This is a genomic window from Acinetobacter celticus (assembly GCF_001707755.1).
Classification (GTDB): Bacteria; Pseudomonadota; Gammaproteobacteria; order Pseudomonadales; family Moraxellaceae; genus Acinetobacter; species Acinetobacter celticus.
Map to the genome: position 1 here is coordinate 115344 of NZ_MBDL01000012.1, position 57671 is coordinate 173014.

Sequence of the window (57671 nt, forward strand, 5' to 3'; positions counted from 1 at the left end):
CAGCTCGATCAAAACATGGCACAAAGTATTTTGCCACGCTTACACCAAGCCTTCCCTCGCCTGCAAATTATTGCCACTGGTAACCGTCTTGAACTATTAGAACAGGCATCGGGCTTTCAATGTCTTAAACTGGAAAATAAACAATTATTACCAATACCAACCGAGCAACGACAACAACGTTTTGAAGAAATTTATGCACAACTAAATTTGACCGAAAACACACCCTCTATCGAAAAAGAAGATGAACTCCCTTTATTACAAGAGTCAACTTTAGAAAATGCCACCGCAGAATCGGTACTGCAACAAATCCAAGAACAGTTAAATACAGAACAACAACAGGAATTGATTCGTTTACTGGTCAATATCGACCCCAATATCAGTAAAAATACCTTGCTGTAATCGATTGATCAAAATTGTGCGCTAATATTAATTTTCAAGATCGCGTCATGAATCTCCGATTGATCTTCGAGCGCTGTCACACTGCTCTAAGAAAACTTTCAGTCGGCGTATAATGTCCCGTGAATGTGCAAAAAAGATTGATGTTGCGTCTAGGCTGTAATATGATCGGTTTTATTTGCAAATTTCACAATAATATCGGAATTTGCAATCGCTTATCTGCTGCGCAATACAGCACGTTACTACTTTTTTAATGACCTTGGCTTTCAAGATTAAACATTTTGGATGGCTCATTGCGATCCTGTAATCCTTGAAAGATAAAGATTCACTTTAGGTACATCACCTAATCACGACAATGGATACGAGTGTGCTACCGATTATTATATTGTTACCGCTAGTCCTAGGCACCACCCTTGTCTTGTGGCTAAAGCAATTCTCACGCGGAGTCATCGCCTTAGGGGCAATTGGCGTCAGCTTAAGTAGTCTCATTCTGCTTCTGACACAGGCCAAAGCGGTCTTTAATGGACACGTTATTTTGCAAAGCTGGTCATGGTTGCCACAATTAGGGCTCAACCTAAGCTTTCGTCTTGACGCTCTTGGCCTGCTGTTTTCTTTGCTAATTACTGGTATCGGCACACTCATTTATATTTATGCTTATTATTATCTCAGCCCAAAAAATTCGCTGAGCAAGCTGTATGTATTGTTGATGCTGTTTATGGCCGCCATGCTGGGCATTTCATTGTCCAACAACCTCATGTTATTGCTGGTTTTTTGGGAACTCACCAGTATTTCATCCTTCCTTTTGGTCGGATACTGGAACAATTACGAGGCCGCGCAACGTGGCTCGCGTATGGCCTTAACCATTACTGGTATGGGTGGACTATGTATGCTTGGTGGTTTCATTTTACTTGGGCAAATTACCGGTACCTATGAAATCAATCAAATTTTAGGAATGCGCGAACAGATTCAAAATCACGCGCTATTTGTTCCTGTTTTACTGCTTATTTTAATGGGTGCTTTTACCAAAAGTGCGCAATTTCCCTTCCATTTTTGGCTTCCTAATGCCATGGCAGCGCCAACGCCTGTCTCGGCATATTTACATTCGGCCACTATGGTCAAAGCAGGGATTTTCCTGCTGGCACGTCTCTTACCTATTTTTGCTGGCGCAGCTTTATATCATAACATTGTGACTTTTGTCGGCTTATTTACCTTATGTATGGCCGCCTTCTTTGCCATCTTTAAAGAAGATTTAAAAGGTTTATTGGCTTATTCCACCATTAGCCATTTGGGTTTAATTGTCTGCTTATTGGGAATTGGCTCACCTCTTGCCGTCGCAGCAGCCATCTTCCACATTATTAACCATGCCACGTTCAAAGCTGCATTATTCATGATTGCAGGAATTATTGATCATGAATCAGGGACTCGCGATTTACGTAAATTGAGTGGTTTATGGCAATTATTACCTTTTACTGCCACTTTAACCATGATTACGGCGGCCTCTATGGCAGGTGTACCGCTGACCAATGGCTTTTTGTCTAAAGAAATGTTTTTTACAGAATTAGTCCGTGAAATGTCTGGCCCAGTATTAATCGGCTCTGCAATTACAGCGACATTGGCAGGTATTTTTGCTGTCACGTATTCTATTCGCTTAGTACATGGCGTGTTTTTTGATGGGCCAATTGGCAAGGATGTACCCAATAAAGAGGCTCATGAACCGACCTTTGGTATGCGTGCACCTGCAACTTTTTTGGCGATTCTCTGTATTTTAGTCGGTCTATTACCTGCATTATTGGTACAAACCATTGTTAACAGCACCACGCAAGCCAGTACACAAAACTTTGCTTTTGAAGGTGTACATTTGGCCATTTGGCATGGTTTTAACTTACCTTTAGTCATGAGTATGATTGCCTTACTGGGCGGGATCATTTTCTATTTCTCACTGGCCAAAGGTGGGAAAATTCGTCATATCGACCTAGATCCAGTGCTTGGTAAATTTCAGGGTAAAATTCTGTTTGAGCTGTTTCTCAAATATTTACTGCTTTACTCTTATAAGCTCAAACGCACCACCGAAAACGGCTCATTACAAAGCTATTTAATGTGGATTGTACTCTTCAGTATTGCCGTTGTTGCGATGCCTTTAATGTCACAAGGTATCACCACAGGAACACGTGAACTGACCCATGCACCAGCCATTGCCATTGTCTTATGGATGCTTCTATTCTCTGCCTGCTGGATGATGTTGTGGTTCCATCATGAACGAATTAAAGCCGTGCTGATTAGTGGTGCTGTCGGCTTAGTCGTCACCATCGTTTTCATTTGTTTTTCTGCACCCGATTTAGCTCTGACTCAAATTACCGTCGATGTGGTCACCACCGTACTACTGCTCATGAGTCTTTCATTACTGCCTCAGTTGACGCCTTATGAATCGAGTGTTTCACGGCGCTGGCGTGATGCTCTTATTGCAATTGCAGGCGGTGCTGGCATGGCTTGGATTGCATGGCTCATTATGACCCGCGATCACAATTCCATCTCATGGTTCTTTATGCAGCAATCCATTCCATTGGGCGGTGGAACCAATGTGGTCAATGTCATTTTGGTTGACTTCCGTGGTTTCGATACCTTTGGAGAAATTACTGTCTTGGGCATTGCCGCTATTGGCACCCTATGCTTAATGGATGGCATGCGTACACATGGCACCCGTATCACACAAGGCCTAACCTTCCGCTTTAACCCATCACCACTGATGTTCCGAATTACGGCCTCTTGGATTCTGCCTTTAGCCTTAGTGGTGAGTCTGTATATTTTCCTACGCGGTCACAATCTACCCGGTGGTGGATTTATTGCAGGTCTCATCACCGCTTTAGCACTGATTATCCAATACATTGCTTTAGGTCAGGACGATGCCGAGCGCTTACTGCGTGCAAAATCGGGGCGTTTATATGAAATCTGGATTGGTCTTGGCTTAGTCATTGCAGGAATTACAGGCTTTGGTGCATGGTTCTGGGGACGTCCATTCCTCACCAGCGCGCATTTTTATGTCTCGCCACCCATTATTGGTGAAATGCATTTAGCCACCGCAGCAATGTTTGATGTCGGCGTTTATGCCACCGTTGTAGGTGCAACCATGTTGATGATTTCCGTTTTGGGCGACTCACGTCACTCAAGTATGTCTGGCCCAGTACCAAAAGGATAAGCTTATGATCAGTTTAGAACTATTATTGGCCTCTGCTATTGGGCTATTGACTGCGACAGGTATTTATTTAATTTTACGTGCGCGTACTTTTCCTGTGGTATTGGGTTTAGCCATGATTGGCTATGCCGTCAATTTGTTTCTCTTTGCCATGGGGCGCCTGCAAGTTAATGCGCCTGCCGTGCTGACAGAAACAGCAAAAACCACCGACCCATTACCACAAGCCCTCGTCTTAACAGCTATTGTTATTGGCTTTGCCACCACCGCATTCATTGTACAACTGGCATTACGCAGTCGCTTTGAGTCAGGAACTGACCACGTTGATTCAAAAGAAGAAATATCGCAATTTAACCCACGTGAGGATGAGCCATAATGTCTGACTTCATCCAATTTTGGGCACAACACACCCCTATTTTCAGTATTTTAATTCCAGCCTTTACCGCATTTATTTTGCTCTTACTGGGTAATCCTGGTTCAGATGCTTTGGCGCATGACTGGCGACAACCTTGGCGTCGGGGAATCAGTTATTTCTCGTCTGTCTTAGGTCTAATTACAGCCATTAGTTATTTAATTTTTGCCAGTACAGGTCAAATCAGTGTTTATGCCTTAGGTGAATGGGTTGCACCCTTTGGCATTGTACTGGTCTTAGACCAGTTATCTGCGTTCATGTTGGTGCTGACTTATGGTTTAGCAGTTCCCATCATGTGGTATGCCAGTAAAGAATGGGATGAACGAGGCCGTTATTTTCATGTCATGTTCCATTTTTTGCTTATGGGCTTATGCGGTGCGTTTCTGACTGGCGACTTATTCAACTTATTCGTCTTCTTTGAAATTTTATTGATGGCCTCTTATGTCCTTCTGCTACATGGACAAGGTAAAGCACGTTTTCAACTTGGCATTCATTATGTCACGATCAACTTATTGGCCTCTGCCCTCTTCCTCATTGGTTTGGGTTTAATTTACGGTAGCGTCGGCAGCCTGAATATGGCAGATGTAGCGCGTTTAATGCCATTATTAGAGCCTGATCAGCACCGTCTTGCTGTTGCTGGCGGCTTACTCTTATTTGTGGTTTTTGGGGTGAAAGCGGCCATGCTCCCCGTTGGTTTTTGGCTACCAAAAACCTATGCTGTGGCCACAACCCCTGTTGCTGCAATATTCACCATTATGACCAAAGTCGGAATTTATGCCATTTTACGGGTCAATGGGACAGTCTTTGACGACGCCATTAGCCGTGAAATTCTGCAAAACTTGCTCTTGCCTATTGGTCTCATCACCTCAGTTTATGGTGTTATTGGCGCCATGGGTGCTGAACGCCTACGTCGCTTCGTTGGCTTCATGGTGTTATCGTCCATTGGAACCATCTTAATTGCGATTTCATTATTTAATACCGACGCTTGGGCTGCAGGTCTGTATTATTTAATCCACAGTACCCTCATTGGGGCGGCATTTTATATTTTATGTGGTTGGATTACGTCACAGCGCGGTGCATTTAAAGATCATTTTAAAATTGCACCACAAATGAAACAGCACAAAACTGTGGCAATGACCTATTTTATTATTGCTTTAATGATGGCAGGCCTACCCCCGTTTAGTGGTTTCTTAGGCAAAATTTTCATTCTACAAGCCACAGCCTCTTCACCTTATCAATTGGTGATTATATTAACCATACTAGCAGTCAGCTTACTGAGTATTATTGCCATGACGCGCGTGGGCTTCATCCTGTTTTGGCGTGCCAGTCGACCTGAAGACAACCCTGAAAGTGCTGATTTTACAGCCTATCAAGCATTACCCGCTGTCGCACCAAAACGTAATGATAGCGTGCTTTATATTCTATTGGCAGGCTTAATGGCCTATATGGTTTTTGCAGCACCGATCTATCAATATGTTTACAACACAGCAACGCAAATTCAAAATAATGCTTTGTATGAACATGCCTTACTGAAAAAAGATGAACATGGTGACACCATTAGCGTGCAAGCATTTGATCCTGAAAACCTGCCAGAAACCAAATATGGTGGCGAAACAGCTGATCCGAATGCACACCTGATTCCTTATGTCATTTCAGAAAAAACTTTACAAGGTGAACATCTTACTGAGTTTAAGAAACGTCAAATTGAACAACAGAATCTTCAAGAAAAAACACCTGAAGATGCACAACTGAAACCAATGGGAGCGCCATAAACATGAAAGTTTCTTCCGTTTTTCAACGGTGGTTTCCACATCCACTGGTTTCTGTCATTGTTGGTCTCAGTTGGCTCATGCTTAATCACAGCTTAGAAGCAGGGTCTATGGTCATGGCCCTCATTTTAGCTGTAGGAATTCCTCGCCTTGTGCAACCTTTTATTGCGCATACGCCCAATATTAAATGGCTACCTGCCATCAAACTTTTTTTCGTAGTGCTTTGGGATATTATTATTTGTAATATTCAAGTCGCCAAATTAGTTTTGGGGCCAATGCATAAAATGCAGCCCAAATGGTTTCGTGTGCCACTAGAAACCCAGCACGATGAAGTCAACACCCTACTGGCGATGATTATTACCACCACACCCGGCACAGTGACTGCGGGCATTGATCAAGATCGTGGTGATATTTTGGTTCATGCTTTAAGTACAGATGATGCCGATGCTGAAATTCAGAACATTAAACAACGTTATGAACAGCCATTAATGCAAATCTTTGGCATACATTCAGGAGATCAATCATGATGATTTTGCCGTATGCCTTGGGCATTTGCATTACAGCCGTTACCGTTTCAATGTTGCTGTGCCTCATTCGTCTGATTATAGGGCCATCTATTGTTGACCGCCTATTGGCCTTAGATACTCTCTTTCTTAATGCAATTTGTCTGATTGTCATTTTAGGCATTTATTGGGCCAGTACATCACTCTTTGAAGGTGCTTTACTGGTCGCCATGCTTGGCTTTGTTTCTACAGCTGCCCTTGCCCGTTACTTCACTACTGGCCATGTGATTGATTAAGAGGAAATACGATGCAACTTGTTATGGAAATATCTGTTTCTTTTTTTCTAATTATTGGTGCTTTTTTCATGTTGGTGGGTGGCATTGGAATGGTGCGCTTACCTGACTTATTTATGCGTCTACATGCACCCACTAAATCAAGTACTTTGGGTTTAGGAAGCTTTCTAATTGCCGCCATTATTTATGCAGCATTTCATGGACGCTTTGGTTTTGCAGAACTTTTACTGACCCTACTGGCCTTTATTACAGCGCCTGTGTCTGCGAATTTCATTGCACAAGCCGCATTACATTTGCGTCTACGCTCAATGGGCGGTGATGTACCCGAAACACTAGATCGTCCATTACCATGGCAACGTACACGACGACGCGCATTTCATAAAAAGCATGAAGATACAGAAAATCAGCTTTAACCTTTAACTATTCTAAATAAAATTCAAACATAAAAAAGCCACCCGAAGGTGGCTTTTTTATGTGTTCTATATGAACTTATTCTTCATCTTTTTTTACATCTTCAGGAGGTAAATCCTTCACTGCTTCTGCAATAAGGCCAAACATATAATTGCCATATGCATTGGTTTTATCATAATGAAAACGTAAACGAGGCGTAATACGTGTCTTAATACGACGACCTAATTCGTGACGCAAGAAACCCGAAGCACCATTTAACACGGCTAAAGTTTCTTTATTTGCCACTTCACTTTGTTCATCGCCAAGTTCACGGCCCATTACTGTGACATAAACTTCCGCATAGCCTAAATCTGCACTAACTTTCACCGCAGAGATGGTCACAAGACCACCTAAGCGCGGATCTTTAAGCTCCTGACGAATCAGTTCAGACAATTCACGCTGAACTGTATCGGCCATACGTTTAAGACGCTGACTACCCGCCATTAAAGACTCCGTTTAATCAATTGAACATCGTACACTTCAATTTTATCAAGTGCTTTAATGTCTTTATAGCCTTTCACCGCAAGACCACACTCCATGCCGGCACGAACTTCTTCAACCACTTCTTTGAAGCGACGAAGTGATTCAAGCTCACCTTGGAATACCACCACGTCATCACGAAGTACGCGAATTGGTTTATTACGGTGTAATACACCCTCAAGAACCATACAGCCTGCAGCTGCACCAAATTTACTTGAGTGGAATACTTCACGTACCTGAGCAATACCAAGAATTGTCTCACGATGTTCAGGCGCAAGCTTACCGCTCATTGCTGCTTTTACATCATCAATCAATTGGTAAATCACAGAGTAGTAACGAATATCGATACTATCTGCATCTGCTTTTTGACGCGCAGCTGTATCAGCACGGACGTTAAAGCCAAGAAGAACAGCTTCTGAAGACTCAGCAAGTGTTACATCTGATTCAGTGATTGCACCAACGCCAGAACCAATAATACGTACTTTTACTTCATCTGTTGCAAGATCAGCAAGTGCCACGTGTAATGCTTCTAATGTACCGCGTACATCAGTTTTCAATACTACGTTTACAATCGGCACATCTTTTTTGCCCATTGACGCCATAATATTTTCAAGACGCATTGCAGATTGACGCTCAAGACGTTTTTGACGTTCACGATCCATACGCGCATCAGCAACTTCACGTGCTTTCTTCTCATCGCTCACAACAAGAACTTCATCACCCGCCATTGGCGCTTCTGGAAGACCTAAAATTTCAACTGGAATTGAAGGACCTGCAGATTGAATACGCTGACCGTTTTCATCTGTCATGGCACGGACACGACCGTAAGATGCACCAGCAAGAACTAGGTCACCCACTTTCAATGTACCGTTTTGTACAAGGATAGACGTTACTGCACCACGGCTGTTGTCAACACGTGCTTCAATAACTACACCTTGTGCTGCGCCTTCTTCAGATGCTTTCAACTCAAGCAATTCAGCTTGGATTGAAATAAGGTCTAGAAGCTCATCGATACCTTGACCAGAATGTGCTGAAACCATTGCCACAGGTACATCACCGCCCCATTGTTCAGGCACGATTTCTTTCACTGTCAATTCATTCAATACGCGATCTGGATCAGCAGATTCTTTATCCATTTTGTTGATAGCAACAATAATTGGCGTACCCGCTGCACGTGCATGATCAATGGCTTCCGCAGTTTGTGGCATAACACCATCATCTGCTGCTACAACCAGAACCACGATATCAGTCGCTTTCGCACCACGTGAACGCATTGCAGTAAATGCAGCATGTCCAGGCGTATCAAGGAAAGTGATCATACCTTTGTCAGTTGTAACGTGGTAAGCACCAATATGCTGTGTAATACCGCCCGCCTCGCCTTGAGCAACTTTTGCACGACGAATACGGTCAAGAAGCGATGTCTTACCATGGTCAACGTGACCCATGATTGTCACCACTGGCGCACGTGTAGATTGAGCACCACGCGCTTCTTCAGCTGCTTCAAGTAAGTTATCTTCAGCTTGTGTATCAGAAACACGAACTGGGTTATGACCCATTTCTTCAACCACAAGTGCTGCAACATCTTGCTCAATCGCTTGGTTCTGAGTAACCAATTCGCCCATTTTCATGAGTGATTTAATTACTTCGCGAACTTTAACAGCCATTTTTTGTGCAAGATCGGCAACAACAATAGTTTCACCAATTTCAACATCATAAACTTGTTTTTTAACTGGTTTTTCAAAGCCATGCTTACCAGCCTGACTTGTTTTCAAACCACGTTTAGGCTGTTTGCTGAAGCTTTGCTCTTCTTGACCACGACGTCCACCTTTTTTCGGTGCACGTGCTGTTGGCGTATTGGTACCACGTTTGATTTCGCGGTCTTCTTTCGCAAAAGAATCTTCATACGCTTGACCAACAAGACCTGCCGCCAATGGAGAATCATCAACAACACGAATGGTTGCAGTGGTATCTTCAGACGTATATTTCGACGCCATTTGACGCATTTGCTCAAGTGTACGCTGTTGCGCATCTTCAGCCGCCTTACGACGTACAGCTTCTTCCGTTGCTTTTAACTGTGCGGTTTGTGCTTCACGTACTTTCTTCTGCTCTGCAGTTTCAGTCACTTTAACCGTTTGTTTTACAATTGGTTTATTGTTTGACTTACGTTTTACCACAACAGCAGCTTTCGATACTTCTTGCTTCGCAGTTTCTTGCTTTGCAGCAGCACGCATTGCATTTAGATTTGCCGTTGCTTTATTCACAACAAGTTGAGGCTTTTGTTCAGTTGCATCGGTCTTCTGTTCAACTTGAACTTTAGACTCTGCCGCTTTCGCAAGCGCTTCAGCTTTAATTTGTTCTGGATCAGGCTTAGTAAACGTATGTTTCTTACGAACTTCTACGTTAATGGTTTTTGCCTTACCTGATGTACTTGCTACTTTAGCTGTACTGGTCGTTTTACGTTTCAACGTGATTTTTCCTGCCTGTCCATCGTCTTGACCATGAACTTTTTTCAAATGGTTGACGAGAACATTTTGTTGTTCGGGGGTAATAATGTCATCAGCTTTACTTTGCGGTAAACCTGCCTCACGAACCTGCTCTAAGAGCTTCTCAACAGGACGATTAACGCTTTGTGCTAAATCTTGTATCGACTTGTCCGTCATATATTACCTCCTAGTTAAACCATGATTCGCGCGCTTTCATAATAAGTTGACCTGCTTTTTCTATACCTAGACCTTCAATATCTTCAATATCGTCAGTTGCTTGGTCAGCCAAGTCATCTACTGTCACTACACCGCGAGCAGCAAGTGCATACGCGATCTCTTGAGTCATCCCTTCCATTGCAACAAGTTCTGGACTCGGTTCTTGAATATTTTCCTGTTGTTTCAATGCATCAGCCAATGTTACTTCTTTAGCACGGCTTTGCAATAATTCAACAGTTTCAGCATCTAGCTCAATTTCATCGAATGTTTCCGCAGGAACATAAGCAATTTCGTCAAGTGAAGTGAAGCCCATTTCAACCAATGCCATCGCAAGGTCTTCTTCAATATCTAAACGTGATACAAACATGTCTAAATATTGTTGTGCTTCATTTTGCTGACGTGCATGATATTCTTCTTCCAGCATCATATTCAGCTTATAGCCAGTCAATTCTGATGCTAAACGTACGTTTTGGCCTTGAGAACCAATTGCACGCGCCAACTGATCACTAGCAGCGAAGATGATGTCAGCAGTACGCTCTTCTTCATCAATCACAATCCCTGATACATCAGCAGGCTCTAAAGCACTGGCAATATACTGAGCAGGATCATCAGACCACACCACAACATCAATACGCTCACCATTCAATTCTTGTTGAACTGCTTGGATACGCGTACCGCGCATACCAATACACGCACCAACAGGATCGATACGGTGGTCGTTGGTTTTCACAGCAATTTTAGCACGAACACCCGGTTGACGCGCAGCTGCTTTAATCTCAATGATTTCTTCAGAAATTTCAGGAATTTCTTTTTTCATTAAGGCCATCAGCATTTCAGGTTTAGAACGCGACAATAATAATTGAGCGCCACGACCTTCGCGATTCACACTATACAAAATGGCATTCATACGCTGTTTAGGACGAAGAATTTCTTTCGGAATCATTTCTTCACGTGCAAGATATGCTTCAGCATTGTCACCTAAGTCAATGATAAAACCATCTTTAGTTTGCTTTTTCACTTCGCCGTAAATCAATTCACCGACTTTCGATTCATAAGCATCAGCAATTAACGCACGTTCTGCTTCACGAATCTTCTGTACAATCACTTGCTTAGCAATTTGTGCAGCAATACGACCGAAATCAATAGATTCCACTTCAAGCTCACGAATATCGCCAATTGACCATTGTTCAGGGTCAACATCTGAAATGGCATCCTGACAAGCAGGCATTTCATGATCTTCATCAGCAACCACTTCCCATTGACGGAAAGTGCTGTAGTCACCTGTTTTACGGTCGATTTCTACACGAAGCTGAGCTTCTTCAGAGCGAGTGCCTTCGTAGAATTTCTTTTTAGTCGCTGCAACAAGAGCCTGTTCAAGCGCCTCAAAAATTGCATCACGACTTACACCCTTTTCGTTACTAACCGTCTCTACTACGGTAAGGATTTCACGCGCCATAAGTCACCTATTCGTTCAGATTCTTATTTATTGAATTAATCTTGATAGACTAAATTTGCTTTATCAATATTGTGACTGTCGATTTCCAAAACTTGTTGGTTTTCAACTTCAACCTGAATCATTTCATTTTCAAGGTCGACTGCAACTAATTTTGCTTGGAATTTACGACGGTTCTCTACAGCACTGATCAGACGCAATGCAACTTGCTGACCGAGATAGCCAGACATTTGCTCAAGTTGGAAAAAAGGACGATCCCAACCTGGAGATGACACCTCTAAAGCATATTCACCTGAAATTGGATCATGGACATCAAGCATTGCGCCCACTTGTTGCGTGACACGAACACAATCTTGAACGCCAATACCACGACCTAGATCTTCTTCGCCTTCTTCAACAACTGCTGTATTTTCACCTTCAACAATAGGTTTATCGATAAAAATACGCAATAAAGAACGTTTGCCTTGAGGTTGAAATTCAATTCCCCAAAGATTCACATTACAGGCTTGCACAGCGGGTTCAATTAAGTCCTGAAGTGCCTGAGTTTTATTTGATAGCTTCATTTACTCTCGTTTAAATTGTGCGATTCGATGGCCGAAATGACCACTACAGATCAATGAAAACTATTGTAGTAGTGAAACATGACGATTTGACCAAACTAATGGACACTACACGATAGCCAATAAAAAAGGGCGTAAATCGCCCCAATTATTGCACAGAAAACAAATGTCCACTGTGCAAAAAGGCCCACCTAGTTGTGAGCCTCTTTTTAGAAACTTGGTAGCGGGAGCTGGATTTGAACCAACGACCTTCGGGTTATGAGCCCGACGAGCTACCAGACTGCTCCATCCCGCATCAACGTGCAAAAATTATATACAATAACTGAGGGCTTTTCAATCAAACTCTTCAGTGTTTGTCTGACTAAGTTGCACCTTAATCAAAAGTGGTAGCGGGAGCTGGATTTGAACCAACGACCTTCGGGTTATGAGCCCGACGAGCTACCAGACTGCTCCATCCCGCAACAACATACAACATTTAATTTCATCTTAAATTTGACTTTAAAATGCTTATTTTAGTTTGCTTCTAAAATAAGATTGGTAGCGGGAGCTGGATTTGAACCAACGACCTTCGGGTTATGAGCCCGACGAGCTACCAGACTGCTCCATCCCGCAACAACAAATTTACTGCATACACCAACTTATGTTCTGGATTACAAGTTGGTGCGGAAGGGGGGACTTGAACCCCCACGCCCGAAAGCACTACCACCTCAAGGTAGCGTGTCTACCAATTCCACCACCACCGCAGCTGTGTCGCATTCTAGACGCGTCACCTCAAAAAAGAAAGAACTAAATAAATTATTCAGCCGATTTTGGTGCAGTTGGTGAAGTTTCAGCCGATTTCACAGGTGCAATCGGTGTAGAGGAAATTGATTGGAGGCTATATGCATCGGTGGTCTGCTTTTTGGCATAAACCGCCAAAGTTAAACTGGTCACAAAAAATAAAGCGGTCAAAATTGCAGTCAATCTCGTCAAAAAGTTGGCTGAGCCAGACGCGCCAAATACGGTCGCCGCGCCACCACCACCAAAAGAAGCACCTGCATCAGCCCCTTTGCCGTGTTGAACTAAAATCAAAACAATCATTAATACGGCTAAGATAATGTGTACTACCAGCACAAAAGTTTGCATGCTGAACTCCTAATTATTTTGTATTCGCAAATGCGTGAGCAATTTTATAAAATGACTCAGCATTTAATGATGCACCGCCAACCAGTGCACCATTGATGTCTGGGCAGGCTGCTAACTCTACTGCATTTTCAGGTTTTACACTACCGCCATATAAAATAGCCATGCTTTGACCCATAGGCGTAATTTGGCTTAATCCTTCACGAATTTTAGCATGCATCGCTTGTGCATCCGCAGGAGATGCAGTTTTTCCTGTGCCAATGGCCCAAATTGGCTCATAAGCAACGACAACTCTTTCCCATTGATCCGCTTGAACCACTGACGCAATATCACAAATTTGCTGTAAAACAGTCTGCTCTGCTTGACCATTTTCACGTTGTTCTAGGCTTTCACCGACACAATAAATGACCGTTAATCCGGCATCAATCGCATTTTTTACTTTTTCATTTACGATTGCAGGACTATCACCAAAAATTTCACGGCGTTCAGAATGTCCTACCAGTACAAAATCAATGCCACTGTCTTTTAATAATTCAGCACTAATTTCGCCCGTGTACGCACCCGTACCAGCAATACGCGATAAATCCTGTGCAACGGTATAAACCGTACGATTTCCAGCACTCAATTGTGCTTGAACATTTGACAACGCAAGAGAAATAGGTGCGACACCAATATGGCATTGAGATTCGTCAATAACATGATCTTGAAGCAATTGTTTTAATTCTTGAACCAGTTGCTTGGCGTCTGCTCGCATTGGGTTCATTTTCCAATTGCCAACAACCCAAGGTGTAATTGCCGAACCCGACATAAATAACCTGCAAAAACTTTGATAAAAACGGGCATATTCTACACGGAAATGAAAAAATTAATGCGAATTTTCCTTGCGCAATTTCTACCAAGAGATTTTGTAATATCGTATTCACACAATATTTTCAAAAAAAAAGAAGTTATTTAAGGACTAGTTCAAATTTTTGTTCAATACTTAGGTAGTGACAACACTTTAAGATATGGTATTTTTGTACAACAAAAGTATAATTTTAATATACCAATTATAAACAAACTGAAACATAGGCATATTTAAGCATGACAGCATTACAGGGATCTCCAAGATTTACAGGATTTATTCGACGCCTGGTCGAAGAAGGACAGGTATCTGCGGAAAATATGCAGAATGCACTTTTAAATGCGAAAAAAGCCAATCAGGATATTGTTCCTTATTTAATTAATGAGTTAAAACTTTCTCCACTGCTGATTGCTGAAACCATTTCAGTTGAATTTGCTGAACCTGTTTTTGATATTTCCACCTATGACGCCAGTCTCATTATCCGTGAAGATATTGATGAAAAATTAATTACCCGCTATCGGGTGCTCCCTATCTTTAAACATGCCAATGTTCTTTTTGTTGCGACCAGCAATCCAACCAACATTGAAGCCGTTGATGCCATTCGTTTCAGTAGTAAAATGAATACTGAAACGATTATTGTTGAACATCATAAACTTGAAAAACTCATTGAACAAAATTTTGCTGAAGAAAGCACTTTTGATTTTGATGATGATTTTGATTTAGATATTGGTATAGATACGCCCGATCAGAACACTGAGAGTAGCGAAGAAGAAAAAGGCGAAGAAGCACCTATTGTTAAATATATTAATAAGTTACTTGTTGATGCGATTCGTATGGGTGCATCAGACTTACATTTTGAACCGTATGAAAAAGTATACCGCGTACGTTACCGCGTCGATGGTGTACTCCGTCAAATTGCCACCCCTCCTCTGCAATTGGCAAACCGTCTAGCATCTCGCTTAAAAGTTATGTCACAAATGGATATTTCAGAAAAACGAGTACCACAAGATGGTCGTATTAAATTAAAATTATCAAAAAATAAAGCCATCGACTTTCGTGTTAACTCATTACCGACCCTATTTGGTGAAAAACTGGTACTCCGTATCCTCGATCCTTCAAGTGCGATGCTGGGTATTGATGCATTGGGTTATGAACCTGCACAAAAAAAATTATTCATGGATGCGTTAGATAAACCACAAGGCATGCTACTGATTACAGGCCCAACGGGTTCGGGTAAAACGGTATCTTTATATACGGGCTTAAATATTCTCAACCGCGAAGATACCAATATTTCAACAGCCGAAGATCCGGTGGAAATTAACTTGGAAGGTGTTAATCAAGTTAACGTCAACAATAAAGTCGGTTTGACCTTCGCTGCAGCATTAAAATCCTTCCTACGCCAAGATCCAGATATTGTCATGGTTGGTGAGATTCGAGATTTAGAAACAGCTGAAATTGCCATTAAAGCGGCGCAAACTGGCCACATGGTTTTATCTACACTCCATACCAACAGTGCCCCTGAAACCCTGACACGACTGCGTAATATGGGAGTTCCTTCTTTTAACATTGCAACCTCTGTTAACTTGGTGATTGCACAGCGTTTGGCTCGTCGCCTTTGTTCGCAATGTAAAGAAGCTGTTGAAGTTCCAGAACAAAGCCTACTTGAAATGGGATTTACCGAAGAAGATATCGTCAATCCAGAATTTCAGATTTATCAACCCGTGGGTTGTTCTGAATGCAGAGATGGCTATAAAGGTCGTGTCGGTATTTATGAAGTTATGAAAGTTACACCAGAAATTTCTCGCCTGATTATGGAAGATGGTAATGCAATTCAAATTGCAGATGCTGCAGACCAAGCTGGGTTTAACAATTTACGCCGTTCAGGATTAATGAAGGTTATGCAGGGGGTGACTTCACTTCAAGAAGTCAATCGCGTAACCAGTGAGTAATTTGCTGTATTTAATATTTAAAAAATAAGGATAAATTAATGGCGGTTAAAAAAGCGCAGATGATGCCAACCTTCAGTTATGAAGGGATTGATCGTAAAGGGGTAAAACTTAAAGGGGAGTTACCTGCACGCAATATGGCCTTGGCCAAGGTTACGTTGCGTAAACAGGGTATTACCATTAAAACCATTCGAGAAAAACGCAAGAACATTCTCGAAGGCTTAATGAAAAAGAAGGTGACGACTTTAGACATTACGATTTTTACCCGCCAACTTGCCACCATGATGAAAGCTGGGGTGCCATTGGTACAAGGTTTTGAAATTGTTGCTGAAGGTCTAGAAAATCCATCAATGCGAGAGGTGGTATTGGGGATTAAAGGTGAAGTCGAAGGAGGTAATACCTTTGCTGGCGCACTGCGTAAATATCCGCAATATTTCGATAACCTCTTCTGTTCTCTGGTCGAATCTGGTGAGCAATCAGGTGCTTTAGAAACCATGTTGGACCGTGTTGCCATTTATAAAGAAAAGAGTGAGCTCTTAAAACAAAAAATTAAAAAAGCCTTAAAATACCCTATTGCTGTAATCGTAGTTGCCCTTATTGTGACCATTATTCTTATGGTTAAAGTTGTTCCAGTCTTCCAAGAACTCTTTTCTTCATTTGGTGCAGATTTACCCGCATTTACGCAATTAGTCGTGAATATGTCGAACTGGTTCCAAAGCTATTGGTTTATCTTGATCATCGGTATTGCAGCCACTATCGCAGGTTTCCTTGAAGCAAAAAAACGTAGTAAAAAACTCCGAGATTTCTTAGATAAAGCAGCATTGAAAGCGCCTATTTTTGGTGATTTAGTCTATAAAGCAATTATTGCACGCTACAGCCGTACACTTGCCACTACTTTTGCTGCTGGTGTTCCGCTCATTGATGCACTTGAGTCGACTGCTGGTGCGACCAATAATGTGGTCTATGAAGAAGCGGTAATGAAAATCCGTGAAGATGTGGCAACAGGTCAGCAATTACAATTTGCGATGCGCGTAACCAATAAATTTCCATCTATGGCAGTACAAATGGTTGCCATCGGAGAAGAATCGGGCGCACTCGACTCCATGCTCGATAAAGTGGCCACACATTACGAAAATGAGGTCGATAATGCTGTCGATGGCCTAACAGCAATGATGGAGCCATTAATTATGGCTGTATTGGGTGTTTTGGTTGGTGGTTTAGTCATTGCAATGTATTTACCAATTTTCCAAATGGGTTCTGTTGTTTAATGCAAGATTTAATTCAGTATTTTATTCAAGTTCCAGCAGCACTTTATATCGCTGTTGGAATTCTCAGTCTATGTATCGGTAGTTTTCTAAACGTCGTCATTTATAGAACCCCTAAAATGATGGAACAAGAATGGCGAACTGACTGCCAATTCTTACTTCATCCAGAACAGCCCATTATTGATGAAAGTAAAATCACCCTCAGTAAACCTAATTCAAGCTGTCCAAAGTGTCAAAGCCCCATTCGCTGGTATCAAAATATCCCTGTAATCAGTTGGTTAATACTTCGTGGTAAATGTGGCTCATGCCAAAATCCCATTAGTATCCGCTACCCACTGATTGAATTACTCACAGCCGTGTGTTCGTTAACTGTTGTCGCTGTATTTGGCCCAACCCTGCAAATGCTATTTGGTTTAATTTTTACATGGGTGTTAATCACCCTCACCTTTATTGATTTTGATACTCAATTATTACCCGATCGCTATACCCTACCTTTAGCCGCCTTAGGCTTAGGGCTCAATAGTTATGCCTTGTACACGTCTGCGACCGCATCTATTTGGGGTTACCTTCTAGGCTTCCTTTGCCTCTGGATTGTTTACTATCTATTTAAAGTGATCACGGGTAAAGAAGGCATGGGTTATGGTGATTTTAAATTATTGGCCGCTTTAGGTGCATGGATGGGCCCCTTTATGTTGCCTCTTATTGTGCTGTTATCATCGGTTGTCGGTGCAATTATTGGTATTATCTTATTAAAAATTCGTAAAGAAAATCAGCCTTTTGCTTTTGGCCCATTCATTGCCATTGCAGGTTGGATTGCTTTCCTTTGGGGCGATCAAATTATGAAAATTTATTTGGGTCAATAAAAGGGATAACAATGAGTTTTGTCGTAGGATTAACTGGTGGTATAGGTAGTGGGAAATCAGCAGCCAGTGCGTGGTTCGAGTCTCAAAACATTAGCGTGGTCGATGCCGATGTCATCGCACGTGAAGTTGTACAACAAGGTCAGCCTGCATTAGTTCAAATCCATCAGGCATTTGGCGATTGGGTCTTACTGGAAAATGGTGAGCTGAATCGGACTGCTTTACGTGAATATATTTTCCAATTTCCTGAAGCACGAAAAACTCTAGAAAGCATTACTCACCCCGCTATTCGCCACTCCATCATCTTACAGTTAGAACAAACTCAAAGCGCATATGCCCTTTTGGTTTCTCCCCTACTGTTTGAAACCAATCAACATCAACTGACCCAACGTACATTATTGATTGATGCCACAGAAGCGTTGCAAATTGAACGAGCATCACAGCGGGATGGTCAAAATATCGAACAAATTAAAAAGATCATTCGAGCCCAACTGCCTCGCGTGAAAAAACAACAACTGGCAGACGATATTGTGTTAAATGATGGACATCTCGATCACCTTTATCAGCACTTACAACAACTCCATGCATCTTATTTGGTCTTGGCTAAAAAAAATCAGTCTAATGAAGACTGATTTTTTTTCTGCTCAAGCGATTGCTGTAGCGAATCTTGATGCATCAACCAACGCCAAGGTTGTAATGCGCCAATCCCCATCCCAATAAGACCACAGACGATTGCGCCACTTAGTGGCTCATTCAGCACAGGTACAGCAATCATCGCAGCAATAAAAGGCGCCAAAGTCACAATACTGCCGGTTTTGAATGCACCGAGTCGCTTAATGGCTTCAACATACGTCAGCGTCGCAATGATCACCACAAAAATACCATGAAACAATACTTGTGAGATTAAATGTACTGGATCGGGTTCATTTAAGTGTTTCGGTAAAAATAGTAGATAAATTGGCACATAGACCAGTGCTGACCAAATGGCGACACCTGACATTGCATGCCAAGCAGAGAGCTTCCATTGGCGCAATAAAACAGTAAAAATACCCCACCAAATTGCACTGATAAAAAACAGTAAATCGCCAAACCCGAAAGCCTGCCCTGTTTGCAAATACATCATCCAGCTCATTGCACCAATAGACAGCAGCATAATGCTTAAGCTGATCCAAGTATGGCGATCAAATGCTTGCTGAAACAATACATAGGCAGCCACTGCAGTGCAAAGTGGTATACAGCCATTCAAGAAAATCGCGGCATGGGCCGCGGGGGCATAATGAAAAGCACTGTATGCGCTCAAACAATAAATGACCCCACCCAACATAGCCAAAATGAAGGGTTCTTTCTTCCACAGAAAAGCTGTATCTTTTTTATAAATTAAAATTGGCATTAAAATAATAAATGCCAATAAAAACCGCAAAGCCGTTAAATCCCACGCACTAATACCCCAGTTTGCACTCAAACGTGCTGTTAAGGTAAATCCACCCCAAATACACATGGTAATGAGAACATAGAGATAACCTTGCTTCTGCGGGGACATATTGAGCTTCTTTTACCAATAGTAGGTTCGCTTAGTTGCTACGTTGACGACATACTTCGTATAGCGCCATTCCAGTTGCTACACTCACATTTAAACTCTGTAAGTTACCGCCCATTGGAATATAAACTTTTTGATCACACTGTGCCTGCGTAATTGGACGCAACCCAGTATCTTCAGCACCCATCACCATACATATCCCAGTGCCCGTAAAATCAAATTGATGAATAGGCAATGCTTGTTCATCTAACATTGTCCCAACAACACGTACATTAAATTGATCTTTCATTTGACTTAATGTTCGCGCCAAATTGGTGACTTGAATAAATTTTACTTTTTCTGCACCGCCCGCAGCCACTTTACGTGCGGTTGGTGTCAAACTTGCAGCGCGGTCACGTGGCACAATAACCGCTTCAACACCCATAGCCGCTGCAGTACGAATACATGCACCTAAATTGTGCGGATCGGTCACATGGTCTAAGGCCAACAATAAAGGCTGATTGGAGGTCTTTAATAGATCGTCTAAATCTTTTTCATTCATGATGTGTTGTGGGCGTACTGCTGCTACAACACCTTGGTGAAAAGGCAATCCAGCCAACTTTTCTAAAGTATCTCGGCTGGCTTTTTGAATACTGACACCAAAAGGTTCAGCCAATTCAAAAATACGCTGTAAGCGCTGATCTTCACGACCTTTTAACGCAAATAAAGTTAAAACACGCTCTGGTTCAAGCTCCAGCAATGACTCTACAGAATGTACGCCATAATAATATTCAGGTTTTGCCATGAACGGCCTCTAACTTTTAATAAAAATACAAAAGAAAAATCCTGTAAAGCCAGCCTTACAGGATTCATGTTTAATGCGTAGTTTAACTGATTTAGACTAAAAATTCTTTGCCTAAGTCCGTTCACTTTCAGGAATAAATTAGCCTTCTAAATGGCAAACATAATCCAGTACTTCATCTGTTTCAATTTTAAAACGACTGTTTCCAGGTACATAGAATGACTGACCTGCACGGAAGAGCTCACTTTCTTCGCTATCCGCAATTTGTACACGACATTCACCAGAAACAATTTCCATACGCTCAGGAACATGTGTTTCAAACGTGAGGGCCTGTTCAGTCGGTAAAATCACACCCAATGTTTTTTTTGTGCCATCTTCAAACTGCACCGTATGGCTAATACAAAGACCGCCAAAATAGACATTTGATTTTTTAATAACTGATACATGATCAAACTGAGCTGACATGCGTATTTCTCCAGATAAAGCGTATTTATAATATTAAAGCTTCAAGCAGTTTAATGATGAAATGACAACTTATCAATCCATGTTTGTAGCCGATTCATCCATTATTCAAATACTGTCCGCCCATGATCTTTTGTACAAAGAACGAACCGTTACGACCTAATGTAGCATGAGTCTAAAATAACTATTTCAGCTGTACAATTATCTTTTTAGCTCTCATCGACTAAAGTTAAAATTAACCCATTTAAAAGCAAAACACACAATGAAGCTCAACCGATAAGTTTTTCCCACTTAATTGATTTATTTGTTTTTAAATAAAGAATAGGCTTACTTTTCAACTTATTTATTTCTAAAATCATTCATCAACAAGAATAAAAATCTATGGATTGAACAACCTATTTCTGGCTTTAAAATTATGGCAGCTTCAAAAAAAGTATCGCCATGTTTCTTTTATAATCGATACGCAAATTACATCACTGATTTTTTTTACCATCAAGAACAGCATGAAATGACATGTTAATGCCAAAATTGATATAGAATTGCGTTGTTTACGGTCATCAAAAAATTAAAACCGTCTTGTGACAAGGACTAAACTTGTCTATCTTAAACTCAAACTTTTCGCAGCTTGGATGCGTTTATGCTGACACATTTAACTCTGATTAATTTCGCCTTAGCTGACCATTTAGCCATTGATATTGAAAAAGGTTTTAACGTTTTAACGGGTGAAACAGGTGCGGGGAAATCATTATTACTCGATGCCCTGTCTGCATGTTTAGGCGAACGTACCGATACCAATTATGTGCGCTTTGGATCAGAAAAAGCCGATGTGACGGCAACCTTTAGCTATCAAGATGGCTCTCCTGAAGCACTTTGGCTCAAAGAACAAGAACTAGATGATGAATCTGGCGAAATTTTACTACGTCGGGTTATTTTTGCCACAGGCCGAAGCAAAGCTTGGATTAACGGACGACCAAGTAGCCTAACCGAGCTTAAAGAAATTGGTCGTTTGTTGGTACAACTCTATAGCCAACATAGCCAACAACAGTTATTAGAACCACCATATCCGAAACATTGGATAGACCGTTACAGCAATTTTTATGCACCCGCACAAACAGTGCGCGACGCCTATAGCCAATGGCAAAAAAACATTCGTCAGCATCAAGCGGCACTCGATGCACAGGCCACCCGAAAACAACGTATCGAAACCTTAGAGCTACAATTAGAAGAGCTCGAAGATTTGTTACAAATGGATTACAAAGACATTGAACAAGAGTTTGATCGTCTAAGTCATCATGAACACATCATGCAAGATTGTAGCTATAGCTTAGGTGCTTTAGATGATGCTGAACAAAATATTAACCAAGAACTGTCATCCATTTTACGCCGTCTAGAGTCGCACTCAGGGCGTAGCGAGCAACTGGCTAACGTGTATGCGTCTATACTCAATGCGCAAAGTGAATTAGATGATGCCACAGCCAATTTACGTCAATTTATGGATCGGCAAAGTTTTGACCCCGACCGCATGGAAGAACTGAACACCCAACTTGAAGTGTTCCATCGTTTAGCACGTAAATACCGTACGCAACCTGAATTATTAAAATCGGAATATGAGGCTGGACAAGCTGAATTACAACAATTACAGACCTTGGAAGACCCAGAAGTTTTAGCAGAACAAGTTGAAATTTCGCATCAAGACTTTTTAAGCAAGGCACAACACTTAGATAACATTCGTCGTGAAGCAGCCACACCACTGGCTAAACAATTGACCGAACAAGTGAAGCAATTGGCCTTGCCCGAAGCCTATTTTGAATTTAAGTTTGAACCGCTTGATGACGCTTCTAGTGAAGGCCTAAGCTTTATTCAATTATTGTTTACTGCCAATAAAGGCATTCCAGCACAACCGTTGGCTCGTGTTGCCTCTGGCGGTGAATTGTCTAGGATTGCACTGGTGATGCAAGTAATGAACGCAGAAAAAACCGATGCTGAAGTTTTGGTCTTTGATGAAATTGATGTCGGGATCAGTGGCGGCACAGCAGAAATGGTGGGACGCTTACTGGCAGGACTCGCACAGCACGTGCAAATTCTGTGTATTACCCATCAAGCTCAAGTGGCAGCACAATCCGATCAGCACTTATTGGTGAAGAAACAGCAAACCGACCCTGCCAGTAGTACTATTTTTGAATTAGATGAAGACGGTCGCATTCAAGAACTTGCACGAATGACAGGTGGTGTAGAAATTAGTGAAACGACGCTACAACATGCACGCCAGTTACGTCAGCTCAAATTTCAGCCGATTTAACACCCTATCATCATGACCTAATTGACGCCAAATGCAAAAATCATTTGGCGAATTTGCATTCCTCTTGTAACGTGTCAAATAGAAGCATAATAAGCACATATGATCTATCCAAAATGATTCCTCTATTTTAAGGAGAATGGCCTAGGTGTCTAAACAATATTTGACGCATCGTTGCCTGATTGCTCCGCCTGATATGCAAGATGATTTTTTTGCAAATACGGTGATTTATTTGGCTCGTCACGATCATGAGGGTGCACAAGGCATTATTATTAACCGTCCATCTGGATTGCAAATTAAAGAATTACTGCATGATTTGGATATCAATGCCGACAATGTGAACCCGCATGCGGTGTTACAAGGTGGCCCTTTACGTCCAGAAGCAGGTTTTGTCTTGCATACCGGTCAACCGACGTGGCATTCATCTATTGCTGTCGGGGAAAATGTCTGCATTACCACCTCTAAAGATATTTTAGATGCAATTGCGCACAATGAAGGTGTCGGTCGTTATCAAATTGCGCTGGGATACGCCAGTTGGGACAAAAAACAATTAGAAGGTGAAATTGCACGCGGTGATTGGCTCATTTGCGATTCAGACATGGATTTGATTTTTAATTTACCTTACGATGACCGTTGGGATGCCGCCTACAAAAAAATGGGGGTAGACCGTATTTGGTTATCTTCTGAGATTGGACATGCCTAATTTAAATGCGCCACATATGATTATGGCGTTTGACTTTGGTACACAAAAAATGGGGATGGCCGTTGGTCAATCTCTGATTGAAAGTGCCAACCCATTGACCCTCTTTCCCATGAAAGATGGTATTCCCAATTGGGACGAACTACTGAAAATTGTAAAGCAATATCAGCCTAATTTATTTTTAGTGGGCCTGCCCCTCAATATGGATGATAGTGAGTCAGAACTTTCTGCTCGCTCACGTAAATTTGCCCGTAGACTGCGCCATCAAACTAATATTGAAACCTTTATGGTGGATGAGCGCCTGACCACTCGTGAAGCACGTGGTGAACTAGAGAATTATCAGTCTCAAGGCCGTGGCAAAAAACTGTCCGCAGATAGTATTGCCGCCGCATTATTGATTGAAAGTTGGTATCGTAATCCTGAAGGGATCACCCCTTAAGCCAAATCCTTAAAATAAAAAAGCATCCATTCGCGATGCTTTTTTATTGTGCAAATTACGACATAAAGCATATAAAAGCCCTGCAGGACACCCAACATTTTGTTATAAAGTAACTCTCTATAAAATTTTGATTTTAACCAAGCAGGTTCATATGGCACTCTCCAGTTTTGGTAAAATTTTGACTGTTCTAGATTTATTTTCATTATCACGTTCTGTGATTAATGTTGATATTATCAGTGATGAATTAAATCTATCTAAGCCAACCAGCTATCGCTATCTTAAAGAATTAGTATCTGCAGAATTATTGCAACGCCTCAGTGGTACTTCTGGTGATTACGTGCTTGGTTCAAAAATTGCAGTTTTAGATTATATCTCTCGAACCACTGATCCCTTGGTGCAAATCAGCACCCCTTTTATGCAAGATATTGTGGAACGCACTGAATTTTCCTGCCTGCTCACACATTTAAATTATGATTCCTGCATCGATTTGCATGATGAAGTTTTTAAAAACTCCTTATTGTTGTCGTATGGTCGGGGTTGTCCTCGCCCCGTCTATGCGGGTTCATCGGCAAAAATTATGTTGGCCCATTTACCCAAGCAACAAATGTTGGACTATTATCGACGTTATGCACCACAACTTGCCCAAATTGATTTTGCCAACAATGAAACCGATTTTTTAATTCGAATGAAAAAAATCAAAAAACAAGGCTACTATTTTTCAAATGGTGAACTTGACCCCAATATTGCAGGTCTTTCTGTGCCCGTTAAATTTTCGAGTAAAGAGCCGTCATTAGCTTTAACACTTTTGGCATCTAAAAATCGCTTTGAATTTGTCAATTTACAAAAATTGATTGAAATTTTGCAGGAAAATGCGCACTTGATTGAGAAAAAATTAATGACGCTATCAGACAATTTAGAGACACAGTCATTTTCAAGAATATAAGTGACGCGACATGCCATAAAAAAAGCCTGCTCTTTTATGAGCAGGCTTTTTTTCGCAACCCAAATCTTAACGTTGTACTTTCTGCTCAATTTCTTCAACACTGGTATGGCGTACATCAAAACCTTTCACCATATAAATCACTTGCTCAGAAATATTACGCGCATGATCGCCAATTCGCTCCAAAGAACGTAACACCCACATCACATTAATGACACGGCTAATATGACGCGGATCTTCCATCATATAGGTCATGAGTGTGCGAGTTGCCGACTGATATTCACGGTCAATATCAGCGTCGGCCAGCAGGACTTTCAGCGCCTGATCGACATCCAAACGGGCAAATGCATCTAAGGCATCATGAATCATCACTCGGACTTGGTTACCAATATGGCGTGTTTCCATATAACCACGTGGCGAACCGCCCTCTTCACATAATCCCTGTGCAATACGGGCAATTTTGGCAGCTTCATCCCCAATACGTTCTAAATCGGTATTGGCTTTAGACATTGCAATCACCATGCGCAAATCAATTGCTGCAGGATGACGACGTGCCAAAATTAAAGTGATGGCCTCATCAATTTCTGTTTCATAACGATTCACGGTATTGTCTTGAAACTGTACATCTATCGCCATGGTGGCATCTGTATCCAGCAAAGCTCGAATGGCATTTGCCACCTGTTGCTCTACCAAGCCCCCCATAGTCATAAACTTGGTGTTGAGGGCCTGCAAATCTTCATTAAATTGCGAAGAAATATGGTGATTCAACACAGGATTATTTGGATTCAAAGAACGTACTCCACGACAGCAGATTGAGACAGATTTTTAAGCAGATATTAAAGCATATCCATTATGAACGTTTGATGACGGTTTATTTTTTCTTTGCAACAATTTCCAATGCCTACTGAACCAACCATGTATTCATTTCTGCAACATCTTGATCGGTCAATCTGCCGACGGATGCTTTAAGCTGCAAGACATGCAGTAGATAATCATATTTTGAATTTAAATAATCCTGCTTGGCTGAAAAGGCATTTCGCTGTGCCAAAAGTACATCAACCATGGTTTTCAGACCTTCTTGATACTGAGCTTGCGAAGCTTTAGATACAATTGTCGCTGAATCCATCGCAGCTTTACGCGCCTGCAACTTAGCCTCATCGCTTTCTAGTTGTAGAAATGATTTTTTAACATCACTTGTCGCCTTGCGGGTTGCCGCCTCTACTTGTGCTTCGGTTTTTTTGACATTAATCGTGGCTTGTTTGATAGATTTTTGAGTACGACCGCCGTTATAAGCATTCCAGTTCATCTCTATACCCACTTGGTCAAACTGCCCATCTTGCGACATAATTGATTCTGGAGACTGCTTGCTATAGCCATAAGTGCCAACAGCTTCAATTTGTGGATACAAGGCTGCTTGTTCTACCCGCTTTCCATCTTCTGCATAACGACGTTGAATTTTAGCTTGCAGAATCCCCAAATTTTGGCTCATGGCCAAATTTTCCCAATCCTGCATATTATTTGGTACTGGTTTTTGAAATTGAAAATCTTCACGTAATACTGCTAAATTTTCACGATATGAACCAATCAATTGCTGTAGCTGCTCCTGTGCTAAAACCAATTGCACATGTGTGGACATACGGTTGGCTCGTGCATTTTGATATTGTGCATTGGCTTCACTGACATCACTTTTTGCAATCAGTCCTTCATTCAGTTTGGCATTCATCACTTTGAGCTGTTCAGATAAGGCTTGCTCTTCTTGCAAATTTGCAACCGTGAGTGCCTGCTGACGTAAAACATTAAAATAAGTATCAGCTACTTGTAAAATATGGTTTTGTTGTTGAATACGTAAATTAATTTCACTTAAATCAATTGACGTTTTGACCTGTTTTAAACCTTCCCAAGCATCCCAACGAAAAAGAGGTTGACGCGCAGTCAGTGTAATTTGCTTATTGGTCGTACTTGCAGGTAAAGATAAGCCAATATTACTCGCGCTTTGATTGACGTTTTGATTTTTACGAGCAACATTGCCTGCAAGTGTGATGGTCGGCAAAAGATTGCCATTGGCAATGCCTAAATTCAGCTGATCTGCTTCATATTGTAACTGACTGGCTTGCCAATTCGGATCGGACTGTTTAGCCCGCTCATACGCATTGACTAAATCTAGGGCAAATAAAGCAGGACTAGCAAATAACAAATAAGCGCTAAGTATTAAGTTTATCTTCATTTTTTTATCATAAATCCATCACAGCCTAAAACGATAGGTTTGGCACTGAACATCAATTTCAAGCAAATATTAAAACGATTAATGCGAATTTCCATATGATTATTATTAATTTTTTGCACAAGCGAGCTGACTTTAACGTATTTCCTTTTAGGACGCGACCATACTCACAGCGCAGTAACAAAGCACTGCACAATACTACACAGTATGAAGTCATTTCGGCTATAGAATATTGGCATTCCATCAGTCAACTGTATTTCTCTCTTTTATCATCGAGTGCCTGTGTCAAAGTTTTTTTCTTTTGCAAAGTTCAGCTTTGCCTGCTCATCTCTCATCATGCTGACTGCTTGTCAGCAACAGCCCGAGCCACAACCTGCTAAAGCACAGTTAGACAGTGCGCAAACACAGCATGATGCGGTAGATCTGACTTTGCTGTGCCAAAAGCTTGAAAAAAACATGATGGAAATTAATGCACAGCGCACGACTTTTGCACTGGAACAAATCAATCAAGATTTAAAAGTGTGTCTGCCTTTGCAAAATCTGGCCAAACAAAAACAATTATTACAACATGCCAATACCATGTATAAAAATTTTCTGCATGTAAAACGCACTTCTGCACAGCAACTGGCTTTTGAACAATATGCCTTTGATATGGCGCAACATCCGACCATTCACCAAAGTCATTTTGAGCAACTCACCTTACGTGATCAATATTTACTCAAACATCAAGGGCAGGCCTACATTGAATTGGTCGACCCTACGACCACAGCGATACATTACCAACGTAGTTCTGAATATTTAGGTAAAATTTTTGCGCCCTATATGCCTGAAGCAGAACGGGTCTTTATTGAAAATTTAGCTCTACAAAATGCAGAAAAGGCCTATGCGGGTCAGAATCTGTTGATTGAGCCTTTTGAGATTTCACGGCGTGCCTTATTTTGGGAAGACTATGTTCATCAATATCCTCAAAGTAGTTATCGCCAAGATGCGCAATATTTGTTGTATCAATACAAAGTCTTTTTATTTAAAGGACTTAAAAACACCCCCGTGTCTGGCCATTATTCAGACCCCATCGACGTTCAAGTGAGTACGATTGAAGAACTGAAAAAAATCGCTCAATTGCAAAATTCTACATTGGCAACTCAGGCAAAAAAGTTTCTAGAGTTTCTAGACTTCAGTCCAGAACAACGCATACAGCTCACAGGAGGACTAGATACACTTAGCCCTTGGCAACAGCTCGAAATCTATTTAAATTTACGCAATCCATTGCCCAACTATAAAAAAGACTGCTTCAGTGATGGCATTTGTCTTCCATCCAAATAAGCTAATGCCTTCATCTTTAAGAGATCTTTGACCGTCTTCAGACAAAATTGCCAAATTGGCTATTTTTTAGGGTCAGATTAAGCTAGTATTTCGCCATCGCTTGACGGAGCGCGAGTAATCACTCGCTGAGATTGGGTCAGTTGTTCGTTTGAATGAACTTAAACCCAAGTACCGTTGAACCTGATCAGGTTAAGACCTGCGTAGGAATCAAGCCATCTAAAAACTGAACGCCCTCAATTTATCTATTTCTGTAGAAATACACGGTGCTTCTCTATCTAAATAGAGAAATTATCCCCTGTGAAATAGTCTAAATTTGCCATCGTTTTTGGTCGTGCTTGATTCGTTGATATCATTCATAAGGATCATTGCAATGAACCAATTAACGAATCTCTCTTCAAATGATCAACTTGCTCAACATGAGCAAGATGCCAAAGATCTGACCCGTATTTTACCCGCTTCCTCTAAAGTTTATATTCAAGGTTCACGCCCAGATATTCAAGTTCCAGTGCGTGCAATTTCACTGACCGACACTCCTACAGGTTTAGGCGGTGAACAGAATCCTGATATTTTGGTCTATGACACTTCAGGTGTATATACCGACCCAAATGTGACTATTGACTTAAACAAAGGCCTACCCAATGTTCGTGAAAACTGGATTGAAGAACGTGGCGATACAGAACAATTAGACACTCTAAGCTCTGCATTTGGGCAAGAACGCCTCAAAGATATTCGCACCGCCAACATCCGTTTTGCGCATATTCAAAAGCCACGTCGCGCCAAAACTGGACAGAACGTCACGCAAATGCATTATGCACGTCAGGGTATGATTACGCCTGAAATGGAATACATTGCCATTCGCGAAAACCAACGCCAGCATGCAGGTGTTGATATGCGCCAACATGCAGGTCAAAACTTTGGTGCACGCAATTTAATGGAAATCACCCCTGAATTTGTGCGTAAAGAAGTGGCTGAAGGTCGTGCCATTATTCCTGCCAATATTAACCATCCTGAAATTGAACCGATGATTATTGGGCGCAATTTCTTAGTCAAAATTAATGCCAATATTGGTAACTCTGCGCTGGGTTCTTCCATTGATGAAGAAGTCGCAAAAATGACCTGGGCGACGCGTTGGGGTGCAGACACCATCATGGATTTATCGACAGGTAAAAATATTCATGAAACCCGCGAATGGATTATTCGTAATTCACCTGTGCCGATTGGGACTGTTCCAATTTACCAAGCTTTAGAAAAAGTCGATGGCGTGGCAGAAGACTTAACGTGGGAAATTTTTAAAGACACGCTGATTGAACAAGCCGAACAAGGCGTGGACTATTTCACCATTCATGCAGGAGTGCTTTTAAGATATGTGCCAATGACCGCCAATCGTCTGACGGGTATTGTGTCGCGTGGCGGTTCTATCATGGCGCAGTGGTGTTTGGCACATCATACTGAAAACTTCCTATATACGCATTTCGATGAAATTTGCGAAATTATGAAAGCCTATGATGTGTCATTTAGTTTGGGGGATGGCTTGCGCCCGGGTTGCATTCAAGATGCCAATGACGAAGCACAGTTTTCTGAACTGCGTACATTAGGCGAGCTGACCCATCGTGCATGGAAACATAATGTGCAAGTGATGATTGAAGGCCCCGGTCATGTACCCATACATATGATCAAAGAAAATATGGATTTGCAATTGGAAGTCTGCCAAGAAGCGCCCTTCTATACCCTTGGCCCGCTGACCACTGACATAGCCCCTGGTTATGACCATATTACTTCAGCCATTGGTGCAGCCATGATTGGTTGGTACGGTACAGCCATGCTGTGCTATGTCACGCCAAAAGAGCATTTGGGCCTACCCAATAAAAAAGACGTTAAAGATGGCATTATCACCTATAAAATTGCAGCCCATGCAGCAGACTTAGCCAAAGGTCATCCGGGTGCGCAAGTTCGTGACAATGCCTTATCTAAAGCACGTTTTGAGTTCCGTTGGGAAGATCAGTTTAATCTTAGCTTAGACCCTGACACTGCCCGTTCTATGCACGATGAAACCATGCCCAAAGAAGCGCATAAATCTGCGCATTTCTGTTCCATGTGTGGACCTAAATTCTGTTCGATGAAAATTACGCAAAATGTTCGTGATTATGCGCAAAATCAACAGAATGCAAAGGCAAATAGCGAAAGTGCTGTGGCCATTGATGCAGGAATGGAAACCATGAAAACGGCTTACCACGAACACGGTCAAAAGTTGTACCACAAAGTGTAAATTGATTAAAAAAAATTGGCGTTCTTTTAAATCTCAGTTAGGATGAAAACTGCCGTTTTCATCCTTTTTTAATTGACATTAAAGTTATGAATATTATTCAACAAGCATCTTATAATAACAACGATTACGCCATTGATGGGCGCGAATATCTGTTTAAGGGTTTTATTCAAGTCGAAAAACTCAGCTTACGTCATCGCTTGTTTAAGCAAAGCGACTATACATCGGTCATCCAACGTGAATTGGTGCATCGACCTGAAGCGGCAGGTGTGCTCATTTATAGCCTACAACAGCAAAAATTTGCCTTAATTGAACAATTTCGTGTGGGCGCAATTGATGATGCGGTATCGCCATGGCAACTGGAAATTATTGCGGGCGTATTAGATGGTGATGAATCGGCTGAAAGTTGTATCCGCAGAGAAAGCCTTGAAGAATCTGGCTGTGCATTAAATCAATTACAACATATTTTTAGTTTTTACCCTTCTGCAGGCGCATGCTCTGAATTATTTCACTTATATGTGGCCGAAGCACACTTGCCTGAACACGGTGGCATATTTGGTGTACCTGATGAAGGTGAAAATATTTTACTGCATATTTTGAATTTTACCGATCTGCCTGAGCTAATGGTTAATGGTCGGTTAAAAAACGCACCTGTCATTATGGCCTTGCAATGGTTGCAGCAGAAAATTCATAATATGCAGAATGTCTAAGGGGAAGGACATAGCTTTGTCAATGAATACAGATATATCATCCGACTGGACCATCATTCAAATTTCAGACACGCATCTTATGGATCAAGCTGACCATACATTTGCGGGGATGAACCCTGAACAAAGCTTTCATATCGTGATGGAGCATTTGACACATCATTATTCAACGCCTGATGCCATCATTCATACGGGTGACTTGGCTCAAGTTCCTGTGCAGGAAACCTATTCGCGTTACTTGCAGTATATGCAGACCCTGAATATTCCACATTACCAAATTCCGGGTAATCATGATGATCGTGCGGTATTCCCTTTTCATTTACAACAAGATCAGGCTCACCTGCTCAGCTTTGGCCAATGGCGTATTGTGCTACTCAACAGTGCTGTAGTCGACCAAGTCGATGGTTGGATTTCTGAGGCACAACTGACGCAACTGGATCAAATTTTAACTGCACACCCTGAACAGCATGTCATCATTGCCTGTCATCATCACCCTTTTGCTATGCAGTCTTTGTGGATTGATCAACATAAGTTAAAAAATTCAACGCATTTAATGCATGTGATTGCCAAGCACCAAAATGTGAAAGTGGTTTTATACGGCCACGTCCACCAAGACTCAAGTAATGAGTGGCATGGCGTACAGTTTTTATCGACTCCCTCCACCAGTATCCAGTTCAAACCGCAGAGTGATACCTTTGCACTCGATGAGTCTTTTCCGGGTTATCGTGTACTGAATTTAAAAGAAAATGGGGAGTTTTCTACTGAAGTGGTGCGCGTAAAAATTAATCAACCTAAAATTAATATTGAAATTTCAGGTTATTAACTTTTAATTTTGTTTTTTTTACTTTAGTTTATTGCCTCAGATAGGAATGAGATCGTTTCAATCGAAACATCTAAGACTATCAAAATCGAAAAAAAGTCTATATGATGACGGCCCTTGTAGGTGAAATATCCTCTAGGGTGGATAAAAAACTTGCATATCACCATATTTTTTGCGTATAGATATAAGCATATGATGAGGAATGCCCTATATGGCGAATGACAACCAAAATCAAGTCTTAGACGAACAAGTTGCGGTAACAGATGAAAAGTCTGTAAAACGTGTCCGTAAAGCAAAGCCGAAAGCGTCTGAAAGTGGTTCTACTGCTAGCTTATTTGGTATTGAGCCTTATCAACCTAAGAAAAACGAAGAATACATGTCTGAAGGGCAACTTGAGCACTTCCGTCGTATTTTGTTGGCATGGAAAGCTGAATTGATGTCTGAAGTCGACCGTACTTTAAACACCATGCAAGATGAAAATACTGCGCTTCCAGACGTCAATGACCGTGCAACGCAAGAAGAAGAGTTCGCCATTGAATTACGTACACGTGACCGTGAACGTAAATTAATTCGTAAAATTGAGCAATCAATTGAAGCGATTAAAAATGATGACTACGGTTTCTGCGAAACTTGCGGTATTGAAATTGGCTTACGTCGCTTAGAAGCGCGTCCAACAGCAACTTTATGTATCGACTGCAAAACCCTTGCAGAGATCAAAGAGAAGCAAAATAACGGTTAATCATGTTATTGAATAATCCTCCCTCAACCTCTCCTTGTGTAAAGGAGGGGGACAACAGGATGGCTTATGTGGGTCGGTTTGCGCCATCGCCAACCGGCCCTTTACATTTTGGCTCTTTAATTACAGCCATTGCCAGTTACTGCGATGCCCGTGCTCATTTAGGCTCATGGTTGGTACGTATTGAAGATACCGATATCCCACGCATTTACCCCGGCAGTGAAGATCACATTCTACGTGCGCTTGACGCTTTTCAGTTTGAACCCGATGCAGACATCATCTTTCAAAAAGACCGCATAGACATTTATGAAGCAGTGATTGAACAGTTACATCAGCAAGGTGCTGTTTATGCCTGCCAATGTCGACGCAAAATGCTCGGTTCCAATCATATTTATATGGGCACTTGCCGAGACCTCGCTTTACCCTTAGAAAACCAAGCCATACGTGTCAAGGTAGATAATCAAACCATTTGCTTTACTGACCGCCTCCAAGGGCGACATTGCTCCCAATTACAACAAGATTTAGGTGATTTTGTCCTCAAGCGTCGCGATGGGATTATGAATTATCAGCTTGCTGTAGTCGTCGATGATTATCTTCAAGGAATCACCCACGTCGTTCGTGGCGCAGATTTATTGGATAATACCGAACGTCAAATTTGGCTGGGAAAATTGCTGGGCTACCCTGAATTGCAGTATATGCATTTGCCTTTGGCTATGAATGATCAAGGCCGAAAACTGTCTAAACAAAATAGGGCGCAAGCCTTGGACTTAACGCAAGCATCGCAACTTTTGCAGCAAGCTTTGCTCGCCTTGCATCAACCGAGGGTGGAACTGGATACACCCGCGAATATGCTAAAACAAGCCATTGCACAATGGGACGTTACATTCATTCCACACGGCACAGAGTTGCAGGGAACTTATTGATAAAATAGCTTTATGCTCAAAGTTATTTAGCGACTAAAGTATCGAAGCGGCCCCTTCTGCTATTGTTCAATAATTATAAAAATCACAGAATAAAAAACCGAGCATAGTTTGTACCACACTCGGTTTTCAGGTTTTAAACCCGCTTCTTTAGAAACTAGATTCTTCTTTACTTGGATTAACTTGATTGGTCGCAGATTCAATTTTTAAGATCAAACTGACCATCACAGCACAAATAATCAAAGACGAGCCACCATAACTAATAAAAGGCAAAGTCAGGCCCTTTGTCGGTAACATTCCCATATTCATTCCTGCATTCACCAAAATTTGAAGCAAGAAAATAATACTGATACCGTAAGCCAAATAACCTGCACGTAAATACTGATTTTTTAATGCCCGATGGCCAATTTTAATACAGCACAGCACCATGGTAAAAGACAGCACTAAAACAGTGGTAATGCCGAAAAAGCCAAATTCCTCACCTAAAATAGCCAACATGAAGTCAGTGTGTGCTTCGGGTAGATAAGACATTTTTTGAATACTGTGTCCTAAGCCAACGCCAAACCATTCACCACGACCAAAGGCCATTAAGGCATTCGACAACTGATAACCTGTTCCTAGTGGATCAGCCCAAGGATTGGTAAAAGACAACGCACGTTGCAAACGATATGGCTCGAAGACAATCGCAATAGCCAAGCCCGCAATAATAAAGGCCAAAAAGGCAATAAATTGAATGGCGGGTGCGCCTGCAAGGAAAAATACCCCCAAGATCATGAGGACAATCACAGCCGTTGCTCCTAAGTCTGGCTCAGCCAAAATTAAGCCCACCGTGATAACCATCACAATACCCAGACGAATCAGACCTGAAACACTGGTTCGTACTTCCTCTGCCCTTCGAACCACATAGTCTGCGGTAAAAATGGCCATCATGACTTTTGCCACTTCAGAGGCTTGCAAAGTAAAGCCTGCAATACGAATCCAGCGGGTTGAACCATTGACCTCGGTTCCTGCCACCAATACAAAGATCAACAATAAAATGGTCATGAGCCACAATGCAAAGGTATTGTTAAACCACACATTCAACGGCACTTTATAGGCTAAAAATGCTGCCACACAGGCCACAAAAATTGAAACACCATGTCGTGTCACATAATGAAATGCATTTTCATGTAAGCGGTCTGCATAAGGCATAGAGGCCGAAGCCACCATAATGGAGCCAATACAGAGCAAAGCCAATACGCAAAAAATAAGGGTATTTCGCATATTCATTTCGGCAGGAAATTTGGGTGCCCACCGATCATAGACGTCATTTATTTTACTGATGGTCGTCTGAGCTAACCCAGCCATACAACTTTCCTTATCGTTCTTTTAAGCCAGTACATTGACGCAATCAACAAATTGATGACCACGCTCACTGTAACCTTTAAACATATCAAAACTTGCACACGCTGGAGACAATAACACGACATCATTGGCCTTCGCATGTTGTTGACAAATTTCTACTGCTTGTTGGAGTGATTCTGCATGTAGAAGTTCAGTCGTACCCTCAATGGCTTTTTCAATCACGGAACGGTCTTCACCAATCAGTACTGCAACTTTAACGTATTTACTGAGTGATTCACGTAGTGCGCTAAAGTCTTGGCCTTTGCCCTGTCCACCTAGAATAATCACCACTTTACCACCTTGAGCTTCAATGGCAGCCCCTAAACCATCTACAGCCGCCAAGGTTGCACCTATATTAGTACCTTTAGAGTCATTATAATAACGCACACCATGCAACTCTTTGACAAACTCACAACGATGTTCTAAGCCCTTAAAGGTCTTCAGTGTTTCCAACATCGACGCTTGTGGTAGGCCAATCGCTTCACCTAAAGCCAAACATGCAAGTGCATTGGCCACATTATGTGTACCTTGAATATACATATCTGAGCTTTTCAGTAAGCGCTCACGACCACGTGCTAGCCAAATCGTGCCATCATTATCACGTAACACGCCATATTGATTCATATCAGGTGCATTTAATCCAAAGCTTTGCATGGGCGTTACATCGGGTACTAAAGGACGTGTTAAAGAGTCATCACGGTTATAGACCACTTTTTTTACAGCTTGGAAGATACGATGTTTGGCTGTATGATAACCCATCATGTCACCATGACGGTCTAAATGATCTTCACTCATATTCAGCACCACAGCAACATCTGCAGCTAAGTTCGATGTGGTTTCTAATTGAAAACTTGAAAGTTCGAGTACATAAAGTTCTGGGTCATCTTTGGTTAAATCTAACGCGGGACGACCTAAATTCCCCCCTACCGCAACTTTTTTACCCGCATCTGCTACCATCAAACCAAACAATGTAGTAACGGTACTTTTAGCATTTGAGCCTGTAATGGCCACAATCGGCTTGTCTGTTGCACGGCGTAAAATTTGAATTTCGCTGACCACAGGAATGCCTTTGGCCATTGCGACCTGAATTTCAGCAAGCTTCGGATCTAAGCCCGGACTAATCACAATTTCTTCGGCTTGAAGCAATAACTCTTCATCTAATTTGCCAAAACTGGTTTGCACACTTGCTGGAATTTGATCATGCCCCGGAGGAACACTCCGTGAGTCTGTTACCGCAACACTATAGCCTTTTTCATGCAGAAAATTGACTGCTGAAACACCCGAAATACCGAGTCCAACCACAACTTTTAATCCACCGCGTTGTATCAACATACTTGCTCACCAACATTGAATTTTTTAAATTTGCAAAATGTTAGCACTTTGCTGTTTTGAATACTTTTTCAGTTTTGACTTTCTAACAGTTTTTTTGTGTCAGCGCGTAAAAAAACCGTCATATTGATGACGGTTTTTCTATTTCACAGCAAAGTAGATTTAAGTCGTGGTTTTTATTTCCACTTTACCGCCTGCACTGGTGATTTTTTTTCAGTCGGTGCATCCGTACTAGAACAGCCACAACTTCCACCACAACCCGCAACCATGGCAGGCTTTAAGCGTTTAGCAATAGCCGTCCAACCCTGTTTTTGGGCCACATTCGATAAAGACAGAAAAAATGTATAAGCTGTTTTTGGAAAAACCTTCTTAAACACCACGACAGCACTCCAAATCACCAATGCAGCCACAATTAGTATTTCAATCATTGTTGTCTCCTCTTACGTCGCCTAAAAAATTATCCAAAATAATGTGATGCAATCTGATAGGTTAAGAAAGCCATTAAATAAGCCAAACCAAATAAATAAACCGTCATAAAGCCCACAGTTTTCCACGAACCAGTTTCACGTTTCACCGTAGCCAATGTTGCCAAGCAATGCGGTGCATAAACAAACCACACCAATAAAGACAGCCCTGTTGCCAATGACCAACCTAAGTCACCACTACTAATTAATGTCGATAAACCTTGTGATACCGCATCTTCATCGGTTGCAGATAAAGCATAGACCGTACCCAATGCAGCAACCACTACTTCACGCGCTGCCATGGCAGGAATCAGTGCAATACAGATTTGCCAGTTAAAACCAAGCGGTGCAAAAATAGGTTGAATAACATGACCCAACATCCCTGCAAATGAATAATCAATATCAGGGAGGGTTGCACCTGTTGGTGGTTGTGGGAAGGTACACAAGAACCAGAGCAAGATCGATAAGGCAAAAATAATGCCACCGACACGCTTTAAAAAGATTTTGGCGCGATCTAGCAGGCCAATCCAAATGCTTTTCACATCTGGAAAACGATAACTTGGCAATTCCATCAACAACGCATGTTGAGATTTATCTTTCTGGAAAAATTTCAGTACAGTCGCCACCACTAAGGCACTGACAATACCCGCCATGTACAAGGCGAACAGCACAAGACCTTGTAAATTCAATACGCCCCATACCATTTTTGCAGGAATGAAGGCTGAAATAAGTAAGGCATAAACCGGTAAACGCGCTGAACAGGTCATCAAAGGAGCAACCAAAATGGTCACAAGACGATCACGCGGGTCACTAATACTCCGCGTTGCCATTACCCCAGGTACAGCACAAGCAAAACTAGACAATAATGGAATAAAGGCACGTCCACTCAGACCCGCCTTGAACATCAACTTATCCAGTAAAAAGGCGGCGCGTGGTAAATAACCCGATTCTTCAAGCACTAAAATAAAGAAGAATAAAATTATAATTTGTGGCAAGAACACAACCACACTGCCCGCACCCGCAATAATGCCATCCACGACTAAACTATTTAGCAAAGGATGAGAAATATGCTGTCCAATAAATTCGCCAAACCAACCAAAGAAGCTTTCAATGCCATCCATGAACGGGGCCGCCCATGCAAACACCGCTTGGAAAATAACAAACATGATGACGGTTAAGCTGATTAAGCCGAATATTGGATGTAAAAATATTTTGTCTAGAAAATCTGAACGCTTATCTTCTTGATCAACAAAAAGTACAACATCATTCAAAATAGTGGCAATTTTTTGGTGATTGTTGCCCGTTAAACCGCTGAGTTCTGTATGTGGAAGTGCATATTTGCCCTTATCCAATGCATTCATTAAGCTTTCAATACCCGCATTGCGTACCGCAACGGTTTCAACCACTGGAATGCCAAGGCGTTCCGAAAGTTTTTGGGTATTAATTTGCATCCCGCGTCGGCGTGCTTCGTCCATCATGTTCAGTACAAGTAAAATTGGGCGTCCAAGCTCAATTATTTCAAGCACTAGACCCAAATGCAGTTTGAGGTTTGTGGCATCAACCACACATAGGAACGCATCCTGATGACCTTCTTCTGCAATTTTTCCTTGCACGACATCACGGGTAATTTCTTCATCTGGGCTAGTCGCATTCAGACTATACGTACCTGGTAAATCTAATACCCGTACCGCTTTGCCTGAAGGTAAAGTAAATTGCCCAACTTTACGTTCAACCGTCACACCCGCATAGTTCGCAACTTTTTGGCGTGTTCCAGTTAAATGATTAAATAATGATGTTTTACCACAGTTGGGATTCCCGACGAGGGCAATACGTAACGCCTCACTCATGCGGGGGCTCCTTCAATTTCTATTTTTTCAGCTTCAATTTTGCGCAGTGCAAAGCGAGTAAATCCAATTTGAATTAAAATGGGGTCGCCACCAAAAATACCTTTGGTAATCACTTGCACTGTTGTACCTGGAATAAAACCCAATGTTTCCAGACGACTTGCAACAAGATCAGCCTGAGCATTTTGCTCATTTTCAAGGCGATGCACCTTTTGAATAATGGCTGACTGTTTGACTTTTAAATCAGATAAACGCACGTATCTAATCCTGAAAAATTTTGTCCAGTATACAATCAAATGAGAATAATTACCAAATCAGATTTGATTTCAATTCTCATTCAACATCCATCCATCGACAGTCTAAAGAAATTCATTTACATTGCATAAAACCAAGCATTTATGGGGTTCACAGATGAAAGTTGAAATTGCATGTTAAATAAAAAGCCCCGTGTACCTGCCCCAACTGTTATTCCAGAACAACTAATTTTTTTACAGGGTTTCCGTGATTTCTTAATTGCTCAAACCGTCAGCCCGCACACTAGAAATGCTTATTTATCTGATTTAATTCAATGCAGTGAATGCTGTTCTCAAGCGATGCCGTTATGGTCAACGGATGATATTTCAGATGTACTTTTAGCCCTAACCAAACAAGGGAAAAGTCCGCGTTCAATTGCCCGTTCCCTGTCTGCACTGCGCTCGTTTTTTAAATTTTTACGTGAACAAAAACTACGTCACGATAATCCTGTCGGGACACATAAAACCCCAAAAATTGGCCGTGCCTTACCCAAAGACCTTTCAGAAGCAGATGTTGAAGCCCTGATTCAAGCACCCGATACAACCACCGCTCTAGGCCTGCGTGATCGGGCCATGTTGGAAGTGCTCTATGCCTGTGGCTTACGCGTTACAGAATTACTCAATTTGCGTTTAGACTTAATTAACTTAAAGCAAGGCTATTTACGCATTGTCGGCAAAGGCAATAAAGAGCGCCTCGTACCTTTAGGACAAATCGCCTGTGAATGGGTCGAAAAATATTTATCCGAAGCCCGTGCAACACTGTATAAAACATCAACCGATTATTTATTTTTAACTCAGCACGGCGGTATTATGAGCCGACAAAACTTTTGGTATGCCATTAAGCGCTATGCGTTACAAGCCAACATTCAGACTGAATTGTCGCCACATACCTTAAGACATGCTTTTGCTACGCATCTATTGAACCATGGGGCAGACTTGCGTGTCGTTCAAATATTATTGGGTCATAGCGATTTATCTACCACACAAATCTATACCCATGTGGCACAGCTTCGTATGCAACAATTACACGCGGCACATCATCCTCGTGCTTAAAAACCCTGAATATCTAACGAAGACATTTTATTGGCTACGCAATTTTTGCTATGCTAATCCATCAGTTTTATAAGCTAAAAGAAAAAGGGCTGTTTATGCTATTTACCCGTTCAAAAATTTTTATCGCATGCACACTTGTTGCAGGCTTGGGTTTAACAGCCTGTTCAAAGCCAAATAGTGAAGATAAGCAAGCACCACTTACTGCGAGTGCACCTGCAACGGGAGAAGCCTCTAACCTTTCTGAACGCAATGCACAGCAACGTTTAATCACAACGCTACAAGATGGCCTTAAAAAAGCCAATATTAATGCCAAAATTACCAGTGTTAAACCCACTGAAGTGCCAAGTCTATACTGGGTCAGCTTTGAAGGGATGTCTTCGGTCTATGCCACTGCCGACGGCAAATACATTATTCAGGGCGATGTCATTCGCTTAGGTGACAAAACTTTGCACAATGTCAGTGAAGGTCTACAGTCAGAAGTCACCAAAAAAGAATTAGCGAAACTACAAACAAAAGACCTTATCGTCTACAAAGCCAAAGGTAAAACCAAACACGTGGTTTATGTCTTTACCGATGCCAGCTGCCCTTATTGCCATAAACTGCATGAACAGATGGATGAGATTAATAGCAAAGGCATTGAAGTACGCTACATTGCATGGCCACGTGGTGAACAGTTTATTCCTGCCATGGAAAGTGTTTGGTGCAGTGAAAACCGCCAAGAAGCATTTAATCAAGCCATTGCTGGTGCTCAACTTCCAGCAGCAACATGCAAAACACCAGTCCGCGACATGTATCAAATGGGTCTAAATATTGGCGTAAACGGCACTCCTGCTATTTACACCACAGAGGGTGTTTATTTGGGTGGCTACATGGAACCAAGCGAGCTTGATACCCGCTTAAATAAATAATTTTTATTGATTAAATTACTGTTTTTTATAGATAGAGAGAAAATTGTGAATCTCCTAGAGTCATGGCATTTTTTTAGCTATGATCTAGGTTCACTTAAAGTTGATGAATATTATGGAGTGTGACGTGAAACCAGTTCGTCTGGCAATCCTCGGTCTTGGTACTGTGGGTGGTGGTGCCCTTAAACTATTAAAAGAAAATGCTGCTGAGATTAAACGTCGCACCGGTCGTGAAATTCAAATTACCCACGTCGGTACGCGTCGTCCGCGTCCTGATCTTGATCTTCCTGAGTCAGTGAAACAAAGCGCCGACTTAATGGACATTGTCCGTCAGCCCGATGTCGATGTTGTCGTGGAAGTCATGGGCGGTATTCATCCTGCTTATGAAGTTATTATGGAAGCCATGAAACATGGCAAACATATTGTAACAGCCAATAAATCATTGCTTGCTGAACATGGTACGGCTTTATTTAAAGCAGCTGATGAAAATAAAGTTCAAATTGCCTATGAAGCTGCCGTTGCTGGCGGCATTCCAATTATTAAAGTGATCCGTGAAGGCTTAGCGGCCAACCGAATTGATTGGTTAGCCGGTATTATTAATGGTACAGGCAACTTTATTCTGACTGAAATGCGTGAAAAAGGTCGTGCTTTTGCTGATGTTCTACAAGAAGCACAAGAGCTTGGTTATGCCGAAGCCGATCCAACCTTTGATGTCGAAGGGATTGATGCTGCACATAAACTGACAATTTTAGCGTCTTGTGCCTTTGGTATTCCGCTACAGTTTGACAAAGTTTATACCGAAGGCATCAGTAAAATCACAGCGCAAGATGTGAAATATGCTGAAGAACTGGGTTTTCGTATTAAGCACTTAGGTATTGCACGTCGTGCAGCAAATGGGATCGAACTCCGCGTCCATCCGACGCTGATTCCTGCTGAAGAACTCATTGCCAATGTAAACGGTGTTAAAAATGCCGTTTTGGTACAAGCGCACGCTGTAGGACCAACATTGTATTATGGCGCAGGTGCAGGTGCAGGCCCAACCGCTTCTGCTGTTGTGGCTGACGTAATTGATATCGTCCGTGATATTTCTTATACCGAAGATGGTGCTGGAACAATTCCGCAACTGGCTTTTGAAGCTTTAACAGACTTGCCAATTCTACCACGTGAAGAAATGACCACAGGTTATTACATCCGTATTAATGCTGAAGATCAAACCGGCGTTCTTGCAGATGTCACCACTATTTTAAGCCGTGCAGGTATCAGTATTGATGCCATCATGCAGCAATCGCGCTTAAAAGACCTTATTCCAATCGTGATTCTGACAGATCCTGTCGTTGAATCAAAAATGGATGAAGCCCTTCAACAAATTCAAGCATTGCCCGTCATTCATGGCGAAATTGTACGAATTCGTTTAGAATCGCTTGATAATTAATCGGGTCGAGGGGGATTTTTTTGCTTCCTCTCGCCAAGCTCTACACACTATTGGAACATCATCATGTCGAATGCCAATCGTTATACTGGTTTAGTTGACCGTTATCGCGACCGTTTACCAGTGTCTGCAACTACTCGTGCAATTTCTCTTGGCGAAGGTAATACGCCACTGATTAAGCTTGAGAACATTCCACGTCTAACGGGCAAAAATGTTGAAATTTATGTGAAGTATGAAGGCTTAAACCCGACTGGTTCATTTAAAGACCGTGGCATGACCATGGCAGTAACAAAAGCCGTTGAAGAAGGCTCAAAAGCCATTATCTGTGCATCTACAGGGAATACTTCAGCAGCAGCCGCCGCTTATGCAGCACGTGCAGGTATTAAAGCATTTGTACTTATCCCAGAAGGCAAAATTGCCATGGGTAAAATGGCGCAAGCCATGATGTACGGTGCAATCACCATGCAAATTCGCGGGAACTTCGATGACGGTATGCGTCTGGTTAAAGAAGTCGCGGATCAAGCACCTGTAACTATTGTGAACTCGATCAACCCTTACCGTTTGCAAGGCCAAAAAACCATTGCTTACGAAATTGTTGAAGCTTTGGGTCGCGCACCTGACTATCACTGCCTACCTGTCGGTAATGCAGGTAATATCACTGCGCACTGGATGGGTTATACCGAAGCCGTTGCCAACCAGCCAAAAGAACAGTTTGAGCAAGTGATTTATGATGCTGAGACTGATCAGTTTACTGGCCCTAAACCGGCTGGCTTGCCAATTATGGCAGGTTATCAAGCGTCTGGCGCTGCCCCATTCCTTCGTGGCGCTCCAGTTGCAAACCCTGAAACTGTAGCAACAGCAATTCGTATTGGTAACCCACAAAGCTGGAACCATGCCAAAGCAGTTGTACGTGATTCTCAAGGTTGGTTTGATGAACTAACAGATGCTGAAATTCTTGAAGCACAACGCTTATTGTCGATGTATGAAGGCGTTTTTGTAGAGCCTGCATCTGCAGCGTCTGTCGGCGGTGCTATTCGTGACATTAAATCAGGTAAAATCAAAGAAGGTTCAATCATTGTTTGTACAGTAACGGGCAATGGCTTAAAAGATCCAGACACGGCAATCAAACAATGTTCTGATGCCGTGATGTTGTCTATTGATGCCACAATGGATCAAGTGAAAAATTCTATTCTTTCAAATATGTAATTGATTACCTATTCAATAGAATAAAAAAAATCCCTGCATTTGCAGGGATTTTTTTATTCTTAATGTGTGTTGAATGACACTCAAACGTTGAGTAAATTTAAATATCATCAACAGCTATAAGATTAAATACGTTTTGGTAGTTGGCTGACCCAAGTCATCAGTTTAGTTGCATCATTGGTACGTGCTGCTGATGAATCGGCACCGAGCAAGACCACAACCGCAGGACGATTATTTAAAGTCGTATGCATGACCACACAGCGCCCTGCTTCATTAATATAGCCTGTTTTTGAAATATTAATATTCCAACCACCATTACGCACCAGCGCATTGGTATTGTTTGACTTGAGAACACGGTAACCTAAATTAAAATCGTAGCTTGGCGTGGTCGAAAATTGACGAATCAAACCGTATTGTGAAGCGCTATTAACTAAAATGCCTAAATCGCGTGCAGAAGATATATTACGTGGGTCTAGGCCTGAAGATTCGACATAACGTGTACTGTTCATTCCCAACGATTTCGCCTTTGCATTCATCGCAGAAACAAAAGCAACACGTCCACCCGGATAAGTTCGTGCCAATGCAGCCGCTGCAGGATTTTCAGACTTCATTAAAGCAAATAACAACGCTTCCGCACGGTTCATTGAATCGCCAGCACGTAAAGTTGAACTTGAGTTTTTGCCACCTGCCCCAGCAAAATCAATCTGTTGCAAAGTAATATTTTCCGACATGTTCAAACGAGCATCGGCTATGATCACAGCAGTCATTAACTTAGTAATAGATGCAATTGGAAATGCCGTATTGCTATTTTTACTGTAGAGCACTTCACCCGTTTGACCATCCATCACCAAGGCTGAACGAGCATTGATTGAAGGCTGATTAAAAGAAGCGCTGGTATCAAAAATTTGTACCGTCTTCGTCGGTGAAGATTGTACAGCACCATTCGAACTACGAATGGACGTCGTAATTTTTGCTGAACCTTGTGGTGAAGGTTCATCTGCTTTATTTACAGAAGCAGACACGTCACCATTTAATAGCTGATTGGCTTCTTCCGAAGACCAGCTCAAGCTCGCTTGATTTGTACCTGAATTCATTACAATATCAGCAAAGCTCATTGAACTCATGCCAACCAGAAATGATAGTCCCAGTACCCGCATTAGCGATTTATTTAAATTTTTCACCATGATTCACTCAACTCAATTCAGGCAATATTTGCGTATTACCTCTAATATGCCGTACATTTACACCGAAGAACAATTTTCGTTCAAACACAGTGTAATAAGTTTTCATTTAAGATAAGAATAGCATTGCTAATTTTGTCGTTTCATTGCAAGCTTATTTTGCGTTATGTAACAAAAAAGACGTTTTTAAAACAGGGAGAATACAGGTGATCACAGTTTTAGTGGTAGATGACCATGAATTGGTGCGTACGGGTATTTGTAGAATGCTCGAAGACCATGCAGATATTCAGGTTATTGGTCAAGCTGAATCTGGTGAAGATGCAATTGCCCTCGTCCGACAGCATCACCCCAATGTGGTCCTTTTAGATGTCAATATGCCAGGAATTGGTGGTGTAGAAACCACACGACGCTTATTACAAAGCGCGCCTGAAACCAAAGTACTGGCAGTCAGTGGTTTGGCAGAAGAACCTTACCCATCATTACTGTTAAAAGCTGGTGCTAAAGGCTATATCACCAAAGGCGCACCTGTAACTGAAATGGTTCGCGCCATTAATAAAGTCATGCAAGGCGGAAAATATTTTAGCGCCGATATTGCTGAACAATTGGCCAGCTCTTATTTATCCGATACGCAACAATCTCCTTTTGATGCCCTGTCTGAACGCGAAATGCAAGTTGCCATGATGGTGGTCAACTGTATTAGCGCTCAAGAAATTGCAGATAAATTATTTGTGAGTGTAAAAACAGTCAACACCTACCGCTATCGTATTTTTGAAAAACTCAATCTGGACAGTGATGTTAAATTAACGCATTTGGCCATCCGCTATGGATTAATTAAACCTTAAGCCAAACCACTGTGTAAGCTATATGACTCAGCGCTCCAATCACTCAGAGTTAAATCAATACCATTTGGGTATTTGGTATAGCGCTTATCGCTTTATTATCAGCTTTTGTATGCTGATGATTTTTCTGACCACGTATTCCAAACTGGCAACAGAATATCAATATCCAAGGCTATATCTTTATGTGATGACGGTGTACGTCATCCTTAGTAGCCTCCAGTTTTTTATCATCAAGAAAATTCCCTCTTCCATCTCTAAACAGTTGGTATTGATTTTTTTTGCAGATGTGACTGCTTTAAGTTTATTGACCTTGGCACTTGATGGCCCAAACCTCAATTTAAGCCTGCTCTTTGTGATTACAATTTTTGCTGCGTCGTTACTCCTGAATGCACAAAAAGCCTTAGTCATTACCTTAGTTGCTGTTATCAGCGTCATCTATCAACTCTTTTTAGGCTCAATTTTAGACATTGCCTCTTTAAAAAATATTGGCAATAGTGCCTTACTGGCCTTTCTATTTTTTGTGGTTTACGGCAGCGGACAAATTGCTGTTCGGCGTTTCCAAATTCTTGAAAATTTAAATTTTTCTCAATCTATTGAATTGAACCGTTTACAGAATATTAACCGCTATATTTTGGAACAAATTGACACAGGTTATTTGGTTTTAGATGAAAATTGTCATGTCGTACTCAGCAATCCTGCGGCCTGTTCGTTATTGGGCATTCCCGCAAGTTATAGCCATGACAAATATCCACTGTACAAAACACAGGCAGACTTATTTGAACTGCTCAAATTTGAAGACCTGCAAAATGGTGAAAAATTTCAGTTTAAGTCGCAACAAAGTCGCTACTATATTCATGTGCATGTACAAAAACTGAATGTGCCACAGCAGACCTTAACTTTATTGGTGCTGCAAGATGCTGAAAAACTCAATCAGCATGTACAACAATTAAAATTGGCCGCTTTAGGGCAACTGTCTGCCAGTATTGCCCATGAAATTCGTAATCCCTTAGCCGCTATTGTACAAGCCAATGATTTACGTACTGACAGTGAACCTGAGCAACAACAATTGCTCAGTACCATGATTGCAAAACAAGCCAAACGAATTGACAGTATTATTCAAGACACCCTAAATATGGTGAAAAACAAAGAAACCCATACCGTCTTGTTACGTTTAAATCAGTTTATTCCCCAATTGATTCAAGAAGATTTGGCCGATATTCGAAATAAAATCCAACTGAATATACAAACAGACTGCTGCATTTATTTTGATGAAGCCCAGCTTCGCCAAGTACTGATTAATTTAATCCGCAATGCCATACGCCATAATGATATTGATATGCCACATATTGAAGTCAATATTTATCCGCATGAGCAAAAAATGTGGCTAGATGTTCGTGATTTTGGCCAAGGGGTTGCGATTCAGCATCAAGCTTCATTATTTCAGCCTTTTTTCAGTACCGAAATTACTGGAACTGGTTTAGGATTATACCTTGCACACAGCTTTTGTGAGGCGAATCAGGCGCAACTCACGTATGTAGAACAACAACGAGGCGCCTGTTTCCGACTCAGCTGTCAACGTGCAGTGCTTTAATTTTTTTGGGGTGAAATTGTGGAAAAACGGCCACTGGTATTACTGGTAGATGACGAAGAAGATTTATGCTTACTGATGCAGATGTCATTGTCACGCATGGGCATCGACACCCATAGCGCACATTGCTTAAATGATGCAAAAAAGTCTCTGACTGAACATCAATATGATGCGTGCTTAACTGATTTAAATTTACCAGATGGCAATGGCCTACAACTATTGGAATGGATTAACCTGCATTGCTCAGGCTTACCCGTTGCAGTGCTCACGGCTTATGGCAATATGGAAATTGCCATTGCGGCCTTAAAAGCAGGTGCCTTTGATTTTGTCAGCAAACCTGTAAATCCGAAACACTTAGAGCAACTTCTACAAAAAGCACTCAACAAGCCAACTGACACAGCGCAACCACAAGCCGACAGCTTAGAATATAAAATGCTGATTGGTCAGTCGAAACCGATTCAGCAACTGCGTGTCACCCTTCGAAAAATTGCCCGCTCTCAAGCGCCGGTCTTTATTACAGGCGAGTCTGGTACAGGCAAGGAAGTGATTGCCAATTTGGTTCACAGGCTTAGTAACCGTAATGAAGGCCCTTTTATTGCCATTAACTGTGGGGCAATTCCAACAGAACTCATGGAAAGTGAGCTTTTTGGACACAAAAAAGGCAGTTTTACTGGGGCAACACAAGACAAACAAGGCCTCATTCAATCTGCCCATGGCGGTAGCTTATTTTTAGATGAAATTGCAGAACTTCCCTTAAGTATGCAGGTCAAACTGTTACGTGCGGTACAGGAAAAACGCATTCGCCCCGTCGGTTCAGATGCCGAAATTGATGTCGATTTTCGCGTGATTAGTGCCAGTCATCAAGACCTAGAAGCATTGATACAACAAGGGCGCTTCCGACAAGATTTATTTTTCCGCATTCATGTCATGGATTTAATTTTGCCCCCACTACGTGAACGCGGTGATGATATTTTATTACTGGCACAGCATTTTATTCAGAAAATTAGTACCGAATGGGGTATTTCTGCCAAACAATTGACGACCCGCGCACAAGAATTTCTAACAGCACAATATTACCCAGGTAATGTCCGTGAGTTACGCAATATTATTGAACGTGCCATGACGCTGAGTGATGATGATCAAATTGATCTACCACAGCTCTACAGTGCTCCACAGCGCCAAGCCATGCAACAACCGACAGTAACTAGTTCGGAAGCGCCAACCACGCCTTTTTCTGAGCCAGAAATCAATCTGAAAAAATTACCTGAAGAAGGTCTGGAAATTCACCTTGAGAAAATTGAAAAGGAAATTCTATTAAATGCGCTTAATTTAACGCATTGGAATAGAACAGTTGCGGCTAAAAAACTGGGAATGTCGTTTAGATCGTTACGCTATCGTTTGAAAAAATTTGGCTTGGATACAGACGAAGACTAAATTGAATATTTGATGTTATTTTTGTGTTAACAACACATCTGTAATATGTTCAATATAACTTTCCTCCCGCAGATCATGCGGGAGTGGGAAATTTAAATTGGGTTGCACCCCAATACCATCAATCATATGACCCTTTGGGGTGTAATACTGCGACACTGTCATTTGCAAAGCTGAACCATTACTTAGGGGAAATAGTTTCTGTACCACCCCTTTACCATAGCTTTTTTCACCCGCCACCCATGCACGGCCATGCTCTTTCATGGCAGCGGTAAAGACTTCAGCCGCTGAAGCTGAACGATGATTAATTAAAATACCCACTTTCAAATTTTGAAATTCAAAACTTGGTAAGGCTTGAAACTGTTGATCGCCTTCAGAGCGACTTTGGGTCGACACAATCACACCCTGATTCAAAAATAAATCGGCAGATTCAACTGCAGCCGACAACAAGCCCCCTGGGTTATTGCGCAAGTCAATCAGCACTGCTTTTAGTTTAGATGTGGCGTGACTTTCAATAATGCGTTTAATTTCATTGGCGGTATCTTGCTGAAAAACCTTAACATGCACGACCAGAACTTGATTATTCAACAATCTAGATTCGATATCTGTTTCAATTTTTGTATTACGAACCACACTCATTTCAGCACTATTAGCAGATAACTGTACGCTCAGTGTCGACCCAATTGCACCATCTAATAGGTGCTTCACTTGGTCTTGATTGAGTTTTTTAAGTTCCTGATCTTCAAGTTTATAAACCGTCATACCATTTTTCAAACCTAATTTAGCAGAGTCTGCGTCGGGTTTTAAATGCTGAATTACCCAATGTTGCATGGTAGGATCAAAACGTAAATTAAAATCGACAGAGGCTAAATCGCCTTCGGTATATTGCAATAATTGTTTGTATTCTTCAGGAGAAAGATATCTCGAATAGCGGTCTAGCCCGCTGACTAAGCCTTTAATTGCTTGTTGGAACAGGTCATCGTCATTCTTTTCTTTGACATAATTGTCTTTAACAATGCCGTATATTTGAACAAATTGTTGAATGGATTCGACAGGAACTTCTTGGTAGCTGGCCTCGTAATCCCCATCAAACTCATCGGAAGCAGGTATTTTTCCTGCTCCCCATGCAAAATGGCTTGAGCACATGAGTGTGGTGAAAAGTACCGCAGTCGTCCAATGTGCCTTCGCCATGCTTTTATCCTTATTTCTTTAAGCGTCTAAATGAACCAAATTACGCCCCTGCATTTCTGCTGGAACAGGAAGATTCATTAAGCTCAATAATGTCGGTGCAACATCTGCCAGTACGCCACCTTCTGCAATAGTTGCAGACGTCGGGCCTACATAAATAAACGGCACAAGCTCGGTTGTATGCTGTGTATGCACCTGACCACTCACGTAATCTTGCATCTGTTCCACATTACCATGATCGGCAGTAATTAACATATGACCTTTTTGAGCCATCACTGCATCATAAACCCGGCCTAAGCATGTATCTACCGCTTCAACGGCTTTAACTGCCGCATCAAATACACCTGTATGTCCGACCATATCGCCATTGGCAAAGTTCACCACCAACAAGTCAAACTCGCCTGAATTAATGGCTGCCACCAGTTCATCCGTCACTTCATAAGCGCTCATTTCTGGCTTTAAATCGTAAGTTGCGACATTCGGTGATGGAATTAAAATACGCTTTTCACCCGGATATTCATCTTCACGGCCACCGCTAAAGAAGAAAGTTACGTGAGCATATTTTTCTGTTTCAGCAATTCGTAGTTGAGTTTTCCCCAAGTCTGATAAATATTCACCTAATGAATTCACCAAAGCTTCTGGCATATAAGCCACAGGCGCATCAATAGTGGCTTGATAGCGGGTCAACATGACAAATTTAGACAAGGCAGGAACCACTTTACGCTCAAATCCTGCAAAGTCTTTTTCTACAAAGGCTTTGGTAATTTCACGCGCACGGTCGGCACGGAAATTCATAAATACAACGCTGTCGCCATCTTGAATTTTAGCCATATCGCCAATACGCGTGGCTTTAACAAACTCATCGCTTTCATTGGCAAGGTAGGCCTGTTCTAAGCCCTCAACAGCCGTTGCAACCTGACGCGTGGCTTCACCTTCAGTCAGCAAACGATAGGCTTGTTCCACACGATCCCAACGGTTATCACGATCCATCGCGAAATAGCGACCAATCATCGTGGCAATACGGCCTTGACCTGGATATTGCGCAAACAATGCGTCTAATTTTTCTAATGATGGCTGCGCACTTTTTGGTGGCGTATCACGACCATCTAAAAATGCATGCAAATACACGGTTGCACCACGTTTTAGCGCCAGCTCTGCCATAGCCACAATTTGGTCTTCATGTGAATGCACACCACCTTGTGAGAGCAAACCTAAGATGTGTACCGCACCTTGCGCGGTTTTGGCTTTTTCGACAGCATCAATCAGCACTTCATGCTCAAAAAAAGCACCTGTACGAATATCTTTGGTAATGCGGGTAAAATCTTGATATAGCACACGGCCTGCACCTAGATTCATATGCCCCACTTCAGAGTTACCCATTTGGCCATCTGGCAAGCCAACATCTTCACCTGAACCCGAAATTAAACCATGCGGATGCTTTGCTTCCATCGCTGTTAAGTTAGGGCGTTTTGCCGCTAAAAAAGCATTATCTTTCAGCTCTTCACGATGTCCCACACCATCCATAATCACTAAAACGTGAGGGATTTTTCCAGCAACTGCATCCGTCATTCTTACACACTCTTCAGGTCTATATATTAATCACACTATCTTACCGAATTTTCGGTTAAGACTCTATGTTCCCCACAGTGTTAATACTGTTCAGGGACATAGTTTTTCTCGATATTGTCCGCTTATCTGGCACGCTGTAGTAAATAACCACCTGCCATAAAAATTAGCACAATAGGTACAAAAACGAACCACGCAGGTGATGGCGAATACACCAAACTGGCATAACCCAAAAAGTCCTGTAAATAGAAAAAACCTAAACCCGTAAAGAGCGCAATCACCAAGCGAAAGCCCATTGATTGTTGGCGCAAAGGGCCAAAGATAAAGGAACAAGCAATCACCACTAAAGCGATCAAGGCCAATGGCGAAACCAATTTTTGCCAAAAGGCCAGCTGATAGGTTTTCGGCACTTGGCTATATTCATCTAAATAGCTCATGAAGCTCACCAACTGACTGGGTGATAAATCTTCCGGATCAACAGTCACCATATGCACATATTTTGGTTGCAAGGCCAAGGCTAAAGGAAGGGTCTTATTGGATTCTAAAATGGCATCGCCATTGTTCAAAATATCCACTTGTTTGGCATTTTGCAGTGACCAACTACCATCTGAAACAAACTGGCCTTGTTCTGCATTTAATGTCCCACGTAAATGATAGCTTTGATCAAAATCGACCACTTGCACATTTTTCAATTGTCCTTGTGAATTGGCATAGTCGATATAAATAAACCGTTGCCCTTCACGCGTCCAATACCCTTTTACTTCGCCCAGTTCTGCTGTAGTGCGGTGACTCTTTACGCTATCAGCTTTTTCATTGGTATATGGAATCACCCATTCACTTAAAGCAAAAGATAAAATCACCAAAACCAATGCAGAGCGCACAACCCAACCAACAATACGCCAGAGGCTAATCCCTGCCGAGCGCATGACAATCAGTTCACTGCTAGAAGCCAAGGTACCCAACCCAAGAACTGCGCCAATTAACGCAGAAATAGGCAAAATTTCATACAGCGCCTTCGGTGCGCCCCACAGTACATAGAGGAACGCATCCCATGCACCATAGCCATCTTTAAGTGCACCCAATTCACCCAAATAGGTGAACAGCACCTGTAAACCAGATAAGACCGCAGTTGCACCCAGCATCGCGAGTACAGTGGTTTTGGTCACATGTTTGGCAATAATACGGCGCGCTAACATTGTTAAGACCTCACTCGCTGAATTTGTTTTTTAATTTTTGGTGCCAATTTCTGTTTGCGTGAGAACAACATCGCAGCGATACCATAAATCACTAAAATAGTCGGATAAATCCAAACGGTCATTTCACCTTTAGAAATACGGGTTTTTACCGCCATTAATGCCACAATTAAACTGGCAAAAATTAATAATGCAGGAAACAGTTTTAAATAACGTCCTTGACGGGGGCTAACTTCCGACAGTGCAACAGACAACATTAACGCCACAAGAATGGTGAAAGGTACAAAAAATCGCCAACCCAATTCACTGGCAACCACAGGATCCGCACGGTTACTCCATAGCTTTGAAGTCGGCAAAGCTTCGACTTCCGTACTTTCAAACTTCGCTTCAGCATTACTTTCTAAGCGTAAACGGTAGCTTTGAAATTCAGCCTGTGAATAGCGTGGTTGGTTTGGGTAAATTTCATAACGGCGACCTTCAGTTAAATCGACCACACTGGCCGTATCATTCTGCATTTCAACTCGAGTTGCTTCTTTCGCCAAAATAATAACGTCAGGTTTACCTTCACTTTTTGCGCGTTCATACACAAAAATATCTTTCAGATTTCTGCGGTCTTCAGATAAATCACCTGCATAAATTGTATAGCGTCCAGCGGAAATAAATTCTTTCGGTCGGACCAAATCAAAACCTGTACGCACGGCCTGACTTGTCGCCAAAGCCTCATACTGTCGAAGGCCCCATGGCGATGCCCATAACATTAAACAGCCTTGAGCGACTAAAAACACCAAGGACATTGGAATCAATAGGCGTGCCAACTGGTGACGACTAACCCCACTGCCATTCATGACGGCCATTTCGTGGTCGACATACATTCGACCAAAAACCAGCATTAAACCAATAAAAAAACCAAGAGGAAGAATTAAAGTTAAGAACTCTGGCAAACGGTAGCCAATAATGCTGAACAAAATACTCGCATCTAAACGGCCCTGTGCTGCCACACCAAAATACTTGATCAGTCGGCCACCCATCATGATCAAGGTCAATAAGGCAATCACAACCAAAGATGTCGAAACAACTTGCTTGACCAGATAACGCCGAATAATCAAATTAATTCTTCCAAAATAATAGGGAATAAAACCTAGCGATAGTTTACCCGAATGCTGAAAATAAAAAACCTTTAGCCTTGTTGCACATTGAAATCCTATTCATGAAAATGTTTCAATGGTTTAATGGTTTGCAAATTCTAAAAGGCACGAATACCGTCTATGAAACTTACGATTAATACGTCATTCCAAGCAAATGCGTCTAGCCAATCTTTGTTGATATTAGTAGATTCTGAGCATGTTCAAAATACTGCAGATTCATATCAAATCAATGATTTAGATAAAACAATTGAAGCTGTTCAATTTAAAGCAGGACTCAATGAAACCTTAACATTAATTGGTACAGTGAAAGCCTGTGGCAATACAACACTGGTCGGAATCGGCAAAGCTGAAGAGCTTCAGCCCGCGAAACTCGCAAAAATTGCACAAACAATTATTAAAGCGTCACAAAAAAAATTCCAACAAATCAGTATTGATATTTCCACACTACCGCAAGAATTACATTACTTATTTGCATTAAGTCTGACTCAAGCAAGCTATGCCTTTGATGAATATAAATCGAAAAAGAATGAGTTTGCACTACAGCAAGTGAATTTTATTGCGACGCAAAGTGTCTTAACGGAACAACAATTACAGTTAATCAGCGCCATTCAAAATGGTCAAAATTACACTCGTGACTTGGGCAACCGTCCTGGCAATATTTGTTTTCCTGAATATTTAGCTGAACAAGCTTTGGCTTTAGAGGCTGAATTTCCCGACTTGCTCAAAGTCACGGTACTTGATGAACAGCAAATGGCTGATCTGGGTATGGGCGCTTTCCTTGCAGTAAGCAAAGGTTCTGACCGTCCGGGTCGTATTATCACCCTTGAATATCAAGCCCATCGTTCTGAAGCACCTGTCGTATTGGTCGGTAAAGGCGTGACTTTTGATACGGGTGGTATTTCTTTAAAACCGGGCGCAGGCATGGATGAAATGAAATACGATATGTGTGGTTCTGCGTCTGTATTGGGCACCTTACGCGCCTTATGCGAATCTAAACTGCCTATTCATGTGGTCGGTGCTATTGCAGCGGCAGAGAATATGCCATCGGGTGGTGCAACCCGTCCGGGCGATATTGTCACCACCATGAGTGGACAAACGGTAGAAATTCTAAATACCGATGCCGAAGGCCGTTTGGTGCTCTGCGATACGCTGACGTATGTCAAACGCTTTAACCCTGCCTTGGTCATTGATATTGCAACCTTAACAGGTGCTTGCGTTGTCGCTTTAGGTTCAGTGCTGACAGGCATGTTCACCCCCGATGAAGAATTGGCAACCGAGTTGAGCCTTGCAGGTCAAACATCTTTTGACCGTGTGTGGCGCATGCCAGTGATTGAAGACTACCAAGAACAACTGGATTCTCCATTTGCAGATATTGCCAATATTGGTGGCCCAAAAGCAGGTGCAGTCACTGCGGCGTGTTTCTTACAACGTTTTACTCGTGAATACCGTTGGGCGCATTTAGACATTGCAGGTACCGCATGGAATTCTGGTGCAAACAAAGGCGCAACAGGTCGTCCTGTCCCTCTATTGATGCAATTTCTGATTAATCGTGCGCAAGCAAATGGCTAAAATCAGCTTTTATCTGTTTGAAAAAAGCCCTGAACGGCAAGTAGAAAGTACTTGTCGTTTATGTCGTAAAATTCTGCGTCAACCCGCACGCATTTGGTTGTGGTGCCAAGATGCAGACTTACGACAGCAGTTGGATGAACAACTCTGGAGCTTTGATGCAACTGGCTTTATTCCACATGGAATTGATCAGCCAGAAGCTTCTGTCTGTATTTCTGCACACTTACCTGAACAAGTGGACTGGATTGTCTTTAATTTTAACAATCAAGCTCTTGAACAGTATGCAAAATTTAGTCACATTATCGAAATTATTGAAAATAATGAACCTGCTAAAATAGTGGGTCGTGATAAATTTAAACAATATCGTCGTTGGGGTATTGAACCTCAGACCTTCAAGCTCTAATTCAAATATAAGGAGATGCTACAGTGGCATTAAATGTTGGTCCAGATTTTAAACAGCGCTGGTTAAACGTGCCTGATGCTGTACGTCAGACCTTTATTGATGACCTTGGACGCATCTGTGAAGTGTTACAACCCAACAGCAATATTCAACAATGGCTAGACGACAATCAAAAGCAACAAAACATCTCTTTTGAACGTATTGAAGATGCCTATGCGCAACGCAAAGCTGAGCTCATTGAAGAAGCACGTATTCGAAAGCAACAAGCCCTCGAACGTGCATTAGAAAAAAAACGTGCCGAACAGCACGCCTTTGCAGAAAAGTTAAAACTAGATGAATTGCGCCAATTTGCAGAACAAGCAAAAACACTGGCTTTAATTCGACACACCATTGACCAAGACACCCTCACCTATACTGCGCGTTACCATAAAAATCCCGAAAATACGCCATTCAATTTTGCCAAGGGTTTATCGGTGGCAGAGCACGAGATGTTGTCTGAACTTGAAAGTGTGCGTATCCGTTTAGAATTAGAAGCTGAAACACAAATTGAACAAGCTGTTTCTGCCTTCCGTCATAAGCTACAAATTGCAGCGCAAGAAGAAATTGCATACATTTTAGAAAACTCTCATTTTTCCAATGAAACTCCTAAAAATCATTCACCTAGTATAGATTGATAGATCACTGTCATTAAAATGACATGTTTTTGCAGCACGATGTTCATCTTCCTCGAGCGTCTTTCACCGAATACGCTCTTCATTAACGAAGTTTTCGTTTTGATCAGGACATCAATAGATGGACATTTTACACAGCATTACCAAGACTATTTCTGCTTTACCTGCGGGTGAAAAATGGGAAATTACGGCACAAAATTTATGGCTCAGTCGTGCAGATTTTCAATCTATTTCGGTTTATCTATGTCGTGAATCTGAAAAAGGTCACTTTTCCATTACCCATACAGCAGATCTATCAATACCAATTGGTAATACATCACTTTGGGTTACCAAACATTAAGATAGTGAGCGTTTTACAATAAAATGATTATGGCTTCATTTAAATGGAGTTTTTTACACTAAGTAATTGAATTTTTTATTCAATTTTAACAATAAAAACCCAATACTTTGGGTTCATCATCTTAGACTCATTCTTGACCTTGGGTTTTCATCAATCTACAGGACATTTTAAATACCTAATCGTCCCAAACGAATCTCTGTTGTTTTATTCTTTTTTGCTGTTTTAGACCAGATCGACAACGGTCGAAACCGTATGGCCAAGTCCATAGCCAATACC

54 protein-coding genes, 4 tRNA genes and 1 riboswitch (2 of these 59 cut by a window edge) are annotated in these 57671 nt (G+C 41.8%); of the genes, 32 read left to right on the plus strand and 26 right to left on the minus strand.

Going from position 1 to position 57671, the window contains the following annotated elements; all coding sequences use genetic code 11:
- The 7 genes from BBP83_RS12965 to BBP83_RS12995 all read left to right on the plus strand — a co-directional run.
- Window positions 1–399, plus strand: the final stretch of a protein-coding gene (locus BBP83_RS12965; RefSeq protein ID WP_068889234.1) for an ATP-binding protein. The gene continues 1002 nt to the left of window position 1, outside the view; the window shows 399 of its 1401 coding nt (coding positions 1003–1401); its start codon lies off the left edge, out of view; its stop codon occupies window positions 397–399.
- A 352-nt stretch (window positions 400–751) separates the two neighbouring features.
- Complete coding sequence (locus BBP83_RS12970; RefSeq protein WP_068889236.1) at window positions 752–3589, plus strand: monovalent cation/H+ antiporter subunit A; 2838 nt, start codon at window positions 752–754, stop codon at window positions 3587–3589.
- Window positions 3590–3593: 4 nt separating this feature from the next.
- On the plus strand, window positions 3594–3959 hold the full coding sequence (locus BBP83_RS12975) for a Na+/H+ antiporter subunit C (RefSeq protein WP_068889238.1): 366 nt from the start codon (window positions 3594–3596) through the stop codon (window positions 3957–3959).
- Window positions 3959–5767: a monovalent cation/H+ antiporter subunit D gene (locus BBP83_RS12980; protein ID WP_068889240.1), complete on the plus strand. Its 1809-nt coding sequence runs from the start codon at window positions 3959–3961 to the stop codon at window positions 5765–5767. The genes BBP83_RS12975 and BBP83_RS12980 overlap by 1 nt, the downstream gene beginning before the upstream one ends.
- Window positions 5768–5769: 2 nt before the next feature.
- Entirely contained in the window at window positions 5770–6291 is a 522-nt protein-coding gene (locus BBP83_RS12985) for a Na+/H+ antiporter subunit E (protein ID WP_068889242.1), read from the plus strand.
- Window positions 6288–6563, plus strand: coding sequence for a monovalent cation/H+ antiporter subunit F (locus tag BBP83_RS12990; RefSeq protein ID WP_068889244.1), 276 nt, complete (start codon window positions 6288–6290; stop codon window positions 6561–6563). The genes BBP83_RS12985 and BBP83_RS12990 overlap by 4 nt, the downstream gene beginning before the upstream one ends.
- An 11-nt stretch (window positions 6564–6574) precedes the next feature.
- A complete protein-coding gene (locus BBP83_RS12995) occupies window positions 6575–6973 on the plus strand; it encodes a Na+/H+ antiporter subunit G (RefSeq protein ID WP_068889246.1) in 399 nt (132 codons plus the stop codon).
- A gap of 76 nt (window positions 6974–7049) precedes the next feature.
- Here BBP83_RS12995 and BBP83_RS13000 read toward each other — a convergent pair whose 3' ends face one another.
- The 10 genes from BBP83_RS13000 to tpiA all read right to left on the minus strand — a co-directional run bounded on the left by BBP83_RS13000 (window position 7050) and on the right by tpiA (window position 14132).
- A complete protein-coding gene (locus tag BBP83_RS13000; protein WP_068889248.1) occupies window positions 7050–7454 on the minus strand; it encodes a ribosome-binding factor A in 405 nt (134 codons plus the stop codon).
- Window positions 7454–10150, minus strand: a complete 2697-nt coding sequence (infB, locus tag BBP83_RS13005; protein ID WP_068889250.1) for a translation initiation factor IF-2 — start codon at window positions 10148–10150, stop codon at window positions 7454–7456. The genes BBP83_RS13000 and infB overlap by 1 nt, the downstream gene beginning before the upstream one ends.
- A 10-nt stretch (window positions 10151–10160) precedes the next feature.
- Window positions 10161–11645, minus strand: coding sequence for a transcription termination factor NusA (nusA, locus tag BBP83_RS13010; protein ID WP_068889251.1), 1485 nt, complete (start codon window positions 11643–11645; stop codon window positions 10161–10163).
- Between the two features lie 35 nt (window positions 11646–11680).
- Entirely contained in the window at window positions 11681–12205 is a 525-nt protein-coding gene (gene rimP / locus BBP83_RS13015) for a ribosome maturation factor RimP (protein ID WP_068889253.1), read from the minus strand.
- A 215-nt stretch (window positions 12206–12420) separates the two neighbouring features.
- Window positions 12421–12497: transfer RNA gene (locus BBP83_RS13020), tRNA-Met, on the minus strand.
- A gap of 89 nt (window positions 12498–12586) precedes the next feature.
- Window positions 12587–12663: transfer RNA gene (locus BBP83_RS13025), tRNA-Met, on the minus strand.
- 74 nt (window positions 12664–12737) lie between these two features.
- A tRNA-Met gene (locus BBP83_RS13030) sits at window positions 12738–12814 on the minus strand.
- Between the two features lie 46 nt (window positions 12815–12860).
- A tRNA-Leu gene (locus BBP83_RS13035) sits at window positions 12861–12945 on the minus strand.
- Between the two features lie 52 nt (window positions 12946–12997).
- Window positions 12998–13327, minus strand: a complete 330-nt coding sequence (secG, locus tag BBP83_RS13040; protein WP_068889255.1) for a preprotein translocase subunit SecG — start codon at window positions 13325–13327, stop codon at window positions 12998–13000.
- 13 nt (window positions 13328–13340) lie between these two features.
- Complete coding sequence (gene tpiA / locus BBP83_RS13045) at window positions 13341–14132, minus strand: triose-phosphate isomerase (RefSeq protein ID WP_068889257.1); 792 nt, start codon at window positions 14130–14132, stop codon at window positions 13341–13343.
- Between the two features lie 275 nt (window positions 14133–14407).
- Here tpiA and pilB point away from each other — a divergent pair, with 275 nt between their 5' ends.
- Genes pilB through coaE form a run of 4 tightly spaced genes read left to right on the plus strand, consistent with a single transcriptional unit; the run spans window position 14408 to window position 18871 of the window.
- On the plus strand, window positions 14408–16117 hold the full coding sequence (gene pilB / locus BBP83_RS13050) for a type IV-A pilus assembly ATPase PilB (RefSeq protein WP_068889258.1): 1710 nt from the start codon (window positions 14408–14410) through the stop codon (window positions 16115–16117).
- A 38-nt stretch (window positions 16118–16155) separates the two neighbouring features.
- Window positions 16156–17382 carry a type II secretion system F family protein gene (locus BBP83_RS13055; RefSeq protein WP_068889260.1) on the plus strand — a complete coding sequence of 409 codons (1227 nt, stop codon included), beginning with the start codon at window positions 16156–16158 and terminating at the stop codon, window positions 17380–17382.
- Window positions 17382–18242, plus strand: a complete 861-nt coding sequence (locus BBP83_RS15610) for a prepilin peptidase (RefSeq protein ID WP_068889263.1) — start codon at window positions 17382–17384, stop codon at window positions 18240–18242. The genes BBP83_RS13055 and BBP83_RS15610 overlap by 1 nt, the downstream gene beginning before the upstream one ends.
- Before the next feature lie 11 nt (window positions 18243–18253).
- Window positions 18254–18871 (plus strand): dephospho-CoA kinase, encoded by a 618-nt coding sequence (gene coaE / locus BBP83_RS13065; protein WP_068889265.1) that lies wholly within the window; start codon window positions 18254–18256, stop codon window positions 18869–18871.
- Here coaE and BBP83_RS13070 read toward each other — a convergent pair.
- From BBP83_RS13070 to ppnP, 3 genes are all read right to left on the minus strand, one after another.
- Entirely contained in the window at window positions 18853–19779 is a 927-nt protein-coding gene (locus BBP83_RS13070; RefSeq protein WP_068889267.1) for a DMT family transporter, read from the minus strand. The genes coaE and BBP83_RS13070 overlap by 19 nt on opposite strands.
- 31 nt (window positions 19780–19810) lie before the next feature.
- Window positions 19811–20560: a 23S rRNA (guanosine(2251)-2'-O)-methyltransferase RlmB gene (rlmB, locus tag BBP83_RS13075; protein WP_068889269.1), complete on the minus strand. Its 750-nt coding sequence runs from the start codon at window positions 20558–20560 to the stop codon at window positions 19811–19813.
- A gap of 138 nt (window positions 20561–20698) precedes the next feature.
- Complete coding sequence (gene ppnP, locus BBP83_RS13080) at window positions 20699–21022, minus strand: pyrimidine/purine nucleoside phosphorylase (RefSeq protein WP_068889271.1); 324 nt, start codon at window positions 21020–21022, stop codon at window positions 20699–20701.
- Window positions 21023–21656: 634 nt separating this feature from the next.
- On the opposite strand from ppnP, the gene recN reads away from it, so the two are divergent.
- The 4 genes from recN (at window position 21657) to BBP83_RS13100 (ending at window position 25397) form a co-directional block, all read left to right on the plus strand.
- The gene (recN, locus tag BBP83_RS13085; protein WP_068889273.1) at window positions 21657–23318 is read left to right on the plus strand and encodes a DNA repair protein RecN; all 1662 of its coding nucleotides are present in this window, start codon (window positions 21657–21659) and stop codon (window positions 23316–23318) included.
- 145 nt (window positions 23319–23463) lie between these two features.
- Window positions 23464–24018: a YqgE/AlgH family protein gene (locus BBP83_RS13090; RefSeq protein ID WP_068889275.1), complete on the plus strand. Its 555-nt coding sequence runs from the start codon at window positions 23464–23466 to the stop codon at window positions 24016–24018.
- On the plus strand, window positions 24011–24454 hold the full coding sequence (gene ruvX, locus BBP83_RS13095; RefSeq protein ID WP_068889277.1) for a Holliday junction resolvase RuvX: 444 nt from the start codon (window positions 24011–24013) through the stop codon (window positions 24452–24454). The genes BBP83_RS13090 and ruvX overlap by 8 nt, the downstream gene beginning before the upstream one ends.
- Before the next feature lie 151 nt (window positions 24455–24605).
- The gene (locus tag BBP83_RS13100; RefSeq protein ID WP_068889279.1) at window positions 24606–25397 is read left to right on the plus strand and encodes an IclR family transcriptional regulator; all 792 of its coding nucleotides are present in this window, start codon (window positions 24606–24608) and stop codon (window positions 25395–25397) included.
- Window positions 25398–25463: 66 nt separating this feature from the next.
- On the opposite strand, the gene phoU is transcribed toward BBP83_RS13100, so the two are convergent.
- Both phoU and abuO read right to left on the minus strand, forming a co-directional pair.
- Window positions 25464–26183, minus strand: a complete 720-nt coding sequence (gene phoU / locus BBP83_RS13105) for a phosphate signaling complex protein PhoU (RefSeq protein WP_068889281.1) — start codon at window positions 26181–26183, stop codon at window positions 25464–25466.
- Window positions 26184–26295: 112 nt separating this feature from the next.
- Window positions 26296–27618, minus strand: coding sequence for a multidrug efflux outer membrane protein AbuO (abuO, locus tag BBP83_RS13110; protein WP_068889283.1), 1323 nt, complete (start codon window positions 27616–27618; stop codon window positions 26296–26298).
- 333 nt (window positions 27619–27951) lie between these two features.
- Between abuO and BBP83_RS13115 the strand changes: the two genes are divergently transcribed.
- The 6 genes from BBP83_RS13115 to gluQRS all read left to right on the plus strand — a co-directional run bounded on the left by BBP83_RS13115 (window position 27952) and on the right by gluQRS (window position 34387).
- The gene (locus tag BBP83_RS13115) at window positions 27952–28938 is read left to right on the plus strand and encodes a hypothetical protein (protein ID WP_068889285.1); all 987 of its coding nucleotides are present in this window, start codon (window positions 27952–27954) and stop codon (window positions 28936–28938) included.
- Between the two features lie 94 nt (window positions 28939–29032).
- A riboswitch (TPP riboswitch) is annotated at window positions 29033–29162 on the plus strand.
- Window positions 29163–29308: 146 nt separating this feature from the next.
- Window positions 29309–31204, plus strand: a complete 1896-nt coding sequence (gene thiC, locus BBP83_RS13120) for a phosphomethylpyrimidine synthase ThiC (protein WP_068889287.1) — start codon at window positions 29309–29311, stop codon at window positions 31202–31204.
- 86 nt (window positions 31205–31290) lie between these two features.
- Window positions 31291–31911: an NUDIX domain-containing protein gene (locus BBP83_RS13125; protein ID WP_068889289.1), complete on the plus strand. Its 621-nt coding sequence runs from the start codon at window positions 31291–31293 to the stop codon at window positions 31909–31911.
- Between the two features lie 22 nt (window positions 31912–31933).
- Window positions 31934–32731, plus strand: a complete 798-nt coding sequence (cpdA, locus tag BBP83_RS13130) for a 3',5'-cyclic-AMP phosphodiesterase (RefSeq protein WP_245669755.1) — start codon at window positions 31934–31936, stop codon at window positions 32729–32731.
- A gap of 208 nt (window positions 32732–32939) precedes the next feature.
- Complete coding sequence (gene dksA / locus BBP83_RS13135) at window positions 32940–33467, plus strand: RNA polymerase-binding protein DksA (protein WP_068889293.1); 528 nt, start codon at window positions 32940–32942, stop codon at window positions 33465–33467.
- Window positions 33468–33469: 2 nt separating this feature from the next.
- Window positions 33470–34387, plus strand: coding sequence for a tRNA glutamyl-Q(34) synthetase GluQRS (gene gluQRS / locus BBP83_RS13140; protein ID WP_068889295.1), 918 nt, complete (start codon window positions 33470–33472; stop codon window positions 34385–34387).
- 147 nt (window positions 34388–34534) lie between these two features.
- Here gluQRS and ftsW read toward each other — a convergent pair whose 3' ends face one another.
- The 5 genes from ftsW to BBP83_RS13165 form a co-directional block, all read right to left on the minus strand.
- Window positions 34535–35731: a putative lipid II flippase FtsW gene (ftsW, locus tag BBP83_RS13145; RefSeq protein WP_068889297.1), complete on the minus strand. Its 1197-nt coding sequence runs from the start codon at window positions 35729–35731 to the stop codon at window positions 34535–34537.
- 21 nt (window positions 35732–35752) lie between these two features.
- Window positions 35753–37099 carry a UDP-N-acetylmuramoyl-L-alanine--D-glutamate ligase gene (murD, locus tag BBP83_RS13150; protein ID WP_068889300.1) on the minus strand — a complete coding sequence of 449 codons (1347 nt, stop codon included), beginning with the start codon at window positions 37097–37099 and terminating at the stop codon, window positions 35753–35755.
- 173 nt (window positions 37100–37272) lie between these two features.
- Window positions 37273–37524: a DUF6587 family protein gene (locus BBP83_RS13155; RefSeq protein ID WP_068889302.1), complete on the minus strand. Its 252-nt coding sequence runs from the start codon at window positions 37522–37524 to the stop codon at window positions 37273–37275.
- Between the two features lie 29 nt (window positions 37525–37553).
- Window positions 37554–39407, minus strand: a complete 1854-nt coding sequence (gene feoB / locus BBP83_RS13160) for a ferrous iron transporter B (RefSeq protein WP_068889304.1) — start codon at window positions 39405–39407, stop codon at window positions 37554–37556.
- Complete coding sequence (locus BBP83_RS13165; RefSeq protein WP_068889306.1) at window positions 39404–39661, minus strand: FeoA family protein; 258 nt, start codon at window positions 39659–39661, stop codon at window positions 39404–39406. The genes feoB and BBP83_RS13165 overlap by 4 nt, the downstream gene beginning before the upstream one ends.
- A 171-nt stretch (window positions 39662–39832) precedes the next feature.
- Here BBP83_RS13165 and xerD point away from each other — a divergent pair, with 171 nt between their 5' ends.
- The 4 genes from xerD to thrC all read left to right on the plus strand — a co-directional run bounded on the left by xerD (window position 39833) and on the right by thrC (window position 44290).
- Window positions 39833–40750 (plus strand): site-specific tyrosine recombinase XerD, encoded by a 918-nt coding sequence (xerD, locus tag BBP83_RS13170; protein WP_068889308.1) that lies wholly within the window; start codon window positions 39833–39835, stop codon window positions 40748–40750.
- A gap of 95 nt (window positions 40751–40845) precedes the next feature.
- Window positions 40846–41658 carry a DsbC family protein gene (locus BBP83_RS13175; RefSeq protein ID WP_068889310.1) on the plus strand — a complete coding sequence of 271 codons (813 nt, stop codon included), beginning with the start codon at window positions 40846–40848 and terminating at the stop codon, window positions 41656–41658.
- Between the two features lie 124 nt (window positions 41659–41782).
- Window positions 41783–43087: a homoserine dehydrogenase gene (locus BBP83_RS13180; RefSeq protein WP_068889312.1), complete on the plus strand. Its 1305-nt coding sequence runs from the start codon at window positions 41783–41785 to the stop codon at window positions 43085–43087.
- A 63-nt stretch (window positions 43088–43150) separates the two neighbouring features.
- A complete protein-coding gene (gene thrC, locus BBP83_RS13185; RefSeq protein ID WP_068889315.1) occupies window positions 43151–44290 on the plus strand; it encodes a threonine synthase in 1140 nt (379 codons plus the stop codon).
- A 122-nt stretch (window positions 44291–44412) separates the two neighbouring features.
- Here thrC and BBP83_RS13190 read toward each other — a convergent pair whose 3' ends face one another.
- Complete coding sequence (locus tag BBP83_RS13190; protein ID WP_171258111.1) at window positions 44413–45468, minus strand: serine hydrolase; 1056 nt, start codon at window positions 45466–45468, stop codon at window positions 44413–44415.
- 206 nt (window positions 45469–45674) lie between these two features.
- Here BBP83_RS13190 and gacA point away from each other — a divergent pair, with 206 nt between their 5' ends.
- The 3 genes from gacA to BBP83_RS13205 are packed head-to-tail and all read left to right on the plus strand — an operon-like array spanning window position 45675 to window position 49329.
- Window positions 45675–46310: a response regulator transcription factor GacA gene (gene gacA, locus BBP83_RS13195; RefSeq protein WP_068889320.1), complete on the plus strand. Its 636-nt coding sequence runs from the start codon at window positions 45675–45677 to the stop codon at window positions 46308–46310.
- Window positions 46311–46332: 22 nt separating this feature from the next.
- Entirely contained in the window at window positions 46333–47898 is a 1566-nt protein-coding gene (locus BBP83_RS13200; RefSeq protein ID WP_068889322.1) for a sensor histidine kinase, read from the plus strand.
- 15 nt (window positions 47899–47913) lie between these two features.
- Complete coding sequence (locus BBP83_RS13205) at window positions 47914–49329, plus strand: sigma-54-dependent transcriptional regulator (protein WP_415502419.1); 1416 nt, start codon at window positions 47914–47916, stop codon at window positions 49327–49329.
- Between the two features lie 15 nt (window positions 49330–49344).
- On the opposite strand, the gene BBP83_RS13210 is transcribed toward BBP83_RS13205, so the two are convergent.
- From BBP83_RS13210 to lptF, 4 genes are all read right to left on the minus strand, one after another.
- Window positions 49345–50517 (minus strand): S41 family peptidase, encoded by a 1173-nt coding sequence (locus BBP83_RS13210; RefSeq protein WP_068889326.1) that lies wholly within the window; start codon window positions 50515–50517, stop codon window positions 49345–49347.
- A gap of 18 nt (window positions 50518–50535) precedes the next feature.
- Window positions 50536–52083, minus strand: a complete 1548-nt coding sequence (gene gpmI / locus BBP83_RS13215; RefSeq protein WP_068889328.1) for a 2,3-bisphosphoglycerate-independent phosphoglycerate mutase — start codon at window positions 52081–52083, stop codon at window positions 50536–50538.
- Window positions 52084–52205: 122 nt separating this feature from the next.
- On the minus strand, window positions 52206–53276 hold the full coding sequence (lptG, locus tag BBP83_RS13220; protein ID WP_068889330.1) for an LPS export ABC transporter permease LptG: 1071 nt from the start codon (window positions 53274–53276) through the stop codon (window positions 52206–52208).
- A gap of 2 nt (window positions 53277–53278) precedes the next feature.
- The gene (lptF, locus tag BBP83_RS13225; protein WP_068889331.1) at window positions 53279–54379 is read right to left on the minus strand and encodes an LPS export ABC transporter permease LptF; all 1101 of its coding nucleotides are present in this window, start codon (window positions 54377–54379) and stop codon (window positions 53279–53281) included.
- Between the two features lie 159 nt (window positions 54380–54538).
- Between lptF and BBP83_RS13230 the strand changes: the two genes are divergently transcribed.
- The 4 genes from BBP83_RS13230 (at window position 54539) to BBP83_RS13245 (ending at window position 57395) form a co-directional block, all read left to right on the plus strand.
- Complete coding sequence (locus tag BBP83_RS13230) at window positions 54539–55987, plus strand: leucyl aminopeptidase (protein ID WP_068889333.1); 1449 nt, start codon at window positions 54539–54541, stop codon at window positions 55985–55987.
- Window positions 55980–56387, plus strand: a complete 408-nt coding sequence (locus tag BBP83_RS13235; RefSeq protein WP_068889335.1) for a DNA polymerase III subunit chi — start codon at window positions 55980–55982, stop codon at window positions 56385–56387. The genes BBP83_RS13230 and BBP83_RS13235 overlap by 8 nt, the downstream gene beginning before the upstream one ends.
- A 23-nt stretch (window positions 56388–56410) precedes the next feature.
- The gene (blhA, locus tag BBP83_RS13240) at window positions 56411–57058 is read left to right on the plus strand and encodes a cell division protein BlhA (RefSeq protein ID WP_068889337.1); all 648 of its coding nucleotides are present in this window, start codon (window positions 56411–56413) and stop codon (window positions 57056–57058) included.
- A gap of 118 nt (window positions 57059–57176) precedes the next feature.
- Window positions 57177–57395, plus strand: a complete 219-nt coding sequence (locus tag BBP83_RS13245; protein ID WP_068889339.1) for a hypothetical protein — start codon at window positions 57177–57179, stop codon at window positions 57393–57395.
- A 222-nt stretch (window positions 57396–57617) separates the two neighbouring features.
- Here BBP83_RS13245 and BBP83_RS13250 read toward each other — a convergent pair whose 3' ends face one another.
- Window positions 57618–57671, minus strand: the 3' end of a protein-coding gene (locus BBP83_RS13250) for a VTT domain-containing protein (RefSeq protein ID WP_068889341.1). The gene runs 492 nt beyond the window's last position; the window shows 54 of its 546 coding nt (coding positions 493–546); its start codon lies off the right edge, out of view; the stop codon is at window positions 57618–57620.

Bases quoted from the DNA above. Each gene is read 5' to 3' on its own strand.
- BBP83_RS12970 (WP_068889236.1), top strand. From the start codon at position 752: ATGGATACGAGTGTGCTACCGATTATTATATTGTTACCGCTAGTCCTA.
- BBP83_RS12975 (WP_068889238.1), top strand. From the start codon at position 3,594: ATGATCAGTTTAGAACTATTATTGGCCTCTGCTATTGGGCTATTGACT.
- BBP83_RS12980 (WP_068889240.1), top strand. From the start codon at position 3,959: ATGTCTGACTTCATCCAATTTTGGGCACAACACACCCCTATTTTCAGT.
- BBP83_RS12985 (WP_068889242.1), top strand. From the start codon at position 5,770: ATGAAAGTTTCTTCCGTTTTTCAACGGTGGTTTCCACATCCACTGGTT.
- BBP83_RS12990 (WP_068889244.1), top strand. From the start codon at position 6,288: ATGATGATTTTGCCGTATGCCTTGGGCATTTGCATTACAGCCGTTACC.
- BBP83_RS12995 (WP_068889246.1), top strand. From the start codon at position 6,575: ATGCAACTTGTTATGGAAATATCTGTTTCTTTTTTTCTAATTATTGGT.
- BBP83_RS13000 (WP_068889248.1), bottom strand. From the start codon at position 7,454: ATGGCGGGTAGTCAGCGTCTTAAACGTATGGCCGATACAGTTCAGCGT.
- infB (WP_068889250.1), bottom strand. From the start codon at position 10,150: ATGACGGACAAGTCGATACAAGATTTAGCACAAAGCGTTAATCGTCCT.
- nusA (WP_068889251.1), bottom strand. From the start codon at position 11,645: ATGGCGCGTGAAATCCTTACCGTAGTAGAGACGGTTAGTAACGAAAAG.
- rimP (WP_068889253.1), bottom strand. From the start codon at position 12,205: ATGAAGCTATCAAATAAAACTCAGGCACTTCAGGACTTAATTGAACCC.
- secG (WP_068889255.1), bottom strand. From the start codon at position 13,327: ATGCAAACTTTTGTGCTGGTAGTACACATTATCTTAGCCGTATTAATG.
- tpiA (WP_068889257.1), bottom strand. From the start codon at position 14,132: ATGTCGGGTTCGGCAATTACACCTTGGGTTGTTGGCAATTGGAAAATG.
- pilB (WP_068889258.1), top strand. From the start codon at position 14,408: ATGACAGCATTACAGGGATCTCCAAGATTTACAGGATTTATTCGACGC.
- BBP83_RS13055 (WP_068889260.1), top strand. From the start codon at position 16,156: ATGGCGGTTAAAAAAGCGCAGATGATGCCAACCTTCAGTTATGAAGGG.
- BBP83_RS15610 (WP_068889263.1), top strand. From the start codon at position 17,382: ATGCAAGATTTAATTCAGTATTTTATTCAAGTTCCAGCAGCACTTTAT.
- coaE (WP_068889265.1), top strand. From the start codon at position 18,254: ATGAGTTTTGTCGTAGGATTAACTGGTGGTATAGGTAGTGGGAAATCA.
- BBP83_RS13070 (WP_068889267.1), bottom strand. From the start codon at position 19,779: ATGTCCCCGCAGAAGCAAGGTTATCTCTATGTTCTCATTACCATGTGT.
- rlmB (WP_068889269.1), bottom strand. From the start codon at position 20,560: ATGGCAAAACCTGAATATTATTATGGCGTACATTCTGTAGAGTCATTG.
- ppnP (WP_068889271.1), bottom strand. From the start codon at position 21,022: ATGTCAGCTCAGTTTGATCATGTATCAGTTATTAAAAAATCAAATGTC.
- recN (WP_068889273.1), top strand. From the start codon at position 21,657: ATGCTGACACATTTAACTCTGATTAATTTCGCCTTAGCTGACCATTTA.
- ruvX (WP_068889277.1), top strand. From the start codon at position 24,011: ATGCCTAATTTAAATGCGCCACATATGATTATGGCGTTTGACTTTGGT.
- BBP83_RS13100 (WP_068889279.1), top strand. From the start codon at position 24,606: ATGGCACTCTCCAGTTTTGGTAAAATTTTGACTGTTCTAGATTTATTT.
- abuO (WP_068889283.1), bottom strand. From the start codon at position 27,618: ATGAAGATAAACTTAATACTTAGCGCTTATTTGTTATTTGCTAGTCCT.
- BBP83_RS13115 (WP_068889285.1), top strand. From the start codon at position 27,952: ATGCTGACTGCTTGTCAGCAACAGCCCGAGCCACAACCTGCTAAAGCA.
- thiC (WP_068889287.1), top strand. From the start codon at position 29,309: ATGAACCAATTAACGAATCTCTCTTCAAATGATCAACTTGCTCAACAT.
- BBP83_RS13125 (WP_068889289.1), top strand. From the start codon at position 31,291: ATGAATATTATTCAACAAGCATCTTATAATAACAACGATTACGCCATT.
- cpdA (WP_245669755.1), top strand. From the start codon at position 31,934: ATGAATACAGATATATCATCCGACTGGACCATCATTCAAATTTCAGAC.
- dksA (WP_068889293.1), top strand. From the start codon at position 32,940: ATGGCGAATGACAACCAAAATCAAGTCTTAGACGAACAAGTTGCGGTA.
- gluQRS (WP_068889295.1), top strand. From the start codon at position 33,470: ATGTTATTGAATAATCCTCCCTCAACCTCTCCTTGTGTAAAGGAGGGG.
- ftsW (WP_068889297.1), bottom strand. From the start codon at position 35,731: ATGGCTGGGTTAGCTCAGACGACCATCAGTAAAATAAATGACGTCTAT.
- murD (WP_068889300.1), bottom strand. From the start codon at position 37,099: ATGTTGATACAACGCGGTGGATTAAAAGTTGTGGTTGGACTCGGTATT.
- BBP83_RS13155 (WP_068889302.1), bottom strand. From the start codon at position 37,524: ATGATTGAAATACTAATTGTGGCTGCATTGGTGATTTGGAGTGCTGTC.
- feoB (WP_068889304.1), bottom strand. From the start codon at position 39,407: ATGAGTGAGGCGTTACGTATTGCCCTCGTCGGGAATCCCAACTGTGGT.
- xerD (WP_068889308.1), top strand. From the start codon at position 39,833: ATGTTAAATAAAAAGCCCCGTGTACCTGCCCCAACTGTTATTCCAGAA.
- BBP83_RS13175 (WP_068889310.1), top strand. From the start codon at position 40,846: ATGCTATTTACCCGTTCAAAAATTTTTATCGCATGCACACTTGTTGCA.
- thrC (WP_068889315.1), top strand. From the start codon at position 43,151: ATGTCGAATGCCAATCGTTATACTGGTTTAGTTGACCGTTATCGCGAC.
- BBP83_RS13200 (WP_068889322.1), top strand. From the start codon at position 46,333: ATGACTCAGCGCTCCAATCACTCAGAGTTAAATCAATACCATTTGGGT.
- BBP83_RS13210 (WP_068889326.1), bottom strand. From the start codon at position 50,517: ATGGCGAAGGCACATTGGACGACTGCGGTACTTTTCACCACACTCATG.
- gpmI (WP_068889328.1), bottom strand. From the start codon at position 52,083: ATGACGGATGCAGTTGCTGGAAAAATCCCTCACGTTTTAGTGATTATG.
- lptG (WP_068889330.1), bottom strand. From the start codon at position 53,276: ATGTTAGCGCGCCGTATTATTGCCAAACATGTGACCAAAACCACTGTA.
- BBP83_RS13230 (WP_068889333.1), top strand. From the start codon at position 54,539: ATGAAACTTACGATTAATACGTCATTCCAAGCAAATGCGTCTAGCCAA.
- BBP83_RS13235 (WP_068889335.1), top strand. From the start codon at position 55,980: ATGGCTAAAATCAGCTTTTATCTGTTTGAAAAAAGCCCTGAACGGCAA.
- BBP83_RS13245 (WP_068889339.1), top strand. From the start codon at position 57,177: ATGGACATTTTACACAGCATTACCAAGACTATTTCTGCTTTACCTGCG.